The 56,652-nt window shown below is 71.5% G+C and carries 48 protein-coding genes and 1 riboswitch (2 of these 49 running past the window's edge); of the genes, 16 read left to right on the top strand and 32 right to left on the bottom strand.

Going from position 1 to position 56,652, the window contains the following annotated elements; all coding sequences use genetic code 11:
- Positions 1 to 2,691 carry the 3' portion of a GAF domain-containing protein gene (locus MFF06_RS15120; protein WP_238205336.1) on the top strand. The gene continues 96 nt to the left of window position 1, outside the view, so 2,691 of the gene's 2,787 nt are visible here — the last part of the coding sequence; its start codon lies off the left edge, out of view; it ends in the stop codon at positions 2,689 to 2,691.
- Positions 2,692 to 2,725: 34 nt separating this feature from the next.
- Positions 2,726 to 3,103 (top strand): response regulator, encoded by a 378-nt coding sequence (locus MFF06_RS15115; protein ID WP_238205333.1) that lies wholly within the window; start codon positions 2,726 to 2,728, stop codon positions 3,101 to 3,103.
- Positions 3,104 to 3,208: 105 nt separating this feature from the next.
- On the opposite strand, the gene MFF06_RS15110 is transcribed toward MFF06_RS15115, so the two are convergent.
- Positions 3,209 to 4,777 carry an alpha/beta hydrolase domain-containing protein gene (locus tag MFF06_RS15110; protein WP_238205331.1) on the bottom strand — a complete coding sequence of 523 codons (1,569 nt, stop codon included), beginning with the start codon at positions 4,775 to 4,777 and terminating at the stop codon, positions 3,209 to 3,211.
- 797 nt (positions 4,778 to 5,574) lie between these two features.
- Between MFF06_RS15110 and MFF06_RS15105 the strand changes: the two genes are divergently transcribed.
- Positions 5,575 to 5,859, top strand: a complete 285-nt coding sequence (locus tag MFF06_RS15105; protein ID WP_238205329.1) for a hypothetical protein — start codon at positions 5,575 to 5,577, stop codon at positions 5,857 to 5,859.
- A gap of 174 nt (positions 5,860 to 6,033) precedes the next feature.
- On the opposite strand, the gene MFF06_RS15100 is transcribed toward MFF06_RS15105, so the two are convergent.
- Positions 6,034 to 6,237, bottom strand: coding sequence for a hypothetical protein (locus MFF06_RS15100; protein WP_238205328.1), 204 nt, complete (start codon positions 6,235 to 6,237; stop codon positions 6,034 to 6,036).
- Positions 6,238 to 6,582: 345 nt separating this feature from the next.
- Between MFF06_RS15100 and MFF06_RS15095 the strand changes: the two genes are divergently transcribed.
- Positions 6,583 to 9,075 carry a PAS domain S-box protein gene (locus MFF06_RS15095; RefSeq protein ID WP_238205327.1) on the top strand — a complete coding sequence of 831 codons (2,493 nt, stop codon included), beginning with the start codon at positions 6,583 to 6,585 and terminating at the stop codon, positions 9,073 to 9,075.
- Positions 9,076 to 9,135: 60 nt separating this feature from the next.
- On the opposite strand, the gene MFF06_RS15090 is transcribed toward MFF06_RS15095, so the two are convergent.
- The 8 genes from MFF06_RS15090 to MFF06_RS15055 all read right to left on the bottom strand — a co-directional run bounded on the left by MFF06_RS15090 (position 9,136) and on the right by MFF06_RS15055 (position 18,221).
- On the bottom strand, positions 9,136 to 9,642 hold the full coding sequence (locus MFF06_RS15090; RefSeq protein ID WP_238205326.1) for a DUF3617 domain-containing protein: 507 nt from the start codon (positions 9,640 to 9,642) through the stop codon (positions 9,136 to 9,138).
- 88 nt (positions 9,643 to 9,730) lie between these two features.
- Entirely contained in the window at positions 9,731 to 11,128 is a 1,398-nt protein-coding gene (locus MFF06_RS15085; RefSeq protein WP_238205325.1) for a GntP family permease, read from the bottom strand.
- A gap of 197 nt (positions 11,129 to 11,325) precedes the next feature.
- Positions 11,326 to 14,160, bottom strand: coding sequence for a sensor domain-containing protein (locus MFF06_RS15080; RefSeq protein WP_238205324.1), 2,835 nt, complete (start codon positions 14,158 to 14,160; stop codon positions 11,326 to 11,328).
- Between the two features lie 97 nt (positions 14,161 to 14,257).
- Positions 14,258 to 14,827, bottom strand: coding sequence for a CYTH domain-containing protein (locus tag MFF06_RS15075; protein ID WP_238205323.1), 570 nt, complete (start codon positions 14,825 to 14,827; stop codon positions 14,258 to 14,260).
- A 284-nt stretch (positions 14,828 to 15,111) separates the two neighbouring features.
- Positions 15,112 to 15,543, bottom strand: a complete 432-nt coding sequence (locus MFF06_RS15070) for a protein tyrosine phosphatase family protein (protein ID WP_238205322.1) — start codon at positions 15,541 to 15,543, stop codon at positions 15,112 to 15,114.
- Between the two features lie 116 nt (positions 15,544 to 15,659).
- Positions 15,660 to 16,418: an ABC transporter ATP-binding protein gene (locus tag MFF06_RS15065; protein ID WP_238205311.1), complete on the bottom strand. Its 759-nt coding sequence runs from the start codon at positions 16,416 to 16,418 to the stop codon at positions 15,660 to 15,662.
- A complete protein-coding gene (locus MFF06_RS15060) occupies positions 16,406 to 17,161 on the bottom strand; it encodes an ABC transporter permease (protein WP_238205309.1) in 756 nt (251 codons plus the stop codon). Before MFF06_RS15060 ends, MFF06_RS15065 begins: the two co-directional genes overlap by 13 nt.
- Positions 17,162 to 17,171: 10 nt before the next feature.
- Complete coding sequence (locus tag MFF06_RS15055) at positions 17,172 to 18,221, bottom strand: ABC transporter substrate-binding protein (RefSeq protein ID WP_238205307.1); 1,050 nt, start codon at positions 18,219 to 18,221, stop codon at positions 17,172 to 17,174.
- 227 nt (positions 18,222 to 18,448) lie between these two features.
- Between MFF06_RS15055 and MFF06_RS15050 the strand changes: the two genes are divergently transcribed.
- Positions 18,449 to 18,832, top strand: coding sequence for a DoxX family protein (locus MFF06_RS15050; protein ID WP_238205305.1), 384 nt, complete (start codon positions 18,449 to 18,451; stop codon positions 18,830 to 18,832).
- A 10-nt stretch (positions 18,833 to 18,842) separates the two neighbouring features.
- Here MFF06_RS15050 and zigA read toward each other — a convergent pair whose 3' ends face one another.
- The 3 genes from zigA to MFF06_RS15035 all read right to left on the bottom strand — a co-directional run bounded on the left by zigA (position 18,843) and on the right by MFF06_RS15035 (position 21,874).
- The gene (gene zigA, locus MFF06_RS15045) at positions 18,843 to 20,063 is read right to left on the bottom strand and encodes a zinc metallochaperone GTPase ZigA (protein WP_238205302.1); all 1,221 of its coding nucleotides are present in this window, start codon (positions 20,061 to 20,063) and stop codon (positions 18,843 to 18,845) included.
- Between the two features lie 113 nt (positions 20,064 to 20,176).
- Entirely contained in the window at positions 20,177 to 20,776 is a 600-nt protein-coding gene (locus MFF06_RS15040) for a cysteine hydrolase family protein (RefSeq protein ID WP_238205292.1), read from the bottom strand.
- Between the two features lie 348 nt (positions 20,777 to 21,124).
- Entirely contained in the window at positions 21,125 to 21,874 is a 750-nt protein-coding gene (locus MFF06_RS15035) for an FCD domain-containing protein (protein WP_238205290.1), read from the bottom strand.
- A gap of 296 nt (positions 21,875 to 22,170) precedes the next feature.
- On the opposite strand from MFF06_RS15035, the gene MFF06_RS15030 reads away from it, so the two are divergent.
- The 3 genes from MFF06_RS15030 to MFF06_RS15020 all read left to right on the top strand — a co-directional run bounded on the left by MFF06_RS15030 (position 22,171) and on the right by MFF06_RS15020 (position 27,626).
- A complete protein-coding gene (locus tag MFF06_RS15030) occupies positions 22,171 to 23,856 on the top strand; it encodes an L-lactate permease (RefSeq protein WP_238205288.1) in 1,686 nt (561 codons plus the stop codon).
- Between the two features lie 77 nt (positions 23,857 to 23,933).
- Positions 23,934 to 25,079, top strand: coding sequence for an alpha-hydroxy acid oxidase (locus MFF06_RS15025; RefSeq protein ID WP_238205286.1), 1,146 nt, complete (start codon positions 23,934 to 23,936; stop codon positions 25,077 to 25,079).
- A gap of 81 nt (positions 25,080 to 25,160) precedes the next feature.
- Positions 25,161 to 25,358: riboswitch (cobalamin riboswitch) on the top strand.
- A gap of 240 nt (positions 25,359 to 25,598) precedes the next feature.
- Positions 25,599 to 27,626: a TonB-dependent receptor gene (locus tag MFF06_RS15020; RefSeq protein WP_370876763.1), complete on the top strand. Its 2,028-nt coding sequence runs from the start codon at positions 25,599 to 25,601 to the stop codon at positions 27,624 to 27,626.
- Positions 27,627 to 27,647: 21 nt separating this feature from the next.
- Here the strand turns inward: MFF06_RS15020 and MFF06_RS15015 are convergent, their stop codons facing one another.
- The 4 genes from MFF06_RS15015 to MFF06_RS15000 all read right to left on the bottom strand — a co-directional run bounded on the left by MFF06_RS15015 (position 27,648) and on the right by MFF06_RS15000 (position 30,636).
- A complete protein-coding gene (locus MFF06_RS15015) occupies positions 27,648 to 27,902 on the bottom strand; it encodes a hypothetical protein (protein ID WP_238205285.1) in 255 nt (84 codons plus the stop codon).
- 111 nt (positions 27,903 to 28,013) lie between these two features.
- Positions 28,014 to 28,793, bottom strand: a complete 780-nt coding sequence (locus tag MFF06_RS15010; protein WP_238205282.1) for a MetQ/NlpA family ABC transporter substrate-binding protein — start codon at positions 28,791 to 28,793, stop codon at positions 28,014 to 28,016.
- Positions 28,794 to 28,835: 42 nt separating this feature from the next.
- On the bottom strand, positions 28,836 to 29,501 hold the full coding sequence (locus tag MFF06_RS15005; RefSeq protein WP_238205281.1) for a methionine ABC transporter permease: 666 nt from the start codon (positions 29,499 to 29,501) through the stop codon (positions 28,836 to 28,838).
- On the bottom strand, positions 29,491 to 30,636 hold the full coding sequence (locus MFF06_RS15000; RefSeq protein ID WP_238205279.1) for a methionine ABC transporter ATP-binding protein: 1,146 nt from the start codon (positions 30,634 to 30,636) through the stop codon (positions 29,491 to 29,493). The genes MFF06_RS15005 and MFF06_RS15000 overlap by 11 nt, the downstream gene beginning before the upstream one ends.
- 911 nt (positions 30,637 to 31,547) lie before the next feature.
- Between MFF06_RS15000 and MFF06_RS14995 the strand changes: the two genes are divergently transcribed.
- From MFF06_RS14995 to MFF06_RS14985, 3 genes are all read left to right on the top strand, one after another.
- Positions 31,548 to 31,814, top strand: a complete 267-nt coding sequence (locus tag MFF06_RS14995) for a hypothetical protein (RefSeq protein ID WP_238205277.1) — start codon at positions 31,548 to 31,550, stop codon at positions 31,812 to 31,814.
- 128 nt (positions 31,815 to 31,942) lie between these two features.
- Positions 31,943 to 32,803 (top strand): COG3904 family protein, encoded by an 861-nt coding sequence (locus MFF06_RS14990; RefSeq protein ID WP_238205275.1) that lies wholly within the window; start codon positions 31,943 to 31,945, stop codon positions 32,801 to 32,803.
- 246 nt (positions 32,804 to 33,049) lie between these two features.
- Positions 33,050 to 33,727 (top strand): L,D-transpeptidase, encoded by a 678-nt coding sequence (locus MFF06_RS14985; protein ID WP_238205273.1) that lies wholly within the window; start codon positions 33,050 to 33,052, stop codon positions 33,725 to 33,727.
- Between the two features lie 11 nt (positions 33,728 to 33,738).
- Here the strand turns inward: MFF06_RS14985 and MFF06_RS14980 are convergent, their stop codons facing one another.
- The 9 genes from MFF06_RS14980 to MFF06_RS14940 form a co-directional block, all read right to left on the bottom strand.
- The gene (locus tag MFF06_RS14980) at positions 33,739 to 34,680 is read right to left on the bottom strand and encodes an efflux RND transporter periplasmic adaptor subunit (protein ID WP_238205271.1); all 942 of its coding nucleotides are present in this window, start codon (positions 34,678 to 34,680) and stop codon (positions 33,739 to 33,741) included.
- Positions 34,681 to 34,698: 18 nt separating this feature from the next.
- Complete coding sequence (locus tag MFF06_RS14975; RefSeq protein ID WP_238205270.1) at positions 34,699 to 34,908, bottom strand: DUF1656 domain-containing protein; 210 nt, start codon at positions 34,906 to 34,908, stop codon at positions 34,699 to 34,701.
- Positions 34,905 to 36,956 (bottom strand): FUSC family protein, encoded by a 2,052-nt coding sequence (locus tag MFF06_RS14970; protein WP_238205267.1) that lies wholly within the window; start codon positions 36,954 to 36,956, stop codon positions 34,905 to 34,907. The genes MFF06_RS14975 and MFF06_RS14970 overlap by 4 nt, the downstream gene beginning before the upstream one ends.
- Complete coding sequence (locus MFF06_RS14965; RefSeq protein ID WP_238205266.1) at positions 36,953 to 37,417, bottom strand: MarR family winged helix-turn-helix transcriptional regulator; 465 nt, start codon at positions 37,415 to 37,417, stop codon at positions 36,953 to 36,955. Before MFF06_RS14965 ends, MFF06_RS14970 begins: the two co-directional genes overlap by 4 nt.
- 187 nt (positions 37,418 to 37,604) lie before the next feature.
- Positions 37,605 to 40,682: an efflux RND transporter permease subunit gene (locus tag MFF06_RS14960; RefSeq protein ID WP_238205380.1), complete on the bottom strand. Its 3,078-nt coding sequence runs from the start codon at positions 40,680 to 40,682 to the stop codon at positions 37,605 to 37,607.
- Between the two features lie 109 nt (positions 40,683 to 40,791).
- On the bottom strand, positions 40,792 to 41,751 hold the full coding sequence (locus MFF06_RS14955) for an efflux RND transporter periplasmic adaptor subunit (protein WP_238205378.1): 960 nt from the start codon (positions 41,749 to 41,751) through the stop codon (positions 40,792 to 40,794).
- A gap of 132 nt (positions 41,752 to 41,883) precedes the next feature.
- Positions 41,884 to 42,129, bottom strand: a complete 246-nt coding sequence (locus MFF06_RS14950) for a hypothetical protein (RefSeq protein WP_238205265.1) — start codon at positions 42,127 to 42,129, stop codon at positions 41,884 to 41,886.
- Positions 42,130 to 42,297: 168 nt separating this feature from the next.
- Positions 42,298 to 42,654, bottom strand: a complete 357-nt coding sequence (locus MFF06_RS14945) for a DUF4087 domain-containing protein (protein ID WP_238205264.1) — start codon at positions 42,652 to 42,654, stop codon at positions 42,298 to 42,300.
- A gap of 39 nt (positions 42,655 to 42,693) precedes the next feature.
- Positions 42,694 to 42,999 (bottom strand): hypothetical protein, encoded by a 306-nt coding sequence (locus MFF06_RS14940; RefSeq protein ID WP_238205263.1) that lies wholly within the window; start codon positions 42,997 to 42,999, stop codon positions 42,694 to 42,696.
- A 225-nt stretch (positions 43,000 to 43,224) separates the two neighbouring features.
- On the opposite strand from MFF06_RS14940, the gene MFF06_RS14935 reads away from it, so the two are divergent.
- Together MFF06_RS14935 and MFF06_RS14930 are read left to right on the top strand one after the other, a co-directional pair.
- A complete protein-coding gene (locus MFF06_RS14935) occupies positions 43,225 to 43,803 on the top strand; it encodes a peroxidase-related enzyme (protein WP_238205259.1) in 579 nt (192 codons plus the stop codon).
- Positions 43,804 to 44,181: 378 nt separating this feature from the next.
- Positions 44,182 to 45,870: a methyl-accepting chemotaxis protein gene (locus MFF06_RS14930; protein ID WP_238205258.1), complete on the top strand. Its 1,689-nt coding sequence runs from the start codon at positions 44,182 to 44,184 to the stop codon at positions 45,868 to 45,870.
- On the opposite strand, the gene MFF06_RS14925 is transcribed toward MFF06_RS14930, so the two are convergent.
- The gene (locus MFF06_RS14925; protein WP_238205257.1) at positions 45,777 to 46,664 is read right to left on the bottom strand and encodes a hypothetical protein; all 888 of its coding nucleotides are present in this window, start codon (positions 46,662 to 46,664) and stop codon (positions 45,777 to 45,779) included. The genes MFF06_RS14930 and MFF06_RS14925 overlap by 94 nt on opposite strands.
- Before the next feature lie 68 nt (positions 46,665 to 46,732).
- On the bottom strand, positions 46,733 to 47,053 hold the full coding sequence (locus tag MFF06_RS14920; protein WP_238205256.1) for a DMT family transporter: 321 nt from the start codon (positions 47,051 to 47,053) through the stop codon (positions 46,733 to 46,735).
- A gap of 221 nt (positions 47,054 to 47,274) precedes the next feature.
- On the opposite strand from MFF06_RS14920, the gene MFF06_RS14915 reads away from it, so the two are divergent.
- The gene (locus tag MFF06_RS14915) at positions 47,275 to 48,612 is read left to right on the top strand and encodes an LLM class flavin-dependent oxidoreductase (protein WP_238205255.1); all 1,338 of its coding nucleotides are present in this window, start codon (positions 47,275 to 47,277) and stop codon (positions 48,610 to 48,612) included.
- Positions 48,613 to 48,625: 13 nt separating this feature from the next.
- Complete coding sequence (locus tag MFF06_RS14910; protein ID WP_238205254.1) at positions 48,626 to 50,980, top strand: Tex family protein; 2,355 nt, start codon at positions 48,626 to 48,628, stop codon at positions 50,978 to 50,980.
- A 78-nt stretch (positions 50,981 to 51,058) separates the two neighbouring features.
- Here the strand turns inward: MFF06_RS14910 and MFF06_RS14905 are convergent, their stop codons facing one another.
- From MFF06_RS14905 to katG, 4 genes are all read right to left on the bottom strand, one after another.
- A complete protein-coding gene (locus MFF06_RS14905) occupies positions 51,059 to 51,343 on the bottom strand; it encodes a HigA family addiction module antitoxin (RefSeq protein ID WP_238205253.1) in 285 nt (94 codons plus the stop codon).
- Between the two features lie 12 nt (positions 51,344 to 51,355).
- Entirely contained in the window at positions 51,356 to 51,637 is a 282-nt protein-coding gene (locus MFF06_RS14900; protein ID WP_238205243.1) for a type II toxin-antitoxin system RelE/ParE family toxin, read from the bottom strand.
- 75 nt (positions 51,638 to 51,712) lie between these two features.
- Complete coding sequence (locus MFF06_RS14895; RefSeq protein WP_238205226.1) at positions 51,713 to 52,654, bottom strand: hydroxyacid dehydrogenase; 942 nt, start codon at positions 52,652 to 52,654, stop codon at positions 51,713 to 51,715.
- A 123-nt stretch (positions 52,655 to 52,777) separates the two neighbouring features.
- On the bottom strand, positions 52,778 to 55,096 hold the full coding sequence (gene katG / locus MFF06_RS14890; protein WP_238205223.1) for a catalase/peroxidase HPI: 2,319 nt from the start codon (positions 55,094 to 55,096) through the stop codon (positions 52,778 to 52,780).
- A 262-nt stretch (positions 55,097 to 55,358) separates the two neighbouring features.
- On the opposite strand from katG, the gene MFF06_RS14885 reads away from it, so the two are divergent.
- A protein-coding gene (locus MFF06_RS14885; RefSeq protein WP_238205213.1) for an OpgD/OpgG family glucan biosynthesis protein crosses the window boundary here: on the top strand, positions 55,359 to 56,652 show its 5' portion. Its footprint extends 251 nt past the window's final position; the window shows 1,294 of its 1,545 coding nt (coding positions 1–1,294); its start codon is at positions 55,359 to 55,361; its stop codon lies beyond the right edge, outside the window.

Below are 56,652 nucleotides of genomic sequence, written 5' to 3'. Positions count from 1 at the left end.
TTCGACGACGTGGTGCGCCTCGCGACCCGGCTGTGCGCCGTCCCGGTGGGCCTCGTCAGCTTGGTCAGCGCGGACCGGCAATGGTTCAAGGCCCGCGTCGGCTTCCCCGCGAGCGAGACGGACCTCGACCGCTCGGTCTGCCGGATCGCCCTGTCCGCCGACGACCTCCTCGTCATCCCCGATCTCGCGGCGGACCCGCGCACCGCCGCCAACCCCCTGGTGACCGGCGAACCCCGCATCCGCTTCTATGCCGGCGCGCCGCTGCGGCTCGGCAACGGCCTCGTGGTCGGCTCGCTCTGCGTCATCGACACCGCGCCCCGGCCCGGCGGGCTGACGCCGGAGCAGGCCGAGGATCTGCGCGTGCTGGCCCGGCAGGTGGTGGCCCAGCTCGAACTGCGCGGCGCCCTGCGCGGCCGGGCGGAGGCGGCCGAGGCTTCGCGCCGCTGCGCCGACGACGCACGCCGGAGCGAGGCCCGCTACCGCGCGCTGTTTGAGGCCATCGACACCGGCTTCTGCACCGTCGAGCTGCGCTTCGAGGATACCCCCGGCGGCCAGCGGGTGGCCGATTACCGCTTCCTCGAAGTCAACCCGGCCTTCGTGGCCCAGACCGGCTTCGTCGGCGCGGTCGGCCGGTGGATGCGGGACCTCGTGCCGGACCACGATCAGCACTGGTTCGATCTCTACGGCCACGTCGCCCTCACCGGGCAGTCGGTCCGCTTCGAGAGCGGGGCCGTCGCCCCCAACCGCTGGTTCGACGTCCAGGCCTTCCGCGTCGGCACGCCGGAGGACCGCCGGGTCGCGATCCTGTTCAACGACATCTCGGCCCGGCGCGCCTCGGAGATCGCCCTGCGGGCGAGCGACACCCGCTCGCGGCTCGCCCAGGAGGCCGGCCAGGTCGGCACCTTCGAACTTGACGTGGCCAGCGGCGCCATCACGGTGTCGGCGGAGTATTGCCGCCTGCACGGCCTGCCGGTCGCGCCGGTCTACACCCTCGCCGACGTCACCGCCCCGATCCTCCTGGCGGACCGGGCCAAGCTGTCGACCGAGGCCTCCCGGGCCGACGGCAGCGCCGCCGAACCCATCGAGTACCGCATCCGGCGCGCCGACGACGGAGCCCTGCGTTGGATCACCCGGCAATGGCAGCCGGCGCGCGACGGGGCGGGCGTCATCGTCCGCTGGTTCGGCACGGTCCGCGACGTCACCGAACGGCACATCGCCCAGGAGATCCTCCGCGTCAGCGAGGAACGGCTGAGCCTCGCCTTCGAGGCGTCGGGCTCCCTCGGCTGGTGGGATTGGGACATCCCGAACGACCGGCTCTACGCGGGCGAGTACTTCGCCCGGATGTACGGGGTCGACCCCGCCCTGGCCGCCGCCGGCGCCCCCCTCGCCGCCTTCATCGCGGGCATCCACCCCGAGGATCGGACCTGGGTGGGCGAGCGCATCGCCCACGCCATCGAGACCGCCGGGGACTTCGCGGAGGAATACCGCCTGCTGGCCGCGGACGGGACGGTGACCTGGGTCCACGCGCGCGGGCGCTGCTACCACGATGCCGAGGGGCGGCCCCTGCGCTATCCGGGAGTCGCCACGGACATCACCGCCGTCAAGAAGGCCGGGCTCCGCCAGGACGCGCTGCTCCGGCTCGGCGACCGCCTGCGCGACCTCGACACCGTGCCCGGCCTCGTCCAGGCCGCGGCCGAGATCGTGGCGGACGTCCTCGGCGCCTCGCGGGCCGGCTACGGGCTGGTGGAGCCCGTGGACGAGACCCTCGACATCCCGACGGATTGGTGCGCGCCGGCGATCGACTCCATCGCCGGATCGTACAAATTTCGCGAGTACGGCAGCCATATCGAGGATCTCAAGCGCGGCGAGATCGTCCTCATCGAGGATGTGGAGCGGGACCCGCGCAGCCGCGCGACGGCCGAGCGCTTCCTCGCCCTCGGCATCCGCACGATGATCAACGTGCCCGTGATGGAGCGGGGCCGCCTCGTGGGGATCGGCTTCGTCCACTACGCCACGTCCCGCAGCTTCCGGCCGGAGGAACTCGCCTTCGTCCAGACGGTCACCGACCGGGTGCAGGTCGCGGTCGGCCGCGTCCAGGCGGAGCAGCAGCAGGGTCTCCTCAATGGCGAGCTGTCCCACCGGCTGAAGAACACCCTGGCCATGGTCCAGGGCATCGCGGGCCAGACCCTGCGGTCGGTTTCGGACCAAGCCCCGGTCCGGGCCTTCACCGAGCGCCTGATCGCCCTCTCGCGGGCGCACGACGTCCTGATGCAGGACAGCTGGGCCGCGGCGCCGATCCGGTCCGTGGTCGAGAAGGTCCTGGCCCTGCAGACCTCCCTCGACCGTTTCCGGATCGAGGGGCCGGGCCTCGCCCTGGCGCCGCAGGCGACGCTCTCCCTGTCCCTGCTCCTGCACGAACTGACCACCAACGCCATCAAGTACGGAGCCCTGTCCCGGGAGGCGGGCTTCGTCCGGGTGGCGTGGTGGGTCGAGGAGGGGCCCGAGCGCTCGATCGTCCTGGCATGGGAGGAGCGCGGCGGCCCGGCGGCCGTTGCGCCGACCCGGCGCGGCTTCGGGGCGCGGCTGATCGAGACCGGCCTCATCGGAACGCGGGACACGCGCCTCGATTATTCGGAGCGGGGCCTGGACGCGGAGTTCCGCGCGCCCATCTCTCAGGTGGTGGCATCGTGATCGGGGCAGACGCGGGTCCTCGAAGGGGGATTCTGTGACGTCAGCGACCGAGCGCCGACCGGTCGTTCTCCTCATCGAGAACGAGCCGATCCAGATGATGGTCCTGTCCGACCTCATCGAGGAGGCGGGCTGCGACGTTGTCGAGGCCAACACCCCCGTCAAGGCCATCCAGATCCTCGAACGGCGCGCCGACATCCGGGTCGTGGTCGCCGACCTCGACGTGCGCGGCGCGCCGATGGGGCTCGAACTGGCGACGATGATCCGCCGCCGCTGGCCGCCGATCGCGCTGATCCTGACCGGCGCGGTGAGGCCGGACCTGGCGCTCATCCCGGAACGGGGCGTGTTCCACGACAAGCCGTTCGATCAAGGACAGCTCGTCCAGAGCATCCGCTCCTTCGCGGCGCAAGCCTGACAGGTCGCCGTCAGATTCCCTTCGCCGCTCCGCTCGCAAAGACGGTGAGCGGGGCCGCCGCCTGCCGGAACCGCGTGGTGAGCGCCGCCCCGAGGCCGAACTGGGTCAGCGGGGCGGGCTCGCCGGAGCCTTCGGATCGGCGAGGGGCGTTTCGGCCGCCGCGTTGACGATCACGGCCACGTCCTCCGGCAGCAGGAAGCCCTCCGCCTCCGCCGCGCGGGCCGCGACGCGGACCTTGTTCACGTAGTCCTGCCGGTCCGGGTAGCGCTCGGCGAGCGAGGCGGGCCCGCCGCCCGTCGCATCCGGGGACCGTGGGAAGGGCCGGAAGGTCCCCACCAGCGAGCAGGTGAAGGTCGTGAGCGGCGCGTTCTGGCCGCCATGGACGCCGAGGGGCACCGCGAGGTCGGGCAGGCGCACGCCGCCCAGCGGATTGCCGTCCGCATCGCGCTGGGGCACCTGCACGACGGCCCCGGGGAAGGATTTCGGCGCCTGGAGCACGGTCGGGTCGTCCGTGGCGGGCTGGAGCGGCATCAGGCGCGTGGCGGGCGGCGCCTCGTTGCGCGCCACCCAGCCGTCGAGCCGCTGCAGCGTGGCGCGGGCGACGGGCGCCCAGTCGAGCCGACCCGGCGGTCGCTCGCAGGCGGGCGCGGCGACGACGGTGACGTGCGAGGAGCCGGCGACGTCGTACATCCGCACGTTCCCCGGCAGGGGCAGGTCGGCGGTCCCCTGCGCGCCGGTCCGTCCGAGGGAGGCGCGCAGGGAGGCGTAGTCCACCGTCGAGTTGAGGAGCATCATCTTCGGCGGAACCTCGCCCCGGGCCTCCACCTTGGCGACGACCTCGCCGATGGTGAGCGGCCCGTCGTTGACGCCGGGATAGTCCGGGTCCGAGAAGTTCGGCGTCCTGTCCGCACTGGAGACCGGCCCCGTGCCCGATTGCAGGATCGGCAGCAGCCCGGCGCCGGAGACGAAGACGTGCATCCCGTCGAAGACGCGCCGTCCCTCCGCCCGGTTGAAGCCGTGCAGCAGGAACGTCTTCAGGAATCGCCCGTCCTGTGACTTGCCCGTGCCGAGGGTCCGGTTGACGACGCCCGCCAGGGGGTTCGCCGTGCCCGCCGCATCCGCCGGGGCATGGGCCAGGAAGTCGGCGGCATCGCGCACGATGGCGAAGCCGACACCCTCCACGAAGCGCCGCCGCCCCTCCGCATCGGTGAAGCTCGGCAACTCCGCGCCCCGGCCGAGTTCCCAGTAGACCTCGGCGACGGCATAGCCGCGATCCTCCAGGAAGCCCGTGCCGGCGCTGAGGTCGCCGGCGGCCATCGGGACGGTGCGCGGCGCGTTGTAGAGCGCGTTCGCGTAGGCGTTGCCGCGATTCGGAACGTCGACCAGCAGGGCGCCGTTGCCGGCGGCGGGATCGCGGGGGAGGAACAGGACGATCCGCGCGCCGTAGCTCACCCGGCCCGCGGCGTCGCGGGGCGCCTTGTCGAGATCGGGGACGGATTCCGCCTCGGGCGAGAGGTCTCCGGCGATGCGCCCGTCGAGCCTCCGGTACTCCCCGGCCGCGAACGACCCGTACGCCTGCTCGGATGCGATTTCGAGGCGCGTGACCCTTGCGTGCGCGGCGCTCCCGCCCGCGAGGACGGCGAGACACGCCGCGGCCCACAGCAGATGTTTCATGGCCCTGGACGCTTCATGGCTCTGGACGGTTTCCGGCTCCGGCCGTTCTCCAGCTCTTTCGCCCGTTGGCGGCAGCTTGGCGCGCCGCTCCGCCGCTGGCAAGGGGACGGACCGGCCCGCGATTCCCCGGTCCGGCAAGTCACCTTCTCGCTCCCGTCACGTTTTCGGCGGCGTCGGGATGCCCGAGCGGCGGGACTGGATCACGCCCTTGCGTCGGAGCTTACTTGACCGAATTCGATCTGTTTCGAGGTTGTCGTTTGCCGCGTAAGATCGACTTGCGTGGCGATTTCAGCCTGATCGTATTTTCGCGATACTGAAAATATCTCGGATTTCTTGCACGACAGCATGAGCGATGGGCGTGAGGACCGTTCCGTTCGAACGAGCGCGCGGGCGACGGCACCGCCGACGCGGCCGTGACCCGGCAACCCTGCACGGGGGCGGAACAGGCTTGGCGGTTGAGGCTGGGCAAACGGCGGCCATACCTGCACCGCCGTTTCGGGGCGCTCCGCGGCACAGTAGGACCCTCTCCCTCCGGCGGATGGCGGGAACCCCCGGCGCCGCCGGGGCCTTGGCGTCACGGACTGGCCGGCGCCGCACCCGATGGAATCGACCCCGCATGGACGCCATGCGGGGGCTTCTGCGTCGCGTGGCGACGAAGTCTTGACGATCATCAATTGAGTTGTCGTCGTAGCCTGAGTCGGTAGTTGCGATGCAACATTGGATTTGTCTTGAACGAATGGTTGGCCGCCGAAGTTGACGTTATGGATGACACAACGATCGTCCCGGAGAATGACGCCATGTCTTTCAAAACACTTGCAGTCGCGACCACGGTCGCCATCCTCGTCTCGGGCGGCGCCATCGCTCAGACCCGGCCGGGCGCCGGCAGTGCCGAGGGCAACATGAACAGCCCCGGCAGCGTGAAGAGCCAGGAGCAGAAGATGAACGCGGGGACCGGCGGCGCGATGCCCCAGGGAGCCCCAGGCACGAGCGGCGGCGCTCCGGTGAGCACGCCCGGCGCGGCGGCGGGCAGCGGCAGCGGCAACGGCACCACCGGCAGCGGCGCGGCCCCGAGCGGCCGCTAGGCCAACGATCCAGCCGGGTCTGCAAAGAACCGCTGCAGGATCAGAGGTCCAGGCGAGGGGCGCGGGGACGGTGTGGGTGCGTCACCGCACGAGGCCGCCTCCTCCCCGACGCACAGGCCCGCACACGCAAAGGCCCGCTCCTGGAAGAATCCGGGGGCGGGCCCGGTCGGGCTCCTATTCGGCGGCGTCCGCCGCGGCGTCGTCCCCGTCGAGGATCAGTTCCAGGTCTCCGACCAGGGCATCGAGCTGGTCGGGGGTCCCCTTCAGCTTCAGCTTGGTCCCGTCCTCGGCTTCCACCGCGATCTCGATGTGGTCATCGATCCGCGCGGCCATCGCCTGCTTCACGGTGTAGGTCGTCACGTCCGCCTTGTCGGCCATGCCTGTCTCCTTGATGGGCTTCAGGCAACCGCGCGGAGGCGCCGACGTCCCCGCGGCAGAATCCCGCGTGGGACGCCTCATTCCCTCGCCGCGCTTACAGGGCGAGGAGCAGGTTCGCCGAGCCGGCGACGGTCATGGCGAGGCCGCCGACAAAGGCGCCGATCATCGCGTAGGAGAAGCCTTTGAGGATCATGGGAATCATCCTTGTGTGCCGGGGGGCGGGGCCCGCCTTGGGACCCCTCGTGTTCGTCTAATGGGAATATGGGCCGGCGCCCTTCCGCGTGCGGTGCGGCGCAGCACGCTGCACTGCGCGGTGCGCCCCCGGTCGGCGGGAGACCCGCAGCGGTGGACGTCCGTGCGGGACGGTTGCCGCCGGCCTTTGCCCCCGCTATCGACGCCCACGACGAGGAGACGATGGACGCCGAGATCGAACGGCTGAGGCGGCGCGAGCGCGAGCTCGAGGACCGCGTGGCGATGCTGGAAGCGGACCGGCGCCAGGGCGTCAGACGCCCGGATCACGGCCAGCGCACCTCCGCCGCGTCGGCCGACCTCCTGTTCACGGCTGCGGAGAAGACCCGCATGCCGCAGATCATCACCGACCCCAACCAGCCCGACAACCCGATCGTCTTCGCCAACCGGGCGTTTCAGAGCCTGTGCGGCTACGACGCCAGCGAACTGATCGGCCGCAACTGCCGCTTCCTCCAGGGGCCCGACACGGACCCGGCGGATGTCGCCAAGGTCCGCGACGCCATCGCCGGCCGCCGGGACGTCGTGGTCGAACTCACGAACTATCACCGGGACGGCACGCCCTTCCGCAACGAACTCTACATCAGCCCGGTCTTCGGCCCGGACGGGAGCCTGCGCTACTTCTTCGCGAGCCAGCTCGACGTCACCCGCTTCCGCACGGCGGAGGGGATCCTGGCCGAGAGCGAATCGCGCTACCGGGCACTGTTCGATGCCGTCGACAGCGGATTCTGCATCGTGGAGATGCGCTTCGACGCCGAGTCGCGGCCGGTCGATTACCGCTTCGTCGAGGTGAATCCCGCCTTCGCCGCGCAGACGGGCCTGCACGGCGTCGCCGGGCGGTGGGTGAGCGAGGTCGTGCCCGGCCTGGAGCGGTTCTGGTTCGACACCTACGGCGAGGTCGCGCGCACCGGGCGGCCGGTGCGGTTCGAGAGCGGCGCCGTCTCGATGGGGCGCTGGTTCGACGTGCACGCCCTGCGGGTGGGCGAGCCGGAGTTGCACCGGGTCGCCATCCTGTTCAACGACATCACCGACCGCCGCCGCCTGGAGAGCCACCTGGAGACCGCCGCGCGGGAGCGCACCGACGAGCGCGACATGGTCTGGCGCGCGAGCCGGGACCTGTTCGTGGTCTGCGGCTTCGACGGGCATTTCCGCAAGGCCAACGCCGCCTGGACGCAGACGCTGGGCTGGGAGATCGACGAGGTGGTGGGCGCCCGCTTCGACCACTACGTCAACCTCGAGGACCGCGCCGCCGCCGCCGCGGCCTTCGAGCGCGTGATCGCGGGCCTGCCGATCGACGACCTCGATGTCCGGATGCGCGCCAAGGACGGCAGCGTCCGCTGGATCTCCTGGAACGCCATCCCGACGGGCGACCATTTCTACGCCGCCGGCCGCGACATCACCGAGCGCCGGGCCCTCGAAGAGCAGCTGCGGCAATCGCAGAAGCTCGAGGCGGTCGGCCAGCTCACCGGCGGCGTGGCGCACGACTTCAACAACCTGCTGACCGTCATCAAGTCCTCGACGGACCTGCTGAAGCGGGCCGACCTCGCCGAGGAAAGGCGCCAGCGCTACGTGGGTGCCATCTCCGACACGGTGGACCGCGCGGCCAAGCTCACCGGCCAGCTCCTCGCCTTCGCCCGGCGGCAGGCCCTCCGGCCCGAGACCTTCGCGGTCGACCGCGCCGTGACGGCGGTGGCCGACATGGTGCGCACCCTCACGGGCGCCAGGGTCCACATCACCCTCGATCTCCCCACCGGGGAGGAGCAGGGCCTGCACGTGAACGCCGACCCGAGCCAGTTCGACACCGCCCTCGTGAACCTCGTGGTCAACGCCCGCGATGCCATGGCGGGGGAGGGGAACCTGCGCATCCGGCTTCGCCGGGCCACGACCATTCCCGCCATCCGGGCGCATCCCCTGCAACGGGGCGACTTCGTGGCCGTCGCGATCACCGATTCCGGGTCCGGCATCGCCCCGGAGAACATGGAGCGCATCTTCGAGCCGTTCTTCACGACGAAGGGGGTTGGCCAGGGCACGGGGCTCGGCCTCAGCCAGGTCTTCGGCTTCGCCAAGCAGTCCGGCGGCGAGATCACGGTGGAGAGCGAGGTCGGCACCGGCACGACCTTCACCCTCTTCCTGCCCCGCGTCGCCGTCGCGCAGAGCAGCGGCCCGGCGGCGGAGCCCGAACCCCTGGCCGAGGGCCATGGCACCCGCGTCCTCGTGGTGGAGGACAACCTCGCGGTCGGCGCCTTCGCCGAGCAGGCGCTGCGCGAACTCGGCTATACCACCGTGTGGGTGACGGACGCCGCCACGGCTCTGGCCGAGATCGAGCGCGTGCCCTTCCGGTTCGAGGTCGTGTTCTCGGACGTGGTGATGCCGGGCATGAACGGCGTGGAGCTCGCCGACGAGATCCGGCGGCGGCGGCCGGACATTCCCGTCGTGCTGACCTCCGGCTACAGCGACGTGCTCGCGGTCAAGGGCACTCACGGGTTCGACCTGCTGCGCAAGCCGTATTCCGTGGCCGACCTGTCCCGCATCCTCCGCCGCGCCGTCCAGGAGGCGCGGGGGCGGAGAGGGGCGGCGCCTCCGCTCCGGTAGGACGACGGCCGGCCGCCCCTTCGCCCGCGGAAGGCCCGGCCCTCTCCGGGAGCCTCGCCGCTACCGGGCGGCCGGCTGGGGCATCGAGACGACCTTGCCGTCCGGCATGATGATGTCGCCGGGCTTCTGGCCCGCCTCGCAGGGACCGAGATAGGTCGCGTCGATCGTCATCTGGCGGCGGACCGGATCCTTCGATCCGGGCAGGCCGGTCAGCGTCGTGTCCACCTCCATGTGGATCTTGCTGCCGAAGTCGCCCGAGATCAGGGTGCGGGCCTTCGACGAGATGGTGCCGATCTGACACTCGGTCTCGCCGGTATAGCCGGTGCCCGTCTTGTCGAAGGTGCGCTTCGCGCAGTTCTTCCCCGCGAAGGCGCCCTGGCTCAACTGATCCGTCTTGTCGTCGATGCACTGGCGCGCCGTGGTCTGGCCCTCGGCCGAGACGGTCTTGCTCTCCCACAGGCCCGCCTTGCGTGTCGGCAGGGTCTCCGCCGCCGCCAGGGTGCAAGGGGCGGAGAGTGTGGCGGTGAGCGTGGCGGCGAGGGCAAGGCCGATGGGGCGGACGGGCATGGGGTCTCCCTGGGGTTGGCGCGGCGCGGCCGCGGCAGGGCGCAGGGCTAGCCCGAGGTGCCCGGCCGGGGCAAGGTCGGCGCCCGCGTCAGACCAAGCCGGTCAGGTAGTAGACCGCGATCACCACGAACACGGCCGCCGTCTTCACGAGGGTGATGGCGAAGATATCGCCGTAGCTCTGGCGGTGCGAGAGGCCGGTGACGGCGAGCAGGGTGATGACGGCGCCGTTATGGGGCAGCGTGTCCATGCCGCCGCTCGCCATGGAGGCGACGCGATGGAGCACCTCCATCGGGATGCCCGCCGCCTGCGCGCCCTGGATGAAGCGCTCGGACAGGGCGGCGAGGGCGATCGACAGGCCCCCCGAGGCCGAGCCCGTGACGCCGGCCAGCACGTTCACCGTGATCGCCTCGTTGACGAGGGGGTTCGGGATGACGGCGAGGCCGTCCGAGATCACCTTGAAGCCCGGCAGCGCCGCGATCACCGCGCCGAAGCCGTACTCCGTCGCCGTGTTCATGCCCGCGAGGAGGGAGCCCGCCACCGCCGCCTTCGAGCCCTCCGCGAACCGGCCCCGGATGTTGCGCTGGCCGAGGATCAGCGTCGCCAGGATCCCGAGGATCAGCGCGCCCTCCACGGCCCAGATCGCCGTGACCGCCTTCACGTCCACCGTGACGGGGTGGCTCGCCATCTCGGGGCTCAGGGCGACGCTCGCCTGCGCGCCGTAGGCCGAGGCGATGACTCCGAGGAGCACCTTGTTGCCGATGCCGACGATCAGCAGCGGCAGCAGGGCGACGAGGGGATGGATCGGCCGCGCGGTCTCCACCGCCTCCGGCTCGTTGGTGTGCCCGGTGCCGTAGCCCTCGCCATTGCGCGCCGCCGTCCGCCGCCGCCATTCCAGGTAGGCGATGCCCACGGTGAAGATGAACAGCGAGCCGACGATGCCCAGCACCGGCGCGGCGTAGGCGTTGGTCTTGAAGAAGGTCGAGGGGATGATGTTCTGGATCTGCGGCGTGCCGGGCAGCGTGTCCATGGTGAAGGTGAAGGCGCCGAGCGCGATCGTTCCCGGAATCAGGCGCTTGGGGATGTCGCTCTGGCGGAACAGCTCCGCCGCGAAGGGATAGACCGCGAACACCGCCACGAAGAGCGAGACGCCGCCATAGGTGAGGATCGCCCCCACCAGCACGATGGCGATCATCGACCGGCTGGTGCCGAGCACGCCGGTCACGGCGCTGACGATGGCGCGGGCGAAGCCGGAGATCTCGATGAGCTTGCCGAACACCGCGCCGAGCAGGAAGACCGGGAAGTAGAGCTTCAGGAAGCCGACCAGCTTCTCCATGAACAGGCCGCTGAAGATCGGCGGGACGGCGGAGGGATCGGTGAGGAGCACCGCGCCGAGCGCCGCCAGCGGCGCGAACAGGATCACGCTGTAGCCGCGATAGGCGACAGTCATCAAAAAGAAGAGTGCGGCTAAACAGATCACAAAATTCATTGACGGACTCGTCGCGAATGATCGCCGGCCCGTACGTGTAGAATCCTGCCGACGCTCTCCTGTTTTACAGTCGAGCTTGAACTGTCAAGCGACGTGCCCGGCACGATCCTGCGGGCGGGATCAGGTTGTCACGCGGCTCGATCCGCCGGGCATTACTGTGTGAGACGCCAATCGATTGTGGGAAATCGACCGGACTGTCACGCGGCGCCGAGCCGGAGGGTGTCGGCGGCCGGCGCCTCGAACACCGTGAAGATCCCGCGGCCCCGCTCCTTCGAGCGATAGAGGGCGGTATCCGCCGCGTGCAGCAGGGTGTCGGGCGTGGACCCGTCGGCGGGGGCGATCGCCACGCCGATCGAGACGCCCACGCTCAGGGCGCCGACCTCGTCGGCGATGGGCGCGGCGATGGCCGCGATCAGGCGTCCGCAGAGGGCCGCGATCTCGTCGTCGGAGAGGCCCGGCGCGACGATGACGAACTCGTCGCCGCCGACACGGGCCGCCAACTGGTCCTTGCCCACGGTGCGCCGCATCCGGTCGGCCACCTCGCGCAGCACGCGGTCGCCCACCGTGTGCCCGAAGGTGTCGTTCACGGGCTTGAACCGGTCGAGGTCGAGGAAGAGCACGGCGAGGCGCTGGACCGGCGGCTTCAGCGCCGCCGTCATGTGGCTGAGGAGCCGTACGCGGTTGGGCAGGCCGGTGGCCGCGTCGCAGGTGGCTTGGCGCTGCGCGTCGCGGTAGGCGTCGGCCATGGCGACGTCGGCGGTGACGTCGGTGGAGAGGCTCACGATCCGGTGGGCCCGCCCGTCGAGGTCGAGGATCGGGTTGTAGGTCGCCTGGAGCCAGACCTCGCGGCCGTCCTTGCCGGAAAGGCGGTAGCGGCCCGAGAGGAAGCCGCCCCCGCGCAGGGTCTCCCAGAAGGTGGCGTAGTCCGGGTTCGCGGCGTCCTCGGCGTCCAGGAGCACGCCGTGATGCTGCCCGACGAGTTCCTCGCGGGTGTAGCCGAGCACGCTCAGCAGGTGGTCGTTGATCTCGTGGATCGTCCCGTCGAGGGCCAGGAAGAGCACGCCCTGGGATCGGTGGATCGCGGTGAGCTGCCCGTCGATCGCCGCCTGGCGGTCCCGCTCGGCGGTCACGTCGGTCGCGTACAGGACGACCTTGAAGGGCCGCCCCTCGAGGTCGAGGATCGGGTTGTAGGTCGCCTGGAGCCAGACGTCGCGGCCGTCGCTCGTCAGGTGCTTGAACTCGCCGCTCGCGTGGCGGCCCTGGGCGAGGTCGGCCCAGAAGGCGCGGTTCTCCTCCTGTCCCGATCGGGTGAGCATCCCGTGCGGGCGTCCGCGCACGTCGGCGAGGCGGTAGCCCAGGATGTCGAGGAAGCGACGGTTGGCATCGAGGATCGTGCCGTCGAGGTCGAAGGCCGCCACGGCCTGGGCCTTGTGGATCGCGGCGATCTGGCCCTGGTGCTCGGCCTGCCGCAACCGCTCCTCGGTGACGACGGTGGCGTACTTGACGATCTTGAACGGCTTGCCGTCCATGTCGAAGATCGGGTTGTAGGTCGCCTGCAGCCAGATCCGGCGGCCCGCCTTGTCGATGCGCGTGTACTGGCCGAACTGGTGCAGGCCGCGGCCGAGGTCGCGCCAGAATCGGGCATATTCGGCGCCGTGGGAGTAGCTCTCGTCTACGAACATCCGGTGGTGGTGGCCGACCACCTCGTCGAGGGTGTAGCCGAAGGCATCGAGGAAGTTGGCGTTGGCGTCGATGATCACGCCGCCCATGTCGAAGGTGATCACTGCGTTCGACTTGTCGATCGCTGCGATCTGCCACTCGTAGTCGGCGCGCTGCAGCTTCTCGGCGGTGACGTCGGTGGCGTACTTGACGACCTTGAACGGCCGGCCGGCCATGTCGAGGATCGGATTGTAGGACGCCTGCAGCCACACGGCCCGTCCGCCCTTGCCCACGCGCCGGATCTCGGCCGTCCGGCCCTGCCCGCAGGCGAGGCCGTTCCAGAGCTCCGCGTAGTCCGCCGACCCCGCGTCGGCCGGGCGGACGAACATGCGGTGATGGCGGCCGATCACCTCCTCGCGCCGGTAGCCCATCACCGCGAGGAACAGGGGGTTGGCGTCCAGGATCGTCCCGTCGAGGGCGAAGTGGACGACCGTCTGCGAGCGGTTGATCGCCGTGATCTGGCCGCGTTCGTCGAGCTGGCGCAGCTTCTCCCGCGTGATGTCCACCGCGATCTCGGTGACGTCGCGGAGGTCGCCCGCGCCGCCCCGGCGGGGCCGGTAGACGCTCCTCAGCCAGACCTCGGTGCCGTCCCGGCGCATGGCGCGGCGGTCCACCTGAACGGACTCGCCGCGCCGCATCGCCTCCCAAAGCCGTCCGAGGTGATCCTCGTCGGTCACGCACAGGGTGCTGTCGTAGGAGCGGCCCGCGAGGTCTCCCGGCGCATAGCCGAGCAGCGCACCGTAGAAGGCGTTGACCCGCACGAACTCCCGGTCCGGGGACAGCACGGCGGTGCCGAAGCCCTCGTCCAGCGCCTCGGCCTCGGCGGATCGGGTGACGAACAGGATGTCGGCCGGGTTCTCGGGCGGGGGCGCCCGGCGGGTCCGGTGTTCCGCCGCCTGGGCCAGGGCTTCGAGGATCGTGCCGGCGTCGTCCCGGGAGGGCGTGGCCGGGAGCGGATCGAGGAGGCGGGACAGCACCTGCTGCGCGCCGGGCTCGCCGCTGACGAAATGCATCGGGCCGCGGGGCAGGCGGCGGTCGGAGGTCTCACCCTGCCACAGGATCCGCGCCTCCATGTGGAGGAAAGCGGCGGCGATCTGGGCCCAGGCGGCCTCGACCTCCTCCCGCGGCCCCTCGAGGGCGAGATGGAGGCGGCCCTTGTGGACGGCGATCACGCTGGCGACGTCCGGCATCCGCAGACGCCTCATGCTCGTCACGATCCCGGCGAGGTCGGCGCAGCGGTCGTCGAGCCTGTCCCGGAGCACGCTCCCACTGGAGGCGATCAGCCGGTACGGCGATGGCTGAGTAGACGACATCGAGCCTTCAGGATTTGCCATCGGCATCGGATGTTTCTCGAAAGCCTTTGGTTTAAGGCTGTAAACCACGTCCTTTGACTGAGTAGGCGCCTAGAAGTTAATAGATTGTACGCAACTCTTGTGCGTCAAGATGTCCGGTGTCGCCCGGCATCGGCCGCGGGTGCACGGGCAGTCTCAGCACGTCCTCCATTGTGACCGGGCCCTCGGCGCCGCTGCACAGGTGGAGCAGCGTGGACTGGCGGAAGCGCAGGTCGCCGGTGACCTCGGCTCCCAGCCAGTCCGGCCGCCCGAAGGGCTGGGCGGCCTCCTCCAACTCGACCTCGGCGAGGATCATGCCGTCGAGGGCGCCGTGGAACACGTCGACCTCCCAGAGCAGGCCCTCGTGCGGGACGCAGAAGCGCGTCTTCTCGATGACGCACCCGGTGCAGACCTGCGCCAGCATGGCCCGGCCATCCTCGGGCGGGATTTCGTACTCGAATTCCGCCCGCGCGATGCCCTCGCGCGCGCCCTTGACCGTGAGCCACGCCCTGTCGCCGTCCAGGCGGACGCGGACCTTGCCCCGGGCGAAATGGCCGACGAGGCCGTCCTTCAGGTGGCGGACCGCCGTGACCCCGGCGCGCCAGCCGTCATGGGCGACGAGGAACTTTCGCTCAATCTCCAGGCGCATCCGGTCTCAGGTCCTCCCGCGCGGCGCGTGTTAGCGCATCCGCGCCGACAGGTCAGTCCGGTTCGTCATGCGGATTCCGCGCAGAAGGACGGTGACGGCGGCCGAACTGGGCAGGTCGCGCCGCGTCCCTGCTGTCATGGCGCGCGGATCCGAGGCGAGGGCCGCACAGCGGAGGCGGACGGGGACTGAACGGCAACCGCGCGCGAACCGTGCCTTTGCCCTCCACCCGATGGGCGCCGCCCGGGGGCGGATCGCGGAGGGGAAGGTCGGTGCCGCATCCGCGCTCACGCCTCGCCGTTGGCCCGCAGCCAGCGCACGGCGCCGGAGAGGTCGAAGCCGTGCCGGGCCCCGACGTCGGTGACGTCCCCGGCGGCGAGGTGCCCTTCCAGCACCTCGCCGATCACCCAGAGGGTGAGGGAGCGCGTGCCGCTGCGGCAATGGGCGACCACGGGGCCGTCCGCCTCGCGCAGGGCCTGCCGGAAGCGTGCCACGTCCTCCCGGTTGAGGGCGTCCCCGGTCACCGGCAGGTGGCGGTAGGCGAGGCCGGCCCCGGCGGCCGCCTGCGCCTCGGCGGCGTCGCCCGGCTGGCCCGGCTCCTCGCCGTCGGGCCGGTTGTTGATGAGGAGCACGGTGCCGGTTTCGGCCAGGGCCGCGATCGCATCGGGCGCGGGCTGGCTCGCGACGGCGAAGGTGGGGGTGATCGGGGTCAGCGTCATGGGGGGGCTTTCGATCGAATGACGGGCTCGCCCCGGAGCTTGGCTTCCCGGGCGGCACACCACGCCGTCATTGCTTCGCTTCGCTCGCACTGACGAAAAGCGTTTTGCCCGATTCCTCAGCCCGCGACGCGGTCCGTCAGGGTGAGGTCGGCGCGGATCCGCTGCGCCGTCTCCTGCAGGGCGGGCGCCGTGCGGTCGCGGGGGTGCGGCGCGTCGAGGGTGTGGGTGGCGCGGATGCTGCCGGGCGCGCCCGCCAGGACCACCACCCGGTCGGCGAGGTAGACCGCCTCCTCGATGTCGTGGGTCACGAAGAGCACCGTCTGTCCGGCGGCCCGGCACAGGCGGACGAGTTCGTCCTGCAGCGCCTCGCGGGTGAGGGCGTCCAGCGCCGAGAAGGGCTCGTCCATCAGCAGCACGTGGGGCTCGACGGCGAGCGCGCGGGCGAGCGCCACCCGCTGCCGCTGGCCGCCGGAGAGCTGGAAGGGCCAGCGACCGGCGAGGTCAGCGAGGCCGACCCGGGCCAGCGCGGCCTGCGCCCGGCGCTTGCGCTCGGCCCGGGGCAGCTTCAGCTTCTCCAGGCCGAAGGCGACGTTGTCGAGGATCCGCCGCCAGGGCAGCAGGCGGGCATCCTGGAACACCAGGGCGACCGAGCGCCGCCCCGGCTCCGGTGGGCTCACCGTGACCGTCCCCTCGCTCGGCCGAACGAGGCCCGCGATGACCCGCAGCAGCGTCGACTTGCCGACGCCCGAGGCGCCGACGATGGCCAGAAACTCGCCCGACGCGATGTCGAGGTCGAGCCCGTCGAGCACCTTCGTCTGGGTGCCGTCGCGGGTGAAGGTGAGGGCGAGGCCCCGGATGCCGATCAGGCCCGCCATTGCAGCACCCGCGCCTGGAGGGCCGTGAAGGCGGCGTCGATCAGGCCGTAGAGCAGCGCCATGGTCAGCATGTAGACGACGACGATGTCCGTCGCGAGCAGGGTCGAGGCCTGCATCATCCGCTGGCCGAGGCCGGGGACGCCGAAGATCTCGGCCGCCACCACCGCCATCCAGGCTTGGCCGAGGGCGGTGCGCACGCCGACCAGGATGCCCGGCATCGCCGCCGGCCAGACTACCTTGATCAGCCGCTCCGGCGCGGAGCGGAAGCCGAAGGCGTCGGCGAGTTCGAGGAGGTCGCGGTCCACCCCGCGGATGGCGCCGTGGCTCGCGAAGTAGACGATCCAGAACACGCCGATGGCGATGATGAACACCGCCGCCGAGGGGTTCACCCCGAACCAGATGATGGCGAAGGGCACCCAGGCGAGGCCGGGCACCGGCCGCAGGACCCGCACCACCCACGCGGTGAGCCCCTCGGCCGTGCGGAACAGGCCCGTCACGGTGCCGGCCGCGATGCCGAGGCCGACGCCGATGGCGAGCCCCAGCACGTAGTGCCCGAGGCTCCCGCCGATCGCCGCCATCCATTGCCCGGAATGCCACTCCCGCAGGAAGGCGGCGGGCAGCACCGAGGGCGGCGGCAGGAAGGCCGGGTTGACGAGCCCCGAGAGGGGCACGGCCTCCCACAGGAGGAAGAAGGCGGCGAGGCCGAGGAGCGGCAGCAGCGTCGCGGCAGGGTGGGCCCTCACGCCGGAGCCTTCATCGCGCGGCGACCGCGCGCTCGTAGAGGCGCGGATCGAACAGGCCGTCGAGGGGCGCCTCCTTGTCGAGGGCGCCGATCTTCACCTGGTACCGCTGCATCGCCGCCGTGGCCTCGACGATGGCCCGGGGATCGGCGGCGAACCGGGTCGCCGGGGAGGCCAGCGCCCGCCGGATGGTGGCGGTGTCGATGAGGCCCTTGCCCAGCGCCCCCTCGATGGCCGGGGCCACCCGGGCCGGATCGCGGCCGATCAGGTCGATCGCCCGGACGATGGCGGTGACGAGGGCCTGGGCGGCCTCGGGCTCGCGATCGAGGAACGCCTTGGTGAGGGCGACCACGGTGCCCGGCTGGCTCGGGAACATCTCCCCGCCGAGGGCCAGCAGGCGGATCTCCGGGTTGCGGCCCGTGACGATGGAGACGGCGGGCTCGCGCAGGGTGCCGCCGTCCACCGCCCCGGCCAGGATCGCCTGCTGCGTCGCGTCGATCCCCATGGAAACGATGGCCACATCCTTCGGGTCGGCCTTGGCCACCTCGAAAAGCCAGTATTGCAGCGTCGTGTTGGGCACGGAGCCGAGCGGCTGGGTGGCCAGCCGGGCGGGGGCGCCGGTGGCGGCGCGGAAGCGCTTGAACACCTCGGCCGGCGGAATGCCCGCCTCGGCGAAGCGGGCGAGCTTCGGCGCGGCCACGAACACGTTCTCCTCCACGGCGGTGGAGGCGACCACCTTGATGTCGAGCCCCCGCGAGCGCGCGACGATCAGGGGAGCCACGCCCGCGACGTAGACGTCGAGGGTGCCGGAGGCCAGGGCCTGGATGGCGTTGGGGCCGGATTCGAAGGTGGTGACGGCGGTGGCCAGACCCGCCTCCTTGAGCCAGCCCTCCTTCTCGGCCACGGTGATCGGCGCGGCGGCCAGGATCGGGATCAGGCCGACCTTGAGGGTCAGGGGCGTGGTGCGGGCCTGGGGGCGGGCTTGCGCGCGCCCCGCCGACGGAACGAGGGCCGCCGCACCCGCGAGCGAGCCGGCCTCCAGGATGCGACGTCTCGTGAACATGGGGGCGGGCCGGCGGGAGGAAGGAGCGATCACCGCTCCGCTTACGGGATCGGCTCGCCGGAAGGCAACATCCATCGGGGCGCACGAAGAACCCCTCCCAGCCGACACCTCCCTCGATCCCTGCGCGAGACGCAGTCCGGCTTGGCAAGCTTGGCCCTTGCCACAATTCGTTCGGCGTTGTCCTTGTGGGCCTTGCCGGATTTGTCCGGCCCGGAGCCTGCCCGACCATGATCGATCCCGTGTGGACCGCCCGTCTCCTCAGCGTCCTGCGCATCGCCTCGGCGCTGCTGCTGCTCCAGCACGGCACGGCCAAGTTCCTCGGCTTCCCCGAGCCGGTGAACCCGCCGCAATTCTCGCCCGCCTGGATCGCCGGCCTGTTCGAACTCGTCGGCGGTGCGCTCCTGGTGATCGGGCTGCTGACGCGCCCCGTGGCCTTCCTGCTCTCGGGCATGACCGCCGTGGCCTATTTCCTGGTCCACGCGCCGATGGGCTTCTACCCGATCCTCAACAAGGGCGAACTCGCCGCCCTCTACAGCTTCGTGTTCCTCTACATCGCCGCCGCCGGTCCCGGCCCGTGGAGCGTCGACGCGCTCATGCGCCGACGCGCCTGAGGCGCCTCCCTCAGGCCGCCTGCTTCCAGGCGGGGAACGGGTCGGGCAGGCCGCGATAGGGGGCCGGATCGAAGGGGGCGGCCTCGCGGACCGCCTCCACGAGGCAGGCATCGAGGGCCGCCGTGATGGCCTCCCGGTCCATGCCGGTGCCGATGAAGACCAATTCCTGGCGGCGGTCGCCCCACACGTCGCTCCACACGCCCTTCAGGCGCTCGTGGAACTCCCCCGCCTCCGGCCAGCGCTCCCTGGGCACGGCGGTCCACCAGAACCCCATCGCGGAGACGTGGGCGACGGCCCCGGCAAGGGAGAACTCGCCGACCCAGTTCGGCCGGGTCGCCAGCCAGAAATGGCCCTTGGCCCGGATCAGCCCCGGCCAGGTTGCGTCGATGAACGCCTTGAAGCGCGCCGGATCGAAGGGCCGCCGCGCCCGGTAGACGAAGGAACCGATGCCGTATTCCTCCGTCTCGGGCAGGTGCTCGGCGGCGCCGTAGAGTTCCTTGAACCAGAGCGGATGCCGCTGCGCCCGCTCCTCGTCGAACAGGCCCGTGTCGAGGACCGCATCGAGGGGCACCTGGCCCTGGCTCGCCTCCACGATCCGCGCGTCGCCGTTCAGGCCCCGCACCACCGCGCGCACCAGGGCGAGATGCTCGGCCGTGACGTCCCGGGCCTTGTTGATCACCACCACGTCCGCGAACTCGATCTGCTCCACGAGGAGATCGACCAGGGTCCGCGTGTCCTGCTCGCCCGCCGTCTCGCCCCGGTCGCGGAGGAAGTCGTTCGAGCCGTAATCCTTCAGGAGGTTGATCGCATCGACCACGGTGACCATCGTGTCGAGCCGGGCGACGTCCGACAGCGAGCCGCCCTCCTCGTCGCGGAACGAGAAGGTCGAGGCGATGGGCAGCGGCTCCGCGATCCCCGTGCCCTCGATCAGCAGGTAGTCGAACCGCCCGTCCCGGGAGAGGCGGCGCACCTCGTCCAGCAGGTCGTCCCGCAGGGTGCAGCAGATGCAGCCGTTGGTCATCTCCACCAGCCGCTCGTCGGTCCGGGAGAGGTCGGCGCCGCCGTCGCGCACGAGGTCGGCGTCGATGTTCACCTCGCTCATGTCGTTGACGATCACCGCCACCCGGCGGCCTTCCCGGTTGTGGAGGACGTGGTTGAGCAGGGTCGTCTTGCCCGCACCGAGGAAGCCAGAGAGCACCGTTACGGGGAGGCGGGCGTCGCGCGTGTCCATACGATCTCCATTCGTCGACGAGGGGGGATCGCCGTTTTAGAATGGTATAACATTACAGAGTCAAGCGCTGCCTTTCGCCCACGCCACAGGAAGGGCGTGGGCGCGGCGGAGGTTCAGTCCGGAATGTCGGCGCCCCGGCGCGCCACCACGGCGAACAGGTCGCCGAGCGCGGCGAGGCTCGCCGCCTGGAGTTGCGCGGCCGGGACGATGGCGCCGTCCGGCGCGGGCAGGTCGCGGGTCGCCGTCGCGGCGGCGACGACGGTCGGGCGGAGGCCCAGGCTGAAGGCGCTGCGCGCGGTGGAATTGATGCACATGTGGGTCATGAAGCCCACGATCACCACGTCCTGCCGCCCCGTGGCGTCGAGCCGGGCCTGGAGGTCGGTGCCGACGAAGGAACTCGGCTTGCCCTTGGTGATCACCGGCTCGTCGCCCTGCGGGGCGACCTCGTCGCTGATCCGGCCGATCGCCGCCCGCACGTCGTAGGGCGAGCCGGGCCCCGCATCGTGCTGGACGTGGAAGATCGGGATTCCCGCCTCCCGGGCCCGGGCCAGCAGGGCGGCGGCCTCCCGGATCGCGGGCTCGACGCCCTCGAGGCGCATCACGCCCTCGCGGTAGGTGTTCTGCAGATCGACCATCACCAGGGCCGAACCCTTGAGGGCGGGCGGTTCCAGGCTGAGACCGGAAAGGCCCCGCAGGGTGGCAGGATTGGCCATGGCGTGTCCCTCGTTCCTCGCCCCGGCCACGTGACGGGCCGCTCGGCGTTCCGCCGCCATCCTAGCACCACGGGCCGGCGCGGTATCCCGACCGAAAGTTCAATATTCGCCCGCCCACGCGCTCCTCACGGGCGGGCGCGGGAAGCCGCCCCCGCCCGGCAAGGATTTGACCCTGCACGCGTGTCCTCACCGTGATTGCGAGCGCGAGCCGAAGCAATCGAGGGCAGCGGGCCGATTCCGACCGTGGCGCATCCCTGGATCGCTTCCCTGCGTTCGCCACGACGGCGAGGGTGACAGGCCCGAAGGTGCCTCCGCTCGCCGTCGTCACGGCCGGTCCCTTCGACGCTCTCAGGGCCGTTCGCCCTTGTGCTTCGCGGTAAGGCCGCCGTGGTTCAGGCGGCGCAGGGAGACCTGGAGGCGCGCCTCGGAGGCCCTGATCTCGGTCAGCGCCCGATGCGTGTAGTGGATATGCGCCTCGGCGGCCTCGGCCGCCTTCGCCGCGTCGCCCGCCAGCACGCTCTCGATGATCGCCCGGTGCTGGTCGCGCAGCCGGTCGCGGGTCTCGGGCCGGGCGAAAAGCTTCTCGCGGTTTTCGATCACGCCCTGGCGCAACATGCCGGAGAGGGCGCGCATCGTGTGCAGAACCACGAGGTTGTGGCTCGCCTCGTAGACCGCGAGATGCAGCTCGACGTCGGCCTCGGCCTCCTCCAGGGGGGCGCCCTCGCCGTGGGCGCGGTCGATCCGCTCCAGGCAGGCGGCGAGGCGTGCCCGGTCCACGGCATTGGCCCGCTCGGCGGCGAGGCGGGCGGCCATGCGCTCGGTCGTCGCCCGGAACTCCAAGTAGTCGTCCACCACGTCCGCGTGGGACGCGATCAGCGCGATCAGCGGATCGGTGATCGCCCGCCCCAGCGGCGCCACCGAGCGGCCGGCGGGCGTCGCGACGATCAGGCCGTCTTCCTCCAGCATCTTGATGCCCTGGCGCAGGGTGGGACGCGAGACGTTGAGGAGGTGGGCGAGGTCCCGCTCGGGCAGCAGCAGGTCGCCGGGGCTGAGCGAGCCCTCGGCGATCAGGTCCCTGAGATGGCGGGCGGTGCTCACCGCGATGCTCCCGCCCTTGATCGGGTCCTGATCCACGGCCGTGCCCCCCAACCCCTCGTCAGCCTAGGAATGCCCTCTCGCGACGCGGCGGACAATTGAAATTTCCAATTGACTGGGTTGGTAAAAACATTTTACCAGCTGGGCCGCTTCAGTCAGGGGGGGCCCGTTCCGGCCACGAACCGCGACCGGAGCGGCACCACCGAAAAAGCCATCGTCATCCCGATCCCCGTCTGGACGCCGCCAGCGGATCGACGGATCGGGGACGTGAGGGCCCGCGCCCCGAGGAGGAGACCGCCGTGACCTGGAATCAAGTCTACGACCCGTTGGGCAATGCCCTCTGGTCGACGACCCTGGCGGCCCTGCCGATCGTCGTCCTGCTCGGCGGCATCGGCCTCCTGCACATGAAGGCCCACACGGCCGCCCTCCTCGGCCTCGTGACGGCCCTCGTGGTGGCGGTGGTCGGGTTCGGGATGCCGGCCTCGATGGCGGGCGCGACGGCGGCCTACGGCGCGGCCTTCGGGCTCCTGCCCATCGGCTGGATCATCCTCAACGTCATCTTCCTCTACCGGCTCACCGAGCAGACCGGGCAGTTCGACATCCTGCGCGACTCGATCGCGGGGATCACCCCGGATCGCCGCCTGCAACTCCTGTTCATCGCCTTCTCCTTCGGCGCCTTTTTCGAGGGCGCGGCGGGCTTCGGCACGCCGGTCGCCGTCACCGCCGCGATGCTGATGGGCCTGGGCTTCACCCCGCTCGCCGCCGCCGGCCTTTCGCTCATCGCCAACACGGCGCCGGTGGCCTACGGGGCGCTCGGCGCCCCGGTCATCGCCCTCTCCGCCGTGACGGGTCTCGATCTCATCGAACTCTCCGCGATGATCGGGCGGCAATTGCCGTTCTTCTCGGTGATCGTGCCGTTCTGGCTGATCTGGGCCTTCGCCGGCCGCCGGGGCATGTGGGAGGTCTGGCCCGCCCTGCTGGTCGCCGGGCTCGCCTTCGCGATCCCGCAATTCCTCGTCTCGAACTTCCACGGCCCGTGGCTCGTGGACGTGATCGCGGCCATCTGCTCCATGGCGGCGCTCGCGGGCTTCCTGCGCGTCTGGCAGCCCGCCCGCATCTGGACCTCGACCGATACCGAGGCGCCCGCCGGCTCGGCTGCCGCCGCCGCCCCCGTCGTCGCCGCCAAGACGCACAGCGCCGGGGCGGTGTTCCGGGCCTGGCTGCCGTGGCTGATCCTGTCCGTCTTCGTCTTCGCCTGGGGGACGCCGCAGTTCCGCGCGTGGCTCGACTCGGTCTTCATCTACAATCTGAACGTCCCGTACCTGCACAACCTCGTCTTCAAGGTGCCGCCGGTCGTCGCCAAGGCACATAGCGAGGCGGCCGTCTACAAGTTCAACATCCTCTCGGCCACGGGCTCGGGCATCCTGCTGTCGGCCATCGTCGGCGGCTTGGTCCTCGGCTTCAGCCCGCTGAGGCTCGTCAGGGAATACGCCCGGACCGCCTACATCGTCCGCTACTCGCTCATCACCATCTCGGCGATGCTGGCGCTCGGCTACGTCACCCGCTACTCGGGCACGGACGCGACGCTCGGCCTCGCGTTCGCCCAGACCGGCTGGATCTACCCGTTCTTCGGCGCGATGCTCGGCTGGCTCGGCGTGGCGCTCACGGGCTCGGACACGGCCTCCAACGTCCTGTTCGGCGGCCTGCAGAAGATCACGGCGGAGCAGCTCGGCCTGTCGCCGGTGCTGATGGCGGCCTCGAACTCCTCGGGCGGCGTGATGGGCAAGATGATCGACGCCCAGTCGATCGTCGTCGCCTCCACCGCGACCCAGTGGTACGGCGGCGAATCGAAGATCCTGCGATACGTGTTCTTTCACTCGATCGCGCTGGCCTGCCTCGTCGGCCTGCTGGTGATGCTTCAGGCCTACGTGCCGCCCTTCACCGCGCTGGTGCCGCCGACGGTGGCCCCCGCCGTGGTGCACTGAGGCACGCTGCGAGAGGGGGCGCTCCGGCGCCCCCTCTCCGTACCCGAAGGATCGCGAGCCCCCGCGGAGTTGATGCGATGCGCCTGACCGATTGCCATTCGTTCCACGATTTCCGCCGGATGGCGAAGAGCCGCCTGCCGGGCCCGATCTTCGACTACATCGACGGCGCCGCCGACGACGAGGTCACGTATCGGCGCAACACCTCGTCCTTCGACTCGTGCAGCCTCGTGCCCAACGTCCTGCGGGGCGTGCGCGACATCGACATGTCGGTGACGGTGATGGGCCAGAAGCTCGCCCTGCCGGTCTACTGCTCGCCCACGGCCCTGCAGCGGCTGTTCCACCACCAGGGCGAGCGGGCGGTCGCGGCGGCGGCGGGCCACTACGGCACGATGTTCGGCGTCTCCTCCCTCGGGACGGTGAGCCTGGAGGAGGCGAGGCGGATCAGCGGCGGGCCGCAGGTCTACCAGTTCTACTTCCACAAGGACCGCGGCCTGAACCGCGAGATGATGGCCCGCGCCAAGCAGGCCGGCATCGAGGTGATGATGCTCACCGTCGACAGCATCACCGGCGGCAACCGCGAGCGCGACAAGCGCACGGGCTTCTCGATTCCCTTCCGCCTGACGCTGGGCGGCATGGTCCAGTTCGCGGTGAAGCCCGCCTGGGCCCTGAACTACCTGACGCACGAGAAGTTCAAGCTGCCGCAGCTCGACAACCACGTGGACATGGGCGGCGGCGCCCTCTCCATCAGCCGGTACTTCACCGAGATGCTCGATCCGAGCATGACCTGGGACGACGTCGCCGCCATGGTGCAGGAATGGGGCGGCCAGTTCTGCCTCAAGGGCGTGATGTCGGTGGAGGATGCCAAGCGCGCCGTCGAGATCGGCTGCACCGGCATCGTCCTGTCGAACCACGGCGGGCGCCAGCTCGACGGCTCCACCACGGGCTTCGGCATGCTGGCGGAGATCGTGGACGCGGTGGGCGACAAGATCGACGTCATCATGGACGGCGGCGTGCAGCGCGGCACCCACGTCCTCAAGGCCCTTTCCCTCGGGGCGAAGGCCGTCGGCCTCGGCCGCTTCTACCTGTTCCCCCTGGCGGCCGCCGGCCAGAAGGGGGTCGAGCGGGCGCTCGGGCTGATGAAGGCCGAGATCGAGCGCGACATGCGGCTCATGGGCTGCTCGTCCATCGCCGACCTGACCCGAAGCAACCTCCGCTTCACCTGATCGGGCGCGTCCCGGGCCCCTGCCCGAAAGCCACAGTCCGGCGTTTTGCGTCAGCCTCGATTGACGCGCCATCGGCTCTCTCCCTACGTTCGGGGCGACGGTTCCCCTCGGGGATCAAAAGGGAACGCGGTGAGGGACTTGACCCCGATGCCGCGGCTGCCCCCGCAACTGTGAGCGGCGAGCTCGTCCACCACGCACGTCACTGGGCTCCGGCCCGGGAAGACGGTGGACGAGCGGCGACCCGCGAGCCAGGAGACCTGCCGTCAGTCGTGGTCACACGCGAAACGCGCCGGGCGGGGTGTCCTGGCGGGTGTCGAAGCGCCGGGCCGGGAGGCTCGGGCGGGGAGACGTCATTCGCGGTGACGTGCCACTGCCGCCCTCGAGGCTCCCGTGTTCCGTCCGTCCCTCCGCGCGTCCCTTGCGCTCGTCGTATCCTGGGGCTGCGGCCTCGGGCCCGCTGCCCTCCGCGCTCAGGCCCTGCCGCCCGGCGGCGGCCCCGCCGAGGCGCGGCTTGAGGAAATCTCCGTCGTGGCGGCCCCGGCGGCCGCGACGCCCGCGCCGGGTCCCAGCGCGAGCGCCGGCTACGTCGGGGGCGTCACGGGCGTCGGCGGCGCCCTCCTCGCGGTCGATTCGGCGAGCGCCGGGATCCTCACGGGCGCGCAGGTCAACAACCGGCCCGTGACGCGCCCCGGCGAGGTGCTGGAGGCCGTCCCGGGGCTGATCGTCACGCAGCATTCCGGCGAGGGCAAAGCCAACCAGTTCTTCCTGCGCGGCTTCAACCTCGACCACGGCACCGACATCGCCCTGTTCCTCGACGGCATGCCGCTCAACATGCGCACCCATGCCCACGGGCAGGGCTATGCCGACCTCAACTTCCTCATCCCCGAACTCGTCGGGGCGGTGGAGTTCCACAAGGGGCCATACTTCGTCCGCGACGGCGACTTCGCCTCCGCCGGCTCGGTGCGCATCGACTACCTCGACAGCGTGCCGAAGAACCTCGCGCTCACCTCGATTGGGAGCTTCGGCTACAAGCGCGCCCTCAACATCGTCTCGGCGCCGCTTGCCGAGGGCAACCTCCTGCTTGCCGCCGATGCGCAACTCTACGATGGACCGTGGGTCGTCCCCGATGCCCTGCGCAAGATCAGCACGGTGGCCCGCTACAGCCAGGGCACGGCGCTCGACGGCTTCTCCGTCACCGGCATGGCCTACGCCTCCCGCTGGACGGCCACGAACCAGATCCCCGAGCGCGCCGTGGTGTCCGGCCAACTCGATCGGTACGGTACCCTGAACCCCACCGACGGAGGTGACACCTCGCGCTTCTCCCTCTCGGGGCGCTTCAGCGCGACGGACGCCACCGGCGTGACGCGGGCCTCGGCCTATATCGTCCGCTCGCAGCTCAACCTGTTCAACGACTTCACGTATGTCCTGAACGATCCCGTCAACGGCGACCAGTTCCACCAGCTCGACCAGCGCATCCTCGGCGGTGGCGAGGCGCTCCACATCTTCCAGGGCGACCTGTTCGGCCTGCCGATGGAGAACGAGATCGGCGTGCAGACCCGCACGGATTCGATCCGCGTCGGCCTGTTCAACACGACCAACCGGCAGTTCCGCTCGGGCGTGCTCGACGACCGGGTGCTGGAGACGAGCGCGGCCTTCTACGTCGACAACCGCGTGCGCTGGACCGACTGGCTGCGCACCAGCCTCGGCTTCCGGGCGGACGGCTTCTACGCCAGCGTCGTCTCGGACACGCCGGCCAATTCCGGCAAGGCGCGGGACGCGATCGTCAACCCGAAGCTCGGTCTCGTCCTCGGGCCGTGGTTCGACACCGAACTCTACGTGAACTACGGAGGCGGCTTCCACTCGAACGACGTGCGCGGCGTGACCGCCACCGTCGATCCGACGTCGTCGCTGTTCAACACCACCCGCTCGCCCTTCCTCGTGCCCTCGACGGGCTACGAGATCGGCCTGCGCAACCGCTCCATCGCCGGGCTCACCACGAGCCTCGCCCTGTTCCGGCTGGATTTCGCCTCCGAGAACCTGTTCCAGGGCGACAGCGGCACCACGGAGCCGAGCCGCCCGACCCGGCGCTTCGGCGTGGAATGGACCAACCGCTACGCGGTCACCCCCTGGCTGTCGCTGGAGGGCGACCTCACCGTCACCAATGCCCGGTTCTCGGACTATGACCCCGTCGGCAACCGGGTGCCGGAGGCGCCGACCACCATCGCCTCGGCGGGGATCACCTTCGGCGAACCGCTGGGCTGGTTCGGTTCCCTGCGCTTCCGCTATTTCGGGCCGCGTCCCCTGATCGAGGACAACACGATCCGCTCGCGCCCGACGGCGCTGCTCAACGGCCGGATCGGCTACGCCTTCGAGAACGGGATCAGCGTGTCCCTCGACATCCTGAACCTGACGAACGCCAAGGCGGACCAGATCACCTACGCCTACGTCTCGCGCCTGCGCGGCGAGCCTGCCGAGGGGCTGATCGACCGGGTGTTCCACCCCGTGGAGCCCACGGCCGTGCGCCTCACCGTCGCCGGGCGGTTCTGAGGCCGCCCGGCCGGGCCGCCCTCAGTACCAATCGTGGTGGCCGTGGTGGGACCGCCCGTAGCCGTAGCCGTAGCCGGGATGGTGGCGGTGGCGGCCGTGGCCCCAATGGTGGCCGTGGTGACGGTGGTGGTGACCCCAGTGATGGTGGTGGTGATGCCGGTGGTGGTGGTGGCCCCAGCCGTGGTGGCGCGGACCGTGGTCGTACCACTGGGCGGAGGCCGCGCCGGGCAGGAGGACGAGGGCGGCGGCGACGAGGCCGGCGAGACGAAGCTTCATGGGGATACCCTTTCGGAATGCCATGGGGCCATCATCGCCGCCGCGCCTTGAACCGGCTCTGACCTCGCCGTGCAGCACCTGTACAGGTTGTAACCCCGACGTTTCTCGCGCCTACCAGCTCGCCAGCACCGTGCTGCCGAAGGTCTTCTCGATGAAGGCGCGGGTCTCTGGGGTCTGGTAGCTTTCCACCAGGGCCTTCACCCAGGGCTGGTCCTTGTCCGCCTCGCGCACGGCGATGACGTTGGCGTAGGGGCCCTTCGGATCCTCCTTGAGGATCGCGTCGGAGGGCTTGAAGCCGGCCGGGGTGGCGTAGTTGCCGTTGATCGCCGCCGCATCGACGTCGTCGAGGGAGCGGGCCGTGAGGGCCGCCTCCACCTCGATGATGCGGAGCTTCCTGGGGTTGCCGACGATGTCGGCGACGCTCGGCTTGAGGCCGATGCCGGGCTTCAGGGTGATGATGCCCTTGTCCTGCAGGAGCAACAGGGCGCGCCCGCCGTTGGTCGGGTCGTTCGGGATCGCCAGGGTGCCGCCGGTGGGGACGGCATCGAAGCTCTTGTGCTTCTTCGAGTAGATCCCGAGGGGGAAGTTCACCGTGGTGGCGACGCTCACGATCTTGTAGCCGCGATCCGCCTTCTGGTTGTCGAGGTAGGGCTGGTGCTGGAAGGAGTTCGCCTCCAACTCGCCGGAGGCCAGGGCCTCGTTCGGGATCACGTAGTCCGAGAACTCGACGATCTGGAGGTCGAGACCCTTCTTGGCCGCCACGGGCTTCACCGCTTCGAGGATCTGCGCGTGCGGCCCCGGCGTGGCGCCAATGCGCACGCGCTTGAGCGGATCGGCCTGAGCCGGGACGGTGAGGGCGAGGAGGGCGGCGAGCGTCAGGGCGCGCAGCATGGGAGTCGGTCCGTTCGTTGGAGGGCTGAAGGGGAGGGGGAATCAGGCCCGGCGGATCCGCCGGTTGACGCGGCGGGCCAGGGTCTCGCCGAGGCTTTGCACGACCTGCACGAGCACGATCAGCACCACGACGACGGTGAGCATCATGTCGGGCCGGAAGCGCTGGTAGCCGTAGCGGATGCCGAGGTCGCCGAGGCCGCCCCCGCCCACCGCCCCGACCATCGCCGAGTAGCCGATGAGCGAGACGACCGCGAGGGTCAGCCCGAGGAGGATGCCGGGCAGGGCCTCGGGCACCAGCACCTTGAGCACGATTTGGAGGGGGCTCGCCCCGAAGGCGCGGGCCGCCTCCACGAGGCCCTGATCGACCTCGCGGATCGCCGCCTCCACCAGGCGGGCGATGAACGGCGTCGCGGCCACGGTCAGCGGCACGGTGGCGGCATTGGTGCCGATGGAGGTGCCCGCGATCAGCCGCGTGAAGGGGATGATCGCCACCACGAGGATGATGAAGGGCGTGGAGCGGGTGGCGTTGACCACGAAGCCCAGCGCCGCGTTGACCGCCGGCGCGGACAACAGTTCGCCCCGGCGGCTCGTGGCGAGGAACACGCCCAGCGGCAAACCGAACAGGGTCCCCAGCACGGCCGCAATCGCCACCATGACGAGGGTGTCGCCCGTCGCCTTGAGGACGAGGTCGATGATTTCAGGCGACATGGGACTCCTCCCCGCGCTGCGTCAGGTAGCCCAGTTCCTCCGTTTCCACGCCGCTCGCCGCGAGGAAGGCGCGGGCGCGGGCCAGCACGTCCGGCCCCGGGGACAGGGAGACGGTGAGCGCGCCGAAGGGCTCGCCGCCGATCTCATCGACGGCGCCCGCAAGGATCGCGGCTTCGATGCCGGTCTCGCGGGCGAGGCGGGCGATGATCGCCGCGTCGGAGCCGGGACCGCGGAACACGAGGCGCAGCACCGGGGCGGCGCCGGGCGTGGGGTTGGGTGCGAGGCGCGCGGCAAGGCCCGGCGGCAGGCCGTGCCCGGCCTCTCCCGCGAGCAGGCTGCGGGTGATCTCGGCCCGCGGCCGGGTGAAGACCTCATAGACCGGCCCGCCCTCCACGATGCGGCCGCCCTCGATCACCGCCACCTCGTCCGCCACGGCCCGGATCACCGACATCTCGTGGGTGATGAGGACGATGGTGAGCCCGAGCTCGCGGTTGATGCGCTTGAGGAGCGCCAGGATCGCCCGGGTGGTCTCGGGGTCCAGCGCCGAGGTCGCCTCGTCGGAGAGCAGCACGTCGGGCTTCGTGGCGAGCGCCCGGGCGATGCCGACCCGCTGCTTCTGCCCGCCCGAGAGTTCCGCCGGGTAGCGGTGGGCGCGGTCCTCCAGCCCGACCAGGGCGAGGAGGTCGGCGACGCGGGCGCGGATCGCCTCCTTCGTCCACCCCGCGATCTCCAGGGGCAGGGCGACGTTGTCGGCGGCGGTGCGCGAAGACAGCAGGTTGAAGTGCTGGAAGATCATGCCGACGCGGGCCCGCACCTGGCGCAGGGCCCGCTCGTCGAGGGCGGAGACCTCCGCGCCACCCACCAGGACGCGCCCCGCGCTCGGCCGCTCCAGCCCGTTGATCAGCCGGATGAGCGTGGACTTGCCCGCGCCCGAGCGGCCGATCACCCCGAGGATCGACCCCCGCGGCACGGACAGGTCGATCCCGGACAGGGCCGCCACCGGGGCGGAGCCGCCCCGGGCCGGATACGCCTTCGAGACGCCCTCGAAACGGATCAGCGGTGCCGGGTCGGCATCATCGGTCGGGGACGGGCGAACCGGCACACGGGGCTCCTTGGACCGGAGCGTCGCGGCCATCCGGCATCCAGCGGGGAGGGAAAGAAGGCGACGGTATCGCGTCTGCCCTGCGGGCGGGTCAATGAAAGGAGCCCGCAAAATTATCAAGTCTGCGAGAGAAATATTCTCTAATGAGCGCAATTTGGAGCAAGAATTTTTAAGGCGTCTGCACAGTGCGCTTCCGTCTCGCTCTCATCCTCAGAGTCCGGCCGGGAAGCCGGTTTTCCCACACTCAGCCTCATCCTGAGGTGCCCGGCTCGCCGGGCCTCGAAGGAGGGCTCCAGGGATCGCAGCGCTCTCTGGATCCCTCCTTCGAGGCGGCTTCGCCGCACCTCAGTGTCTGGCCGGAAAGGTCGTCGCCCCTCCGTCTTTGCGAGCGGAGCGAAGCAATCCAGGGATGCGCCACCGTCGGAAACGGCCCGTTTCCCTGGATTGCTTCGCTCCGCTCGCAAAGACGAGGAGGGCTTCCTGGGCCGCCAGAACCTTCTCGGCCAGTCTCTCGGGATGAGGGCGCGGTGGGGACAAGGGCTGACTGTCCGGCCAGACACTCAGGATGAGGGGGGTGAGGGCGTAAGGGTCAGCCTCGGCGGAAGGCGAGCGCCTCGGGATGGCTTCCCTTTTCGCCATGACGGCGAGGTCGGCGGCCTCTGCGGTCACGGACCCAGGCCGAGGGCGAGCCTGGGAAGAGTTTTGTGACGCGGGCCCGCCGCGGGAGCCCATCCTCATTGCGGCGGGGGATGCATTTGGCAGCACATTCTTGCGGTTCGCCGGTAGAGTTTCATCGTCGGCAGCGAGTTCGACGGTATCAACCACGGAGGATCGATCGATGACTGATCTTGGGCAAGTGGCCAAGTCGATGTCGTGTTGTCGTTGCCTCCATTCCAGCCAGGAGACCCATTCATCGAGACAACGGATACGAAAGGCCCACTGCCATGCAGCCCCACGATAGCGCCCCGAGCCACGACCTCGCGCCCCTGACGCCGCGCGCCGCGTACCGCCCCCGGACCCCGCGCGCCCATGCCCGCTACGAGGAGGCCGCCCTGGCCAGCGCCTACGAGGATGGCCTGATGCCGGACGAGGTGCTCGGCATCCTGGCGGGCCGGAAAGTCGCGGAAGCCTTCCCCGTGCGCTGGGGCGAGAGTCCCGAGGCCTATGCCTCCCGGGCGGTCTCGGAGATGTTCGTCTCCTATCTCCAGTAGCGCCGCGCCCCCGGCCCTCCCTCCTGACGCCCCATGCCGCCCCCGGCCGCGCCGCCACCGCGGCCGGGGCCCCTCGGTCACGGCTGATCGCCGGCCCGTTGGTCCGCGCCTTGCTGGAACAGCCCGTCATGCACCTCCCGCTCCTCCGCCGGGCCGGTTCGGCCTGGGCTCCTTCGCTCCTCGCCTCGCTCGCACTGGCCGCCCTGGCAGCCATGGTGCTTCCGTCGGTTCCCCTGCGGTCCGGGACGTCCTGCCAAGCCGCCGCGGAGCCCGCCGCCGCGGAGCCCGCCGCCGCGGCGGCGATCGCCCTCGGGGCCCTGACGCACCGCGCCGCGCTCACGGTGCCGCCCGCCCCGGCGGATCGCGTCGGGCCGCGCGCATCCGGCGACGGTGAGCGTCCGGCGCGCCTGACCCTGGCACCGGGCGGCCGGGACCTGATCCTGGCGGGCGATCTCACGGAGGGCGTGGCCGCCAGGGTGGCGGCGATGCTCGCGGCCCATCCCCGCGTGACGCGCCTGCACCTCGACAGCGACGGCGGGCTCGTGGACGAGGCGACCGCCATCGGGCGGCTCGTGGCGGCGCGGGGCCTCTCCACCTACGTGCCCGACGCCTGCGCCTCCGCCTGCACCCTGATCTTCGCGCAGGGCCGCAGGCGCTACCTCGGACCCGACGGGCGCCTCGGCTTCCACGCCCCCTACGATGTCGATGAGGACGGAGGCGTGCACGCCGTCGATCCGGCGCCGGAGCGGGCGGCCTACCGCGCCGCCGGCCTTCCCGCCGCCTTCGTGGCGCGGGCGCTGAAGGTCGCCCCGGCCGAGATCTGGATTCCCACCACCGCCGAGCTGCGTGCGGCCCATGTGGTCACGGAGGTGGTGGCGCGGGACCGCTTCCCCGCCGTGCCGGGCGCCCTGGCCGGGGCAAACCCGGTGCGCGTCGCGGCGGCGGGCTGCGACGGGGCCTGCCCGCCGGCCCACCCGATAGGGCGATAGGCACCCCGTCGTCGCGCGCGGGGGCGGGGAGAAGGCGAAGGAAGTCGGGGATAAACCCCGCCTCACCTCACCGATGCCGCAATCGCCACGCTTCACTCCGCGCACGCGGACGCCGAAGGGCGGTCCGCCGGGAGAGGCCGAAGCTTGTCCGCCAGGCCGCAGGGCGGCACCGCCCCGATACGGGGACGGACCGGGGCGCAGGCCGACGAACTCTCCCTCCGGACGAGGACAGGGACGTCGCAGACCATGAAGACGGTGACCGGAGCAGCCCCATCCCGGCGCGGGACGTTCGATCGCCGGACCTTCCTGTTCGGCTCTGCAGCGGGCCTCGCCGCGCTGGAACTCGGCGGCTGCAACACCGCCGACACGATGCGCCTCGCCGACGCGCAGGCGCTCTATGGGCCGATGCCGAACGAGAAGTTCGCGATCCCCGCCGTCAACGTCGCCAAGCTCGATCCGAAGTATTACCGCCGCACCGTCCGCTACGACACCAAGGAAGCGCCGGGCACGATCGTCGTCGATCCGAAGAACTACTACGTCTACCACATCGAGGAGGGTGGCTCGGCCACCCGCTACGGCGCGAACGTGGGGCGCGACGGCTTCCTGTGGAGCGGGGACGCCTATGTCGGCCGCAAGTCCGAGTGGGCGACCTGGACCCCGCCGGCGGAGATGATCCGCCGCCAGCCCGAGGCCGCGAAATACGCCCGCGGGATGCCGGGCGGCCTCGAAAACCCCCTCGGGGCCCGCACCCTGCATCTCTACCAGAACGGGAAATACACCCTCTACACGATCTACGCGTCGAGCGACCCGGAGACGATCGGCAACGGCATCACCAGCGGCTGCGTCGGCCTGCTGAGCCAGGACATGATCCATCTCTACGAGCGCACCCCGGTCAAGACCAAGGTGGTCGTGCTGCCGGCCTGACGCCCGCCCCGCTACCGGGCCATCCACCCGGCCTCGGCCATCGCCTGCCGCCACCCGCCGAGGAGGCCGGCGGCGGGGGCTGCACCGGGAGTCTCGATCGCCACCGTCGCCGTGCGGCCCGACACCAGCAGGCGGCGGTCGGCCCCCGCGTCGAGCTTGATCCGCACGGGGATGCGCTGGGCGAGCCGCACCCAGGCGAAGGTCGGGTTGACGTTGGCGAGCAGGGTCGACCCGGCGGAGCGCTCCCGGTCCTCGATCCCCGCCGCGATGCTCTCGACCCGGCCGCCGAGCGCCGTGCCCTCGCCCATCAGGCGGATGCTGGCCCTGTCGCCCACATGGATGCGCGGCAGCTTGGTCTCCTCGAAATAGCCCTCCACGCGCAGCGTGTCGCCGTCGACCAGGGCCATCACGCCCTTGCCGGTGTTGACGTAGTGGCCGGGGCGCAACTCCATGTTGGTGATCCGCCCGTTGACCGAAGCCCGCACCTCGGACCGGGCGAGGTTGAGCTTGGCGAGGTCGCGATCCGCCACCGCTTGGTCATAGGCCGCCTTGGCGGCGAGGTCGGCGGCGCGGGCCAGTTCCACCTTCTGCTGGGAGACGGCGGCATCGCTCAACTTGCTGTAGCGCTGGTAGTCCGCCGCCGCCTGCTCCGCATTGGCGCGCTTGCCCTCGACCATGGCTTCGGCCTGCCTCAGGGCGAGGGTGAAGCGCTCGGGATCGATCTTGAACAGCACGTCGCCGCGCTTCACCGCCTGGTTGTCCTCCACGAGGACATCGGTGACGAGGCCCGACACGTCGGGGGCGACCTCCACCACGTCGGCGCGGACCCGGCCGTCGCGGGTCCAGGGCGCGTTCATGGAATAGTCCCAGAGGCCGTGGCCGACCGCGAGGGCGGCGATCACCATGGCGGCGGTGACGGCGAGGCGGAGGAACGGGGCGAGGAACCGGGTCATGGCGAAGGATCCCGAGGGTCAGGATGTCAGGGATTGCGTGAGGGAGACGACGGCGCCGAGCAGCAGGACGTAGAGCGCGAGGTCGAAGAGCGGCCGGTGCCAGACCGCGCGATAGGCGCCGAGCCGCGCCAGCACCCGCCGCACGGCGAGGCTGAGGAGGAAGGCGGCGAGCATCCAGACCCCGAGGGCCGGGATGAAGACGCCGCCGATGTCGAATTCGCCGGTCATGCCGCCTGCGCCGTGATGGGGGGAGCCGCCGGGCGGCCGGGATAGGGGGAGGCGTCCGGGCACAGGCCCCGGCGCAGGCCGACGAGGCCCATCAGCGCGGCGTCGTGGCCGGGCGCGCACGGGTCGGCGCCGACGGCGTCGAGGGCGCGGTCGATCCGCGCGAGGAGGTCGGCGGCCGGCCGTGCCGCCCCGCTCTCCGCATGGCGCGCCACCGCCGCGAGCAGGGTCTCGACCGCCTCCCGCGCCGGGGGCGTGAGCCGCCGCCGGTCGCGGCGCAACTCCACCACGTTGATGCCGACCCGCACCTCGGCGATCAGGTCCGCCGTCGCGGCGGCGTCCTCCGGCGGCAGGGCCGCAAGGCGGGGGGCGATGAGCCCGACGCGGTCGAGCATGAGGGCGGCGAGTTCGAGCCCGCTTCCGGCCCCGTGGCCCGCGGCGGCCAGGGCGAGGCTGCGACGGTTGACGCGGTGGAGACGCCGGGCCGACCAGCCCGCCCCGACCGAGCGGACGAGGCGCGTCGTCACCGCCGCCACCCACATGCCGCCGACGACGGCCACGGCGGAGTTCGCGAAGGCGGCGAAATCCCCGGTGTAGCTGCTTTGGAGGGCGATCAGCGCCGAGCCATTGACCGCCGCGCCCATGGCCAGCGGCGCGGCCTTCGGCTGGGTCATGCCGAGTCCGCACAGGATCAGGCCCGGCGCCAGGGCGAGGGCGAGCATCTCGAAGCTCGTGGCCTGGGGCAGGATCGCGAACAGGTAGAGGCCGGAGCCGACGGCGCCGAGGATGGCGGAGTTGGCAAAGCCGAGGATCGAGGGCGCGGGGTCGTCCTGAGCCGCGAAGAAGCAGCACCCCACCGCCGCCATCATCGGCGCCCCCGCCCCATCCGGCCAGCCGGTGGCGATCCAGATGCCGCAGGTGACGAGGATCACGAGGAAGACCGAGGCAGCCGACAGCAGCGCCATGCCGTGGTCGCGGTGCCGGATCCTGCGCGCCTTCGCCGTGTAGCGGAAGGAGAGGGGGCCGCGCAGGGGGCGGCCCTCCACGAGGTGCCGCCGCAGCACGCGGATGTCCTGGCGCAGGTCGATCAGGTCGCCGAGCCGGGCGGCGAGGCTCGCGAGGACGAGGTCCCGCCAGGGCTCCCGTGGCACGCCGCCCGGATCCGGGCGGAGCGCCTCGGCCTTGGCCCGGAGCCGGGCCGCCTCCGCCGGGTCGGCGGTGCCGGAGGCGATCCAGGCGGCGACCTCGTCGAGGAGCGCGCCGACCTGGGGCGGCAGTCCGCCGTCCCGTTCGAGCACCGCGATCCGGTCGGCTGCGGCCGAGACGATGGGCAACACCATCAGCATGTGCTGGCGCAGAATCGCCATGGCGACGGCCGCGCGTTCCGCCCCCGTCCCGTCGTAGCGCAGGGGCGTGGCCAGGGCGTCGAAGGCGATGGCGTCGGAGGCGAGGCGCAGGGCTCCGGAGGCCAGCGCCGGGCGCCCGGCCCCCGCCCGCCCCGTCGCGGCGGCGGCCCAGCTGCGGGCGTCCCGCAGCCACAGGTCCAGGCGTTCCGCGATCAGCGGCGCGACCGAGCGCGGCAGCACGAGCGTGTTCACGAGGCTGGCGCACAGGATACCGAGGGTGATCTCCTCGGCGCGGGCGACGGCGGTGTCGAACATCGTGCCCGGCTCGCCCACCGCCGGGAAGCCGATCAGCGCGGCGGTATAGCCCGCGAGCATCATCAGGTAGCCCCGCGGGGTCCGGTCGAGGAGCGACACGTAGAGGCAGAGGGCGACCCAGAGGGCGATCGCCAGGGTCAGGAGCTCGGGCACGTTCACGAGGTTCGGCACCATGACGACGCTCACGGCGGCGCCGAGCAGCGTGCCGAGGACCCGGTACAGGGCCTTCGACCGGGTGGCCCCCGCCAGCGTCTGGCTCGTGATGAAGACGGTGCCGAGGGCCCAGTACGGGCGCGGCAGGTCGATCCAGAGGGCGAGGTAGAGCGCCAGCATCGCGGCGGCGAAGGTCTTCAGCGCGAAGGCCCAGTCGCGCCAGCCAGGGAGGGTCACGGCGTCGCCTCCCCGGTCGCATGGCGGCGGTCGTGGTCCTGGATGGCCCGGAACACCCGCAGGCTGGCCTCCAGGTCGGCGGTGCTCACGCTGCCGAACACCGCCTCCCGCAGGGTATCGAGGTCGGCCTCCATGGCCGTCACCACCGCCCGGCCGGCGGGCGTCAGGCTCAGCACCTTGGCGCGCCGGTCGGTGGGGTCCTCCTTGCGCAGGACGAAGCCCTGGGCACCGAGCTGGTCGAGGAGGCGCACGAGGGATGGGCCCTCGATCCCCACCGCCTCGGCCAGGGTGGTCTGGCGGGGCTCGCCGCCGTGACGGCCGATCAGCAGCAGGGGCAGGGCGGTGGCATCGGACAGGCCGTAGGCCTCTGCCACGGCGTTGGCCGCGCGCCGGTACTGGCGCCCCGCGACGAGCAGGGTGTGGGTGAAGCCCTGACGGAGGCGGGCAAGATCCTCGCTCATCGGACCCATCGCGGTCGGAGGTCCGGCCCGCCGGCGATGACGGGCCGCGCGCCGGGGCAATCCCGTCGCCTGCTTATAGATAGTAAGCTATCAGTTTTGATGCAAGCGATGCATGGGAGGATCCCGGCGCGGCTTTCCCGGCTCGTCGGTCCTGGCGAGGCAGGGGCGAGGCGGGGCCTTAGGCCCGCTACACGAGGACCGGCCCGGGGGCCCGGAACCGGGCGAAGCGGCGGGCCAGGACGGGCAGGACCGCGAGGTTGAGGAGCGTCGAACTCGCGAGCCCGCCGAGGATCACGATGGCCATCGGCCCCTCGATCTCGCGGCCGGGTTCGCCCGCCCCGAGGGCCAGCGGCAGGAGCCCGAGGCCGGTCACGAGGGAGGTCATCAGGATCGGCACCACCCGGTCGGCGGCCCCGTCGATGGCGGCCTGCGTGTCCCAGAGCCGACCCTCGACCAGCACCAGATGCTCGTAATGGGCGACCAGCATGATGGTGTTGCGGAGCGAAATCCCGAACAGGGTCACGAACCCGACGATCGCCCCCAGGGACACCACGCCCCCGGTCGCCGCGACGGCGAGGATGCCGCCGATGACGGCGAAGGGCGTGTTGACGAGGACGAGGGCGAGGTTGGCCACCGAGCCCGTGACCAGGGCGAGCAGCAACACGACGCCGAGACCCGCGAGGCCCGCATAGACCGTGAGGTCCCGGCGGGCCCTGGCCTGGGCCTCGGCGGCGCCGCCGAAGCCGACGAAGACCCCCGGCGGCAGCTTCACCTCGCGGGCGATCTTGCGCTTCACCGCCTCGGTGAAGGAGGCGAGGTCGCGGCCCGCCACGTTGGTCGTCACCACCCGCACCCGCTGCGCGCCGAGGTGCCCGACGGCGTAGCGCCCGGTGGTCTCGTAGACGTCGGCCACGTGCGACAGGCGGATGTAGCTGCCCCCGGGGGTGCGCAGCGGCAGGTCGCCGAGGCGGGACGGCCGGGCGCCGGGGGAGGGGGCGAGCGCCACCACGACGTTGAACACGGCGTTGCCCTCGTAGGACTGACCCACCGTGTCGCCCTGGTAGGCGGTGCGCACCAGTTCGAGCACCTCGATGGCGTCGAGCCCCCAATGGCGCAGGTCGCCTGGACGAAGAGAGACGTTGATCTGCGGCAGCCCCGCCGGGGCGCGGAGCTGGATGTCGGCGGCGCCGCGCACCTCCGCGAGTTCCTTGGCCACCTCCCGGGCGGCGGCGTCGATCGCGTCGAGGTCGGCGCCGTAGACGCTGATCACCACCGGCGCCGTGAAACCGGAAACCACCTCCTCGATCCGCTCGGTCAGGAAGGTCTTGAGCGAGAAGGTCGCCCCCGGCGTCGCCGCCATCAGGGCGCGGATCCCGGCCTCCGCCCGCTCCTGGGCCTCGCCGTCGAGGCCCGGGGCGAGGTCGATGTGGATCTCGCTCTCGTGGGTGCCGCCGAGGTCGTAGCCGGCCTCCGCCCGTCCGACCTGCTGGGCGACGGCGCGCACGCCGGGAATCGCCTTGAGGGCACTCGTCAGGTGCCCGCCGAGGCGCAGGGTCTCCGTCAGCGAGGTGCCCGGCGCCGCGGCGGTGTGGAGGATGTAGTGCCCCTCCTTCAGGTCGGGCAGGAACGTCCCGCCGAGGAAGGCCGCGGGCGCGAGCCCGGCGAGGACGGCGAGGAGGCCGCCGGCCATCGTCACGAAGGGGTGGCGCACGAGGCGCCGGAGCAGCCCGGCATAGACCCCGCGCACCGCCCGCGTGACCGGCGGCTCCCTCGCGGGCAGGCTCCGGCGCCCGGCGAGCAGCAGGCGCGCCAGGGCCGGCGTCACCGTCAGCGCGACGGCGAGCGAGGCCAGCACCGCCAGGATGTAGGCCAGCGCCAGCGGGCCGAAGAGACGCCCCGGCACGCCGGTGAGCGCCAGCACCGGCAGGAAGACGAGCAGCACCGCGAAGGTGGCGTAGGCCACCGAGACCCGCACCTCCAGGATCGCGGCGAAGACCACGCGGGCCTCACCGGCCGGGGCGGGCAGGCGCCGGTTCTCGCGCAGGCGGCGCATGACGTTCTCGACGCCGATCACCGCGTCGTCGACCACCTCGCCGATGGCGATGGCGAGCCCGCCCAGCGTCATGGTGTTGAGGCTCTGACCGAACAGGCCGAGCACGAGGACGGCGCCCAGCAGCGAGAGGGGAATCGCCGTGGCGCTCACGAGCGCCGTGCGCCAGTCGAACAGGAACAGCAGCAGCACCACCACCACGAGGACGCCGCCCAGCGCCAGCGCCTGCACCACGTTGCCGGTGGCCTGCGCGACGAAGGCAGCGGGGCGGAAGAGGTCGGCCCGCAGGGTGATGCCGTCGCGGGCGAGCCCGGGTCGCAACTCGTTGAGGGCCGCATCGACGCCCTCTGTCACCGTCACGGTGTTGGCGCCGAACTGGGCGCCGACCATCAGCAGCACGCCCGGTTGCCCATCCACGAGCGCGGCGCTGATCGCGGGCTCGGGCGCGTTCGTCACGTCGGCCACGTCGCCGATCACGAGGCTCGCCCCGCCCTCGTTGACGAGGACCGTCCGGGCCACCGCCTCGGGCGTCAGGGCCTGACCCTCGGTCTGGAGGGTGATGCGCTGGTTGGGCGTATCGATGAAGCCCGCGCCGCGCACCCCGGTCGCCTTCCGCCCGGCCGTCAGCACGTCGTTGAGGCCGATTCGGTAGCGGATGAGGTCCTGCGGACGGACCTGGATGCGGATCGAGCGGACGTCGCCGCCATAGACCAGCACCTCGCCCACGCCGGGGGCCGCCAGCAGGCGCAGGCGCACGCGCCAGTCCGCCACGGTGCGCAGGTCCATGGCCGAGCGCGTGGCGGAGGTCAGCCCGATCAGCAGGACGGAACTGGTGGAGGAGGTAAGCGCCGTCATCGCCGGGGGGCCGGCGCCCTGGGGCAGGCGGCCCGCGACGCCGGCGAGCCGTTCGTTGACGAGTTGCCGCGCCCGGAGGATGTCGCTGCCGGGCCCGAAGGTCGCGGTCACGACCGAGAGCCCCTGGATGGAGTTCGAGCGCAGGGTGCCGAGCCCCGGCAGGCCGCTGATCGCGCCCTCCACGGCCTGGGTGACCAGCACCTCGACCTGTTCGGGGTTCAGGCCGGGCGCCTCGGTCTGCACGCTCACGGTGGGCGGCGCGAATTCCGGGAAGACGTCGTACCGGGCCGCGCCGAGGGCGAGGATGGCGTAGGCCGCCAGCGCCAGCGCCAGGGCGAGCACGATCCCCGGCCGCCTCACACTGAAGCCGACGAGCCACGCCTGGGGCCCGGAGGGGGGCGCCTCCGCGCGGTGTCCGGCGTCCCCTGCACCGGGGCCGTCTGGCTGCTGGGATCCGGTCACGGGGCGCTCAGTCGTCGTCCGCGTCGCCGACGGCTTGGGTCTGGCCCTTCAGCTCCTCGGAGAGCAGGGCCTGCGCGCCGGTGACGACGATGTCGCTGTCCTCGCCGAGGTCGTCGATGACCGGGCGGTCGGCGGAGGTGGCGGCCTCGGCCTTCACCGGGTGGCGGGCGAAGGCGTCGGGGCCGAGGGCGCGGTAGACCCAGGCGCCGCCCTGCCAGTGCACCACCGCGCTCTCCGGCACCGCCACGCCGACCGCCCGTCGGGGCGAGGTGAGGAAGGCCTGGACGCTCATGCCCGGCAACAGGCCGCTGTCGCCGGCCACGAGGTAGAAGTAGCTGAGGCCCTGGATGCGCTGGTCCGTGCGGGTCGCGGGCGAAACGAGGCGCATCGCCACCCGCTCGCTCTGCGGCGGCACCTCGGCGAAGGCGGCGACGGGAGCCTCCTTGAGGAACTCGCCCGGCGGCAGGGTCACCTGCACGAGGAGGTCGGTGCGCTCGATCAGCCGGGTGGCGAGGGGCGCGCGCTCCACGATGGCGCGGCCGAGCGTCGGGCCCCATTCCTGCTGCGCCGTGGCCGCCAGGGTGCGGAGCTGCGACTCGGCGGCCATCACCGCCGCCTCGTCCGTGTGGGCGCTGCCCTCGGCGGTTTCGAGCTGCGCCGCCGCGATGCCCGCCGGGCCGAGCGTCCGCGCCCGCTTCACGGCGCTGGCGGAGACCTCGGCCCGCGCCTTGGCGGTCTTGAGGGCGGCCACGGCCCCGGCATAGCTGTTGGTGAGGTCGGTGATCCGGGCGAGGTCGAGGACGCTGCCATAGGCCTGGATCTCGACGGCGTGGGGCTTGTTCGGCAGGTGGGCCGTGGCCACGCCGATGCGGGCGCGCTCCGCCTCGGTCAGCCGGACCACTGCCCGCCCGCCCTCCTGGGTAACGCGCCCCGGCGAGGGGCCGGCCGCCCGGCCGGATCCCGGCATCGACAGGGCAACGAGCAGTGCCGTCCCCCAGGCTGCCCGCCGCATTCCGTCCCCCGGCCCCGCTCCGCCCCGCAGCCCTCCTGATGCCCGGTCTCGCCGCCGGGGTCCAGCGGGGCCGGGGCGGCGCGGGCTTCAGGACCGCGGCGTGAAGAGCAGGACGACCCCGCCCGAGCCGGGCGAGGTGCCGTCGTGCCGGCGCGCGGGCCGGCCGAAGGTGTCGGCCCAGGCCAGGGAGATCACCTCCGCGAGGCTGCGCTCGGCGGCGTCTCCACGGGAGAGCCTCGCGGCCCGGCGCTTGGCCGCGCCGATCCAGCGGACGATCTTGTGGCCTTGCCGGACGCCTGGCCTGTCTCCCGGCCGCTCCCCCCGCCAGTCCACAGGCGGTCGGCCGATCTCCGGCCGGCGACGGAGCGAACGGGATGGAGGGGATCTGTCCGACGTCACGGGCCGTGGTCTCCCTGGCAGAATTTCTGCCATTGGTAGCGCCGGTGCGGCGGCCGCCGCATCACCCGTTTGGGGGATGCGCGCCGTGACGGGGCGAGGTGTTCACTCCCGGTTTGGGAGGGCTCTGTCCCTCCGGCAATCGGAGAGCGGACGCTGCTGGAAGGCGGCGATGGCCCGCACCGTCCGGCCGGGTCCGGCATCGAGGCTCAGGCAGGCGCAGCCGTAGCCGTAGGAGCCGGAATTGGTCACGATCCAGTCGCGCACGGTCAGGTCGGGCAGGGTGTCGAGGCCCCGCGCATGGGGGCCTCCCTGCGTCCCGAGGGTCCAGTCCCCGTCACGGTCGGTGAAGAACCAGTTGCCGGGGGTCGGGTTGGCGAGCCAGCCGCAGCGGGTCGCCGCGCCCGCCGCCATCGTCGAAGCCAGCACGAGCGCGGCGGCGCAGACCGGGCGGAGGATCACGGGCGAACTCCCTGGCGCGAGGCGGGGGGACCGGCGGACCTACGGCAGCACCCAGAGGCACGGGCCGGAGGGCTGGGTGAGGCATTCGTAGGGTGCGCCGCCGACCACCGCCCGGCGCTCGGTGGTGCCGATCGCCTTCCGGGAGACGAGGCGGCACCCCGGCTGGGAGGCGATCTCGGCCACGGCCTTCTCCCTGTTGTCCCCCGCGGCGGCGGCGAGGCGGCGCAGGTCGATCAGGCTGTCGCAGGCGGGGACGGACTCGTCGGCGGCGGGCCGGCCCGGCTGCTGCGCGGCGGCCGGACCCACGACGAGGCACAGGAGGGCGGCGAGATGACCAGGGCGCATGGCGAATTCCGCTGCAGGGGGGATGGCCGGGCCACAGACCCGCCGTTCGGGCCGGGGAGATGGATCGCCGCCGCCGCGCGGCAAGGGAGAGGGCAAGGAAGAGGGCGAGGGTGACGGAGGGTGGCAGTGGCGCCGGACGGGTGAGGCACGGACGAGGGCTGTATGCGGCGTCCTCCCGCGCGTATCGTCCCGCCGGGGCGCGCGTATGGGCCTGGGGAGTGGGCGATGGCAGAGCAGGATCGACCGGTCAGCCGTTTTCCGGTCCCGAGGCTCGCGGACCTTCCCGGGGACATCCGCCAGCGGATCGAGGCGGTGCAGGAGAAATCGGGCTTCGTGCCCAACGTCTTCCTCGCCCTGGCCCACCGCCCGGAGGAGTTCCGGGCCTTCTTCGCCTACCACGACGCCCTGATGGACAAGCCCGGCGGCCTCACCAAGGCGGAGCGCGAGATGATCGTGGTGGCGACCTCCGCCGCCAACCAGTGCCAGTATTGCGTGATCGCCCACGGCGCGATCCTTCGCATCCGCGCGAAGAACCCCCTCATCGCGGACCAGATCGCGGCGAACTACCGGAAGGCCGATATCACGCCGCGGCAGAGGGCGATGCTCGACTTCGCCATGAAGGTCAGCCAAGCCGCCCACCTCACCGGGGACGCGGACATGGCGGCCCTCGACGCGCACGGTTTCACGCCCGACGACATCTGGGACATCGCCGGGATCGCCGCCTTCTTCGGCCTGTCCAATCGGCTGGCCAACGTCACGAACATGCGCGCGAACCCCGAATTCTACGCCATGGGACGCGGCTGAGCGACTTCCGCGTGGAGGGCGCCGAGGACGGTAAATCCCGCGTTTTGCGGTGGGAATGCATTCAAAATGCGCGATTTCAGCGGCGAAACCTCACTTCTGTCTAACAGAATACATTCCACGCTCCGGGCCTCCCGGATCCTCGCGAGGCCCCCGGAGACACCGCTCCGCGCGGTTTGGTGGCAAACCGAGACGGCCACGCTCCGGATTGACCGACTTTCGCGACCGATAACGTAATCGTGAGGACGCGGTGACCAGAAAACCGTGCCGCGGTGACGGCGATCAATCCAAGCGTAAGCATTGTCATCGAGATTTCGCGGAAACTGCACCGGACGGAATCCCGCGCGGCGGCCCGTCCGGCACTCCCGCGACGGTCCGGTCATGCGCCCCACCCTGTCCCTCAAGGCGTCCCTCGCGGCCGCCTTCGGCTTCCTCGCCCTGATCTGCGCAGGCCAGGGCGTCCTCTCGCTCGCCAAGCTCGGGGGCATCCGCCACGCGGTGAGCGAGGTGGCGGCGAACTGGCTGCCCTCCGTGGTCGTCCTCAACGACATCCGGGCCGCCGCGACGGACGTGCGCATCAAGCAGTTGCGGATGACCGGCCTCACGACGCCCGCCACCGTCGCGGCCGACGAAAAGGAGTTGGCGGCGGCCATCGGCAAGCTCCAGGGGCTGCGCAAGACCTACGAGCCGCTGATCTCCTCACCGGAGGAGCGGCGGCTCTACGAGGCGTTCGGCGAGGCTTGGGCGCGCTACGAGGCCATCGGCCGCGAGGCCATGGCCATGGCCGTGCAGGGGCAGAACCGCGAGGCCCTTGCCCTGATGGGGCAGCGGGAGACCGTCGCGGTCTTCAACGAGATCCGGGAGGCCATCCTCCGGGACGTCGCCCTCAACCAGACCGGCGCGCAGCGGGAGGCGGACCTCGCGCTGGCGGGCGCCGACGCGGCCTCGCTCGCGGCGACCGTCGCCATCGCCCTGTCGCTGCTCGCCGCCTGCGCCGCCGGCCTGTTCGGGCTCTTGCGCATCTCCCGTCCCATCGCGGTCATGACCGGCGCGATGCACGGCCTCGCGGCGGGCGACGCGGCCTCCGAGATTCCCTTCCGGCAGCGCCGGGACGAGATCGGGACGATGGCGGCGGCGGTGCAGGTGTTCAAGGACAACCTCATCCGCACCCGCGCCCTGGAGGCCGAGACCGCGCAGGCGCGCCTCGCGGCCGAGGAACAGCGCAAGGCGGGGATGCGCCAGATGGCGGACGGGTTCGAGGCGGCGGTGGGGGGCATCGTGGCCATGGTCTCGTCCTCGGCTACCGAGTTGCAGGCGACGGCCCAGCAGATGAGTTCGGCCGCATCGGAGACGGCGGTGCAATCCACCGCCGTGGCGGCGGCGGCGGAGGAGGCGGCCTCCAACGTCGGCACCGTGGCGGCGGCGGCGGAGGAACTCGGCGCCTCGGTGCAGGAGATCGGCCGACAGGTCCGGGGCTCGGCCAGCCTCGCGCAGGCGGCGGTGGGCGAGGCCGACCAGACGGCGGCCCTGGTCCAGGCCCTGCGCCAGACCTCGGCCCGGATCGGCGACATGGTCGGCCTGGTCTCGCAGATCGCCAGCCAGACCAACCTCCTTGCCCTCAACGCCACCATCGAGGCGGCCCGGGCCGGGGAGGCGGGCCGCGGCTTCGCCGTGGTGGCCGCCGAGGTGAAGGAACTCGCCAACCAGACCGCCCGGGCGACGGGCGACATCGCCGGGCAGATCGGGGAGATCCAGGGGGTCACCGATCAGGCGGTGTCGGCGATCGGGGTCATCAGCGACCGCATTCGCGAGATCAACACGGTGGCGACCTCGATCGCCGCCGCGGTGGAGCAGCAGGGCGCGGCGACCCAGGAGATCGTGCGCAACGTCTCCCAGGCGTCCACCGGCACCACGGAGGTGACGAGCAACATCGTGGTCGTCGCCCGCGCCTCGGAGGATACGGGGGCGGCGGCCGGTCAGGTCCTGTCGGCCTCGGGCGAACTGTCCCGCCAGTCGGAGTACCTCTCCTCCGAGGTCGCCCGGTTCCTCGCCACCGTCCGCGCCGCCTGAGCCCGAGCGGGGCGGCGCTGGAGGGCGAGCAGCCCCGCCGACCAGACCAGCGAGACGAGGAGCGCGGTCGCCAGGGCGGCGGGCGCGCCCCACCGCTCGATCGACAGGTGCAGGGTCAGCAGCGTCAGGCCGAAGCCGAAGACGCCGCGGATCGTCATGGCCGCCATCCGGGCCATGGCCGCGCCCCCGAGGCGGCGGTGCAGGATCACGAAGGCGCTCGTCAGCGTCACGGGATAGGCGGCGATCACCCCCGTCCGCGCCGGTCCGAGGATCGCGCTGACGGCCAGGACGCCGGAGACGAAAAGGGCCACGGCGGCGGCCCGAAGGAGCAGGTCCCGGGGGCGCGGGCGCGCCACGGCGGCGGCGGGGGCGAGGACGCTGCGGGCCGAGGGCCGCACGAGAGCCATCCCGACACCGTAGACGGCGACGTTCAGGAGGAACGCCGTGAGCGGTGTCCACGTCACCGCTGCGATGGGCAGGGCGGCGGCGAGCCACGCCAGCACCGCCGGGCCGAAGGAGCGCAGCAGGCTCCGGTCCGTGGCCAGCCGGGCATAGGTGAGGAGCAGGAGCCCGGTGGCGGCGTTCGCCGCGAAGCCGTTGAGGGCCGCCCCGGCGACGAACCCGGTCTCGTGCTCCAGCGCCATGAAGACGTAGACCGGCCCTGCCGTCACCGGCAGGCTGATCACCAGGGCGCCCCAGAGCGGGCCGAGCACCTCCGCCAGGACGGAGGCGAGCACGACGACGGTGGCCGCCGTCAGCGCCCGGACGAGCGAGGCCACCACCAGGGCCGACATGCTGGATCTCCGCCGGACACGCCGGGATGCGGATGGGACAGACCACCGGCGTCCCCCGAGCGCAACCCTCAGGCCGGGCCGGACAGTTTCATCGTGACGAGGCCGGCGACGATGAGGATTGCCGCCGCGAGGCGGGCGGGGGTCACCGCCTCGCCGAGCCATACGATGCCGACGAGGAAGGCGCCCACGGCGCCGATCCCGGTCCAGACCGTGTAGGCGGTTCCGAGGGGCAGGGACCGCATGGCCAGGGACAGGAGGGCGAAGCTCGCGATCATCGTGACGATCGTGACCGCCGTCGGCCACGGCCGGGTGAAACCGTCGGACTGCTTCATGGCGAAGGCCCAGACGACTTCGAGAAGTCCTGCGATGAGAAGAGTGATCCACGCCATGACGGCCCCCGGGACGAAGGGCCGGGCCGTCCCGGACTTGAGATGCCCCCGCGCGGAGGGGCTGCGGGAGCAGGAGGACGTGGCCTCGCCGGGTTGGAAGTGGCGCGACCGCTCCGGCCCGTCAAGCCCACGCACGCGAGCGGGCCGCAGGGCGGTCCTTCGTTGACGCGGGCTCCCCGGCGGCGGCAAGGTCGCCGCGCTTCATGGGTCTGAACCGGACGATGACACAGGACACCCTGCGCCTCGGCGCGTTCCTCTACGCCACCGGCCACCACGTCGCCGGCTGGCGGCACCCGTCCAGCGAGGCGGATGGCGGGCTCGTGCTCGACCGTTACGTCGGCTGGGCGCAGCGCGCCGAGGCGGCGCAGTTCGACCTCCTGTTCCTGGAGGACGGCACCGGCATCCGCGACGCGAACCTCCGCTCCAGCGAGCGCACCGCCCGCTCGACGCATTTCGAGCCGGTGACGCTGCTCTCGGCGCTGGCGGCGGTGACGCGCCGGATCGGCCTCGTCGCCACCACGTCCACCACCTTCAACGAGCCCTACAACGTCGCCCGCCGCTTCGCCTCCCTCGACCATCTCAGCGGCGGCCGGGCCGGCTGGAACCTCGTGACCTCCGCCACCGACGCGGAGGCGGCCAATTTCGGCAACGACACCATCGCCCGCCACGCCGACCGCTACGAGCGGGCGGAGGAGTTCGTGGATGTCGTCCTCGGCCTGTGGAACACCTGGGACGACGGCGCGGTGATCATCGACAGGGAGAGCGGCCAGTTCTCGAAGCCGGACGGGTTCCGTCCCCTGAACCATCACGGCAAGCATTTCGAGGTCCGGGGGCCGCTCAACATCTCGCGCACGCCGCAGGGCCAGCCGGTGGTGGTGCAGGCGGGTGCCTCGGGGCCGGGCAAGGACCTCGCCGCACGCACCGCCGAGATCGTCTTCACCGCCAACCAGACGCTCGCCGAGGCCACCGAGTTCTACGGCGACCTCAAGGAGCGCATGGCCGGGTTCGGCCGGGAGCGTGACGACCTGAAGGTGATGCCCGGCCTGTTTCCCGTGGTCGGGCGCACCGAATCGGAGGCGCGGGCCAAGTTCGAGGCGTTGCAGGCGCTGATCGACCCCGTGGTCGGCCTCGCCCTGCTGGAGCGGATGATCGGTGGGTTCGACCTCTCGGGCTACGACCTCGACGGTCCGGTCCCGGCCTTGCCGGAGGCCAACGGCATCAAGTCCCGCCAGCAACTGATGTTCGACCTCGCCCGCCGCGAGGGGCTGACGCTCCGCGCACTCACCCTGCGCATCGCCGGGGCACGGGGCCACTCGCAGATCGTCGGCACGCCCGCGCAGATCGTGGACGAGATGGAGGAGCGGTTCCGGGCGGGGGGCGCGGACGGGTTCAACATCATGCCGCCGACTCTGCCCGGGGGCCTCGACGACGTCATCGCCCTCGTCCTGCCGGAGCTGCGCCGCCGGGGCCTGTTCCGCGAAGCCTACGAGCACACCACCCTGCGCGGGCACCTGGGCTCGCGCCCGCCCCGATGGCCCGCCCGCGCGGGCGCCGCCTGAGCGGAGAGACACCATGACGTCCGTGAACGCCATCATCGCCAAGGAAATCGGCGTGCGGGAGGCGCAGGTCGCCGCCGCCGTCACGCTCCTCGACGGGGGCGCGACGGTGCCCTTCGTGGCCCGCTACCGCAAGGAGGCGACCGGCTCCCTCGACGATGCGCAGCTGCGCACCCTGGCCGAGCGCCTCGGCTACTTGCGCGACCTCGAGGATCGGCGCGCCACCGTGCGCGAGGCCATCGACGCCCAGGGCAAGCTCACCGCGGACCTCTCCTCGGCCATCGCCGCCGCCGAAACCAAGGCGCGGCTGGAGGACATCTACCGTCCCTACAAGACCAAGCGGCGCACGAAGGCGCAGACCGCCCGCGAGGCCGGGCTCGGGCCCCTGGCGGAGGCGCTGCTGGCCAACCCGTCGCAGGCGCCCGCCGCGGTCGCCGCCCGCTTCGTCGCGGTGGACAAGGGCGTGCCCGATGCCGAGGCGGCGCTGGAGGGGGCGCGGCACATCCTGATCGAGCGCTTCGCCGAGGATGCCGACCTCGTCGGACGCCTGCGCGAGGAGTTCTGGCGGGCGGGTAGTGCGGTCTCGAAGGTCCGCAAGGGCAAGGAGGCGGCGGGCGCCAAGTTCGCCGACTATTTCGACTGGTCGGAGCGGCTCGCCCGGATGCCCTCGCACCGGATCCTCGCCCTGTTCCGGGGCGAGAAGGAGGAGATCCTCGATCTCGACCTCGCCGCCGAGGGGGAGGAGGCGCCCGCCGGGCAGCCCGGCCCCTTCGAGACGGCCGTCGCCCATCGCCACGGCGTCGCCGACCGGGGCCGCCCCGGCGACCGCTGGCTCCTCGAAACGGTGCGGGCGGCGTGGCGCACCAAGCTGCGCACCGGCATCAAGGCCGACCTGCGCACGCGCCTGTTCGAGTGGGCGGAGGACGAGGCCGTGAAGGTCTTCGCCGGGAACCTGAAGGACCTGCTGCTCGCCGCCCCCGCCGGGGGCCGGGCGACGCTGGGACTCGATCCCGGCTACCGCAACGGCGTGAAGGCCGCCGTGGTGGACCGGACCGGCAAGGTCGTCGCCGTGGAGACCACCTATCCGCACGAGCCGCAGCGGCGTTGGAGGGAGGCGGTCCAGACGCTGGCCCGCCTCTGCCGCCAGCACAAGGTGGAGTTGATCGCCATCGGCAACGGCACCGCCTCCCGCGAGACGGACAAGCTCGCCACCGAGATCCTCGCCGCCGAGCCGGATCTCAAGATGGCCAAGGTCACGGTGTCGGAGGCCGGCGCCTCGGTCTACTCGGCCTCCGAGATCGCGAGCCGCGAACTGCCCGACCTCGACGTGTCGCACCGCGGCGCGGTCTCGATCGCCCGGCGGTTGCAGGATCCCCTGGCCGAACTCGTGAAGATCGATCCGAAGTCCATCGGTGTCGGGCAGTACCAGCACGACATCGCCGAGGGGAAGCTGACGCGCTCCCTCGACGCCACCGTGGAGGACGCGGTGAACGCCGTCGGCGTCGATGTGAACACCGCCTCGCCCGCCCTGCTCGCGCAGGTCTCGGGCCTCGGCGCGTCGCTGGCCGGGAACATCGTGGCGCACCGGGACGCAAACGGCCCGTTCCGCACCCGCACCGACCTGAAGAAGGTGGCGGGCCTCGGGCCAAAGACCTTCGAGCTGGCGGCGGGCTTCCTGCGCATCCAGGACGGCGAGAACCCCCTCGACGCGTCGGGCGTCCACCCGGAGGCCTATCCGGTGGTCCGGCGCATCCTGGAGGCGACGAAGAGCGACATCCGCCGCCTCATCGGCAACGGCGCCGTGCTCCAGACCGTCGCGCCCGAACGTTTCGCGGACGCGCGTTTCGGCCTGCCCACGGTGCGCGACATCCTCGCGGAACTGGAGAAGCCCGGCCGGGACCCGCGCCCGGCCTTCCGCACCGCGACCTTCCAGGAGGGCGTCGAGACCCTGTCCGATCTGAAGCCCGGGATGCAGCTCGAAGGGGTGGTGACGAACGTGGCCGCCTTCGGGGCCTTCGTCGATATCGGCGTCCATCAAGACGGGCTGGTCCACATCTCGGCCATGGCGCGCCGCCGCATCGCCTCACCCTCCGAAGTGGTGAAGGCGGGCGACGTGGTGCGCGTCCTCGTCCTGTCGGTGGACGTGCCGCGCAAGCGCATCGGCCTGTCGATGCGCCTCGACGATCCGATCGATCGCCCGACCCCCGGCGCCCGCCCGGAGCCACGCCCCGAGCCGCGTCCGAAGGATCATCGTCCCCCGCCGCGCCCCCAGCCGTCCGGTTCGCGCCCCGAACCGTCCAGTTCGCGCCCCGAACCGTCCGGTGCCCTCGCCGACGCCCTCCGCCGTGCGGCGGAACGGGGGAAACGTTAGAGCTCCTCACAAAAGTCCCGATCACCGGGAGTTCTCCCTCTGGCCTCGGCGGCGCAGCGGGAGTGTCGTGAGAGGCTCTTAGGCCGCGGTGGCCGCGAGCACGCGGGAGTAATCGTTCTCGGCCTCGGCCTTGGAGAGATCGTAGCCGGTCTGGAGATTGGTCCAGAATTGCGGCATCGTGCCGAAGCGCTTGCCCAAGCGGATGGCGGTGTCGGCCGACACCCCGCGGCGCTCGCGGACGATCTCGGTGATCCGGTTGGTCGGCACGCCGATCTGTGCGGCGAGGCGCGCCGCGCTGAGGTCCAGGGGAACGAGGAATTCCTCCCGGAGGACTTCACCCGGATGGGTGCGGATGCGCGGCATGGCTTCCTCTCGTCAGTGATAGTCCACGACTTCGACGGCTTCGGGTCCGGCATCGCCCCATCGGAAGCAGATGCGCCATTGGTCGTTGATCCGGATGCTCCATTGGCCCTCCCGGTCGCCCGTCAGCGCCTCGAGGCGGTTGCCCGGCGGTGAACGCAACTCGTCCAGCACCGTCGCGGCATCGAGCATGTCGAGTTTGCGGGCGGCCACCTTGGCGCAGGATTGCCACCCCGCCTTACAGGTCCCGTCCCGCACGAACGCCTCGGTGGTCCTATCGGCGTAGCTCTGGATCATTGTCTTCCGTGATACGGATAGCGTATTGCCGGAAGGGGGGCAAGGATCCCGGCTCCCCGACCGGGAGCGCGGTCCTCAAATCCCCGCCAGGTGCCGCCACACCGCCCGCGCGGTGACGGCCGAGACGCGGACGTTGGATTCCTGCGTGACCCCGGCGATGTGCGGTGTGAGGATCAGGTTCGGCACGTCCGCGAAGATCGCGCCCGCCTTGGCGTCGAGGGGTTCGCTGGCGAACACGTCGAGGGCGGCGCCGCCGAGATGGCCGGTCCTGAGGGCCTCCGCGAGGGCGGTCTCGTTGACGAGGCCCCCCCGCGCCGCGTTGATGAGCACCGCGCCCCGCGGCATCCGGGCGATGACGTCCGCGTCGATCAGGCCGCGGGTCTCGGGGGTGAGGGGGACGTGCAGCGAGAGCACGTCGCTGCCCGCGATCAGCGCCTCGCGGTCGAGGCGCGCCACGGGGCCGTGGGGCTGGTTCCAGGCCGGATCGCCGGCGGGGACGAACGGGTCGGAGGCGGCGACGCGCATCCCCAGGGCGGCGGCCCGGCGGGCGGTCTCCCGGGCGTTGGCGCCGAAGCCGATCAGGCCGAGGCGCTTGCCGGCGACCTCGCGGCCCATCAGCGCGTTGCGCGGCCACTGCCCGGCGGCGACGGCGGCGCTCGCCCCGTAGGCGCCGCGCAGAAGCAGCAGCGCGGCGGCGATCACGTATTCGGCCACCGCCCCGTCATTGGCCCCCGTGGCCGGGTGGACCGCGATTCCGCGCGCCCGGCAGGCGGCCATGTCGATGTTGTCCAGGCCGACGCCGAGGCGGCCCACCACCGTCAGGCGCGGGGCGGCCTTGAGCAGGGAGCCGCGCACCTGCGTCCGGTTGCGCACGATCAGCGCCTCGGCGCCGGCGAGGGCGGCGTGGAGATCCTCCGGGCGGTCCACGAGGGTCGGATCGTAGAGGGTGTCGAAGCCGGACAGTTCGGCGGCGATGGCCGCCTCGTCCATGAATTCGCTGATGACGACCTTCGGCATGAACCCTCTTCTCCTGGAGGCCCGCCGAGACGGCGGCGCCCGCGGACCATGACGTGATCCGCGGGCGCCGGGGAAGGGGCCCGCCGGACGAACCGGCGGGTGCTGTCGTCGGGTCGGGCCGGCCTACGCCGCCATCGGCGCGTAGCGCTTGTGGCCCTTCACGTCGAAGCGGTCGAGCATCATCACCTTGTCCCAGACCTTCGCGAAGTCGGCCACGAAGCGCTTGTGGCCGTCCACGCCGGCATAGGCGTCGGCGATGTTGCGCAGCTGCGCGTTGGCGCCGAAGACGAGGTCGCTGCGGGTGGCCTCGAACCGCGTCTGGCCGCTCTCGCGGTCCTTGAGCACGAAGGCGTGCCCCTGGTCATCGGCCTTCTCCCAGACGAGATCGACACTCGTCAGGTTCTTGAAGAAGTCCGTGGTCAGCACGCCCACCCGGTCGGTGAAGACGCCCTTGTGCGAGCCGTCGTGGTTGGCGTTCAGCACCCGCAGGCCTGCGGTGAGCACCGTCCATTCCGGGGCGGTCAGGGTCATCAGGTTGGCCTTGTCGAGGAACATCTCCTCGGGGGACACGCCCTGGGACATGGCGCCGAAGCCGTCGTCCACGTAGTTGCGGAACCCGTCCACCACGGGCTTCAGCCACTCGAACATCTCGATGTCCGTGAGCTCCTGGGTGGTGTCCACCCGGCCGGGGGTGAAGGGGACCTGCGTCGGAACGCCGGCATCCTGGGCGGCCTTCTCCACCGCCGCGCAGCCGCCGAGCACGATGAGGTCGGCGAGCGAGACCGACTTGCCGCCGCCCGAGCCGTTGAACTCGGTCATGACGGCGCGCAGGGCCTCCACCACCGGGGCGGCCCGGCGGTTGACGGTCCAGTCCTTCTGCGGGGCGAGGGCGAGGCGCGCGCCGTTGGCGCCGCCGCGCTTGTCGCTGTCGCGGAAGGTCGAGGCCGCCGAGAAGGCGGTGAAGGCGAGGTCGGAGACCGACAGGCCCTTGGCCAGGATCGCCTGCTTCAGCGTGGCGATCTCGGCCTCGCCGATGGGCTGGTGGCTCGCCTCGGGGATCGGGTCCTGCCAGAGCAGGCCGTCCTCCAGCTTCGCCTCCTTGCCGAGGTAGCGGTGGCGCGGGCCCATGTCGCGGTGGGTCAGCTTGTACCACGCCTTGGAGAAGGCCTGGGTGAAGGCCTCGAAGTCATTGAGAAACTTCTCGCAGACCTTGCGGTATTCCGGATCGACCTTGAGGGCGATGTCGGAGGTCATCATCATCAGCGGGTGCATCTGACCCTCGACATGGGCGTCGGGGGTCTTGGGCGCGTTCGGGTCCTTGGGCGTCCATTGCAGGGCGCCGGCCGGGCTCTTCGTCTGCTCCCACTCGTACTTGAAGAGGTTCTCCAGGTAGGCGTTGTCCCACTTGGTCGGGTCGGGGGTCCAGCTGCCCTCGATGCCGTTGGTCATCGTGTCCTTGCCCGCGCCGGTGCCGCGCGGGTTGTGCCAGCCGAGCCCCATCGCCTCCATCGGCGCCATCTCCGGCGGCGGGCCGATCTCCTTGGCCGGGGTCATGCCGTGGCTCTTGCCGAAGGCGTGCCCGCCCGCGATCAGCGCCACCGTCTCCTCGTCGTTCATGGCCATGCGGGTGAAGGTCACCCGGATGTCGTGGGCCGAGCCCTGCGGGTCGCCGTTGGCGTAGGGGCCCTCCGGGTTCACGTAGATCAGCGACTGGTGCGAGGCGGCGAGCGGGTTCTCCAGGTCGTAATCGGCGTCACCGTTCTTGCCGCGCCAGCGCTTGTCGCGGTTCACCATGTCGTCGAAGCTCGACACGGTGCCCATGTCGACGACCTCGGGACCCCAGTAGGTGGCGTTGTCCGCCTCCCAGGCGTCGAGGCGCCCGCCCGCGAAGCCGTAGGTCGGGAAGCCCATGATCTCCAGGGCGCAGTTGCCCGTCAGCACCATCAGGTCGGCCCAGGACAGGGCGTTGCCGTACTTGTGCTTGATCGGCTGGAGCAGGCGGCGCGACTTGTCGGTGTTGCCGTTGTCCCACCACGAGCTGATCGGCGCGAAGCGCTGCATGCCCGTGCCGGCGCCGCCCCGGCCGTCCGCGATGCGGTAGGTGCCGGCGGAGTGCCACGCCATGCGGATCATCTGCGGGCCGTAATTGCCGTAATCCGACGGCCACCAGGAGACCGACGAGGTCAGGAACTGCTTGATGTCGGCCTTGAGCGCGTCGAGGTCGATCTTGGCGAACTCGGCGGCGTAGTCGAAGTCCGGGCCGAGCGGGTCGGCCGCGAGGCCGTTCTGGTGGAGCACCTCGATCCGCAGGCGGTGGGGGTACCAGTTCTCCAGCGTCGGGCGGCTGCCCTGGGCGCCGCCGATGCGGTCGCCGCCGAAGGGGCATCGGCCCGCCATCTCGTAGCTCGTGGTGTCCGTCTTGTCGTTCGCAAAGCCGTCCATGTGATTCCCCGTTCGAAGGACGCGCGCACCATCGTGCGAACCGGGCCGCGCACTCCATCCACGCCCTCACCTAGGGGGGAATGTCTGGCGAGGAAGACGGCGGCGGTCGCCGCGTTCAAGGGTCACACGGAAAACGGGCAGGGGTTACACGGGAAACGGATGGGGCGGCGCCGGGGGGGCCTTGACCCCCGCACGGAACCATTCATGCAACGTGGCTATATCTGTCGTCTCCAGCCCGTCTCACGTTGTCGAGAGTACCCCCTTGCACCGACGCACTGTCCTCCTCGGCGGCTCCGGCGCGACCCTGCTCGGCCTGCTCGGCTCGTCCCTCGCATCGCCGGCGGAAGCCGCCGCCCCGCACGATGCCGTGGCGCCCGCGCCCGGCCCCTTCGAGGCGTCGAGCGTCCGCCGCCTCGCGCAGGCCCTGTCGAAGCAGCCCTACAAGGCCCCCTCGACGGACCTGCCGAAGGCCCTCGAGTCCGTGACCTACGACCAGTACCGGGGCATCCGCTTCCGGAAGGACCGGGCGCTGTGGCGCGAGCAGAAGCTGCCCTTCGAGGTGCAGTTCTTCCCCCGCGCCTTCCTGTTCCGGTCGGCCGTCGAGATCTTCGAGGTGGCCGACGGCAAGGCGACGCCGGTCCCCTACAGCCCCGACCTGTTCACCTACGACGAGCCCTCGCTCCGGGTGAGCGAGCCGATCGGCTTCGCCGGCTTCCGGATCCACACGCCCGGCGCCAACGGCGGGGACAGCGACGAACTCTGCGCCTTCCTCGGGGCGAGCTACTTCCGCGCCGTCGCCAAGGGCCAGCATTACGGCCTGTCCGCCCGCGGGCTGGCCATCGGCACGGGCAACCCGAAGGGCGAGGAATTCGCCCGCTTCCGCGCCTTCTGGCTGGAGCGGCCGGGACCGGATTCCCGCACCCTGGTGATCCACGCCCTCCTCGACAGCGAGAGCGTGACCGGCGCCTACCGCTTCACCGTGCGGCCGGGCGACGCCACGGTGTTCGACGTGGAGAGCGTGCTCTACCCCCGCCGCGACATCGCCGAGCCCGGCATCGCCACGCTGACCAGCATGTACCAGTTCGGCCCCAAGGAGGCCCGGCGCTTCGACGACTGGCGCCCGGCGGTGCACGATTCCGAGGCGCTGCTGATGTGGACCGGCGGAGGCGAGCAGCTGTGGCGACCGCTCGCCAACCCCGTGGACCTGCAGTTCAGCGTCTTCGGTCAGTCCAACCCCAAGGGCTTCGGCCTGATGCAGCGCGCCCGCGCCTACCGGGACTTCGAGGATCTGGAGGCGCAGTACGAGAAGCGGCCGAGCCTGTGGATCGAGCCGATCGGCGATTGGGGGCAGGGGGGCGTCGACCTCGTTGAGATCCCGACGCCCAACGAGACCAACGACAACATCGTCGCCTTCTGGCGGCCGAAGGACAAGCTGTCCGCCAACGGCGAGTACACCTTCACCTACAGGATGCACTGGGCCTGGGACACGCCCTGGCCGACGCAGCTCGCCCGGATCACCACCACCCTGATCGGCGCCGGGCCGGAGGAGGGGAGCC

Origin of the sequence: Methylobacterium aerolatum (genome assembly GCF_022179085.1) — a bacterium.
In the GTDB taxonomy this organism is placed as follows: Bacteria; Pseudomonadota; Alphaproteobacteria; order Rhizobiales; family Beijerinckiaceae; genus Methylobacterium; species Methylobacterium aerolatum.
Note: the sequence above shows the minus strand (reverse complement) of the source record. Positions and strands in the feature narration are given on the sequence as shown.

What these genes read in the sequence shown, in the direction of transcription:
- MFF06_RS14975 (WP_238205270.1), bottom strand. Translation starts at nt 34,908, where the DNA reads ATGACCGGCGAATTCGACATCGGCGGCGTCTTCATCCCGGCCCTCGGG.
- MFF06_RS14955 (WP_238205378.1), bottom strand. Translation starts at nt 41,751, where the DNA reads ATGCCGGGATCCGGCCGGGCGGCCGGCCCCTCGCCGGGGCGCGTTACC.
- MFF06_RS15065 (WP_238205311.1), bottom strand. Translation starts at nt 16,418, where the DNA reads ATGGCGGGCCTGATCGGCATCCGGGGCCTCGCCCTCACCTTCACCCGC.
- MFF06_RS14995 (WP_238205277.1), top strand. Translation starts at nt 31,548, where the DNA reads ATGCAGCCCCACGATAGCGCCCCGAGCCACGACCTCGCGCCCCTGACG.
- MFF06_RS14925 (WP_238205257.1), bottom strand. Translation starts at nt 46,664, where the DNA reads ATGTCGGCCCTGGTGGTGGCCTCGCTCGTCCGGGCGCTGACGGCGGCC.
- MFF06_RS14965 (WP_238205266.1), bottom strand. Translation starts at nt 37,417, where the DNA reads ATGAGCGAGGATCTTGCCCGCCTCCGTCAGGGCTTCACCCACACCCTG.
- MFF06_RS14980 (WP_238205271.1), bottom strand. Translation starts at nt 34,680, where the DNA reads ATGACCCGGTTCCTCGCCCCGTTCCTCCGCCTCGCCGTCACCGCCGCC.
- MFF06_RS14915 (WP_238205255.1), top strand. Translation starts at nt 47,275, where the DNA reads ATGACACAGGACACCCTGCGCCTCGGCGCGTTCCTCTACGCCACCGGC.
- MFF06_RS15005 (WP_238205281.1), bottom strand. Translation starts at nt 29,501, where the DNA reads ATGTCGCCTGAAATCATCGACCTCGTCCTCAAGGCGACGGGCGACACC.
- zigA (WP_238205302.1), bottom strand. Translation starts at nt 20,063, where the DNA reads ATGGACACGCGCGACGCCCGCCTCCCCGTAACGGTGCTCTCTGGCTTC.
- MFF06_RS15050 (WP_238205305.1), top strand. Translation starts at nt 18,449, where the DNA reads ATGATCGATCCCGTGTGGACCGCCCGTCTCCTCAGCGTCCTGCGCATC.
- katG (WP_238205223.1), bottom strand. Translation starts at nt 55,096, where the DNA reads ATGGACGGCTTTGCGAACGACAAGACGGACACCACGAGCTACGAGATG.
- MFF06_RS15000 (WP_238205279.1), bottom strand. Translation starts at nt 30,636, where the DNA reads ATGGCCGCGACGCTCCGGTCCAAGGAGCCCCGTGTGCCGGTTCGCCCG.
- MFF06_RS15100 (WP_238205328.1), bottom strand. Translation starts at nt 6,237, where the DNA reads ATGGCCGACAAGGCGGACGTGACGACCTACACCGTGAAGCAGGCGATG.
- MFF06_RS14920 (WP_238205256.1), bottom strand. Translation starts at nt 47,053, where the DNA reads ATGGCGTGGATCACTCTTCTCATCGCAGGACTTCTCGAAGTCGTCTGG.
- MFF06_RS15110 (WP_238205331.1), bottom strand. Translation starts at nt 4,777, where the DNA reads ATGAAACATCTGCTGTGGGCCGCGGCGTGTCTCGCCGTCCTCGCGGGC.
- MFF06_RS14910 (WP_238205254.1), top strand. Translation starts at nt 48,626, where the DNA reads ATGACGTCCGTGAACGCCATCATCGCCAAGGAAATCGGCGTGCGGGAG.
- MFF06_RS15015 (WP_238205285.1), bottom strand. Translation starts at nt 27,902, where the DNA reads ATGAAGCTTCGTCTCGCCGGCCTCGTCGCCGCCGCCCTCGTCCTCCTG.
- MFF06_RS15055 (WP_238205307.1), bottom strand. Translation starts at nt 18,221, where the DNA reads ATGTTCACGAGACGTCGCATCCTGGAGGCCGGCTCGCTCGCGGGTGCG.
- MFF06_RS14930 (WP_238205258.1), top strand. Translation starts at nt 44,182, where the DNA reads ATGCGCCCCACCCTGTCCCTCAAGGCGTCCCTCGCGGCCGCCTTCGGC.
- MFF06_RS14900 (WP_238205243.1), bottom strand. Translation starts at nt 51,637, where the DNA reads ATGATCCAGAGCTACGCCGATAGGACCACCGAGGCGTTCGTGCGGGAC.
- MFF06_RS15075 (WP_238205323.1), bottom strand. Translation starts at nt 14,827, where the DNA reads ATGCGCCTGGAGATTGAGCGAAAGTTCCTCGTCGCCCATGACGGCTGG.
- MFF06_RS15105 (WP_238205329.1), top strand. Translation starts at nt 5,575, where the DNA reads ATGTCTTTCAAAACACTTGCAGTCGCGACCACGGTCGCCATCCTCGTC.
- MFF06_RS15090 (WP_238205326.1), bottom strand. Translation starts at nt 9,642, where the DNA reads ATGCCCGTCCGCCCCATCGGCCTTGCCCTCGCCGCCACGCTCACCGCC.
- MFF06_RS15040 (WP_238205292.1), bottom strand. Translation starts at nt 20,776, where the DNA reads ATGGCCAATCCTGCCACCCTGCGGGGCCTTTCCGGTCTCAGCCTGGAA.
- MFF06_RS14905 (WP_238205253.1), bottom strand. Translation starts at nt 51,343, where the DNA reads ATGCCGCGCATCCGCACCCATCCGGGTGAAGTCCTCCGGGAGGAATTC.
- MFF06_RS14895 (WP_238205226.1), bottom strand. Translation starts at nt 52,654, where the DNA reads ATGCCGAAGGTCGTCATCAGCGAATTCATGGACGAGGCGGCCATCGCC.
- MFF06_RS14985 (WP_238205273.1), top strand. Translation starts at nt 33,050, where the DNA reads ATGAAGACGGTGACCGGAGCAGCCCCATCCCGGCGCGGGACGTTCGAT.
- MFF06_RS15080 (WP_238205324.1), bottom strand. Translation starts at nt 14,160, where the DNA reads ATGTCGTCTACTCAGCCATCGCCGTACCGGCTGATCGCCTCCAGTGGG.
- MFF06_RS15010 (WP_238205282.1), bottom strand. Translation starts at nt 28,793, where the DNA reads ATGCTGCGCGCCCTGACGCTCGCCGCCCTCCTCGCCCTCACCGTCCCG.
- MFF06_RS15070 (WP_238205322.1), bottom strand. Translation starts at nt 15,543, where the DNA reads ATGACGCTGACCCCGATCACCCCCACCTTCGCCGTCGCGAGCCAGCCC.
- MFF06_RS14935 (WP_238205259.1), top strand. Translation starts at nt 43,225, where the DNA reads ATGGCAGAGCAGGATCGACCGGTCAGCCGTTTTCCGGTCCCGAGGCTC.
- MFF06_RS15025 (WP_238205286.1), top strand. Translation starts at nt 23,934, where the DNA reads ATGCGCCTGACCGATTGCCATTCGTTCCACGATTTCCGCCGGATGGCG.
- MFF06_RS14990 (WP_238205275.1), top strand. Translation starts at nt 31,943, where the DNA reads ATGCACCTCCCGCTCCTCCGCCGGGCCGGTTCGGCCTGGGCTCCTTCG.
- MFF06_RS14940 (WP_238205263.1), bottom strand. Translation starts at nt 42,999, where the DNA reads ATGCGCCCTGGTCATCTCGCCGCCCTCCTGTGCCTCGTCGTGGGTCCG.
- MFF06_RS15085 (WP_238205325.1), bottom strand. Translation starts at nt 11,128, where the DNA reads ATGAATTTTGTGATCTGTTTAGCCGCACTCTTCTTTTTGATGACTGTC.